Below are 57,258 nucleotides of genomic sequence, written 5' to 3' on the forward strand. Positions count from 1 at the left end.
AAGTGGTGGGTGATGACGGGATCGAACCGCCGACCCCCTCCTTGTAAGGGAGGTGCTCTCCCAGCTGAGCTAATCACCCCCGCTGTGTGGAGTCGCATTATAGGGAGAGTTGAAAATGAGTCAACGCCTTTTCTAAATAATTTGTTTGTTCGTCGTAAAATTAAACAAAACGATTGCGAACCCATCTATGGCGCATGATTTATAAACAAAAAGAGCAAAGCGTGACGTTGAAACACCAACAACATTGAGGAATCAGCCCACAGTGTTAGAATATTGCCCTATAAAATCCAACGAACACTGCCGCCTGTCGGCATCTTTATCAAACGTAAGGCCAATTCATGAAAATCAAAACTCGCTTCGCGCCAAGCCCAACAGGCTATCTGCACGTTGGCGGTGCGCGTACTGCTCTCTATTCCTGGCTTTTTGCACGTAACCACGGCGGTGAGTTTGTGCTGCGTATTGAAGACACCGATCTTGAACGCTCCACGCCGGAAGCTATTGAAGCCATCATGGATGGCATGAACTGGCTGAGCCTGGAGTGGGACGAAGGTCCGTACTTCCAGACCAAACGTTTTGATCGCTACAACGCCGTGATTGATGAAATGCTGGAAGCGGGCACGGCCTATAAATGCTATTGCTCTAAAGAGCGTCTGGAAGCCCTGCGTGAAGAGCAGATGGCAAAAGGCGATAAGCCGCGTTACGACGGCCGCTGCCGCCATGGTCACGAACATCACGCAGATGACGAGCCTTGCGTAGTGCGTTTTGCCAACCCGGAGGAAGGTTCTGTTGTTTTTGATGACCAGATCCGCGGTCCTATCGAATTCAGCAACCTGGAGCTGGACGATCTGATTATCCGCCGTACCGATGGTTCCCCGACCTACAACTTCTGTGTAGTTGTTGATGACTGGGATATGGAAATCACCCACGTGATTCGTGGTGAAGACCATATCAACAATACCCCGCGCCAGATTAACATTCTGAAAGCGCTGAACGCGCCGGTGCCGATTTATGCGCACGTCTCTATGATCAATGGTGATGATGGCAAAAAACTCTCCAAGCGTCACGGTGCAGTCAGCGTTATGCAGTATCGCGACGATGGCTATCTGCCGGAAGCGCTGCTGAATTACCTGGTGCGCCTCGGCTGGTCCAGCGGTGACCAGGAGATTTTCTCTCGTGAAGAGATGATCAAGCTGTTTAGTCTGGGGGCGGTGAGCAAATCTGCCAGCGCGTTTAACACCGAAAAACTGCAGTGGCTGAACCATCACTATATCAACTCACTGGCTCCGGAATATGTCGCGACGCATTTACAGTGGCACATTGAGCAAGAAAATATTGACACCCGTAACGGCCCGCAGCTGTCTGAGCTAGTGAAACTGCTGGGCGAGCGTTGTAAGACTTTGAAAGAGATGGCGGCGAGCTGTCGTTACTTCTATGAAGACTTTGCTGAGTTTGATGCTGATGCTGCGAAAAAACATCTGCGCCCGGTTGCCCGTCAACCGCTTGAAGTGGTGCGCGATAAGTTAACGGTCATCAGCGACTGGACGGCAGAAAACGTTCACCACGCAATTCAGGCAACGGCTGATGAACTGGAAGTTGGCATGGGTAAAGTGGGGATGCCGCTGCGCGTCGCTGTGACCGGTGCAGGGCAGTCGCCAGCACTGGATGTCACCGTACATGCAATCGGTAAATTACGCAGTGTAGAACGCATCAATAAAGCGCTGGCCTTTATTGCCGAGCGTGAAAGCCAACAATCCTGATATTGATTGCAGGATGAGTAAAACGGCAGGTGATTAACTCTGCCGTTTTTTTTGCTTATTTCTCAGCGTCAGTGATGCCTAACCGGGATAAAAATCCACTAATCCCTTCGCGTGCGAGAAGATCCCTCAGATGTAACTGCTCCGCGGGAGTCATAAGATGGAGCGTTTCGACGATTTGACGCCAGATAGCGTCAGCGTCATTAACGAAGTAGTTGCCTGGCTGTTCCGCTAGCTGATATTCCATGGTCAGATGCCGCAGCGCGGGAATATTCACCAGGAAATCGACGACCGTCTTGTCGATAACGATAAGGCGAGCACGCCCACCTTTGACGCCGGGTATGGCTTCCGTCCGCCACTTTTGTTCTCGGGCCCAGCGATTAATCGTCTGTCTGGCGAGGTTTAGGCACTCAGCGAGCTCCGCTGGGGTCATTTTGTCTTTGAGTTTCATCATGATTTTACTGGTCACGGATGCCCAGACGATTGAGTAACCCGATGATCCCTTCGCGTAACAGCAGTGACATAAACTGCTTTTGTTCGCTCGTTGTCATCTCTTTACTCAGCGTGAGCAGTAGAGATTCCAGATCGTTGTCGGTTGCGGAATAGGGGACTGGATTTTCAGCCACACGCTGTGCGCTGCGAATAAACTCGCGAACTTGCTCGTTAACATGTACGAGACGCGCTTTGCCGCCCTGTACACCAGGACGCGGGGACGTCTGCCATCCTTCTTTACGTACCCATTTGTTGATCGTTTGCCGACTGAAGCCAGTCAGATGTGCTATTTCTTCAGGTGTCATTCGTTCCTTGAGCATACTATTTCCTGAGTAAATATGGGGGAATTAGTTGTCCATGTTATAGCATCCTTTTAAGTGAAAGGGTGACATGTTTAGCTTCTCGCTGCGATAAGGCTCGCAATGTCAGCCGTTTGCCTGCTTTTTCAGCGATCAAATGGGGGGATTCATTTTGCCGTTGACACCTGACGAAGGAATTCATATTATGCCGCCCGTCAACACGACAGCTTTACGTTGGGGCTATAGCTCAGCTGGGAGAGCGCCTGCATGGCATGCAGGAGGTCAGCGGTTCGATCCCGCTTAGCTCCACCAAATCCTGTTCCCATCAGGTTTTGGAACGTAAAACATTGTGGGGCTATAGCTCAGCTGGGAGAGCGCTTGCATGGCATGCAAGAGGTCAGCGGTTCGATCCCGCTTAGCTCCACCAAATTCAGAACCCTCGCTACGGCGGGGGTTTTTGTTTTTCATCGCGCTAACGTAAAGTAGCTTCTGAATAAGTCAGTAAGTATCCAGCAATCTTAGCGAAGAGTAATTTCAGAATTTTTCACGATTTAAAATCTTGCCTGTCATTATTAAGCGACATAACATTTACGCCTTAAATGTATTTAGCGCGGTGGGAGTTTTAATTAACAATAATGATTGATCATCTTAACATTAAGATCAAAAAAACTCTGCTGGCTGTATTGATCTGTTTTATCGCGATTCCTCTATCCAGATTTATTTCCCCGCAAACGCTCATTGATGGAAATCAAATTTATCTGGCGTGGTTGCCGATGAGTGTAATGTATTCGGTGCTTTTTATTTTTGGCCGATATGCCGTTGCGCCATTGATTATTACGTTTGCGGTGACTAATACCTGGATTATCGACCTGACGCTACCGCAGGCGGCAATCCTGCTGTTTTGTCAGCTTTTCTCGGTCTTTGTTGCGTGTGCTATTGTCCGCCTTCAGCTTGGAAAACGCTGGCGTGCCGGGTTGACGGCAAAGCATATGGGGGTGAGGGTGTTTTGGGGCGGTTTTTTTGCTCCCATTCTGCTGAAGATCACCATGTATATGGCAGGACATTTTTTTTCATTTCCGTTGGCCATCTCCAGTTATTTCGGCAATATGTCGGTTATCTACACGATTATTGATATCCAAAGCCTAATTAGTGCAGCATTAATTTTTACAACATTCTTTTATTATCCGTTGCGGATGATTATCAGTCCGCAGTATGCGCGTGCATTTTGGCGCAATCTTTCTCAATCGTGGCGTACGCGCGAGCAGCGGGTATTTACGCTATATTGGTTTGCGGCGTTGGCGACTATATTACTTATACTCTGTTCACCTTATGATTCTGATTTCATTGCAGGTTATTTAGTCCCCCTTATATTCATCCTGCACTTCATTGGGATTAGTCGCCTGGATCATATGCTAATTCGCATCTCATGGTCTGTTTCGGCATTTTTACTCGTGGCGCACAACCAGAATTTTTTACATGGCGTGCAGACTGAATATTCACTCTCGTTTGTCCTCTCTGTGCTGATCTCTTTCACCATCTGTTTGTTTTATATGGTAGATATTTATGCTCGTAGCGAGAGGATAAAGCTAAGATGGCGAGACCAGGCTGAGGAAGACCCGCTAACCGGTTTACCGAATTTGCGTGCACTGGAGAGCTATCTGCACCGTAATCCAACGGTCGTTATCAGCAGCTTACGGATTCAAAATCTGGATTTCCTCAGTCGTCATTACGGCATGATGATGAGAGTCGATAGCAAACGACAAATTGTCCGCAAAATGCAGCCGTTACTCAGTCAGGGTGAGAGGATTTTTCAGCTGCCCGGCAGCGAGCTGTTACTCGTACTGAATGGTCCGGAGCCTGCGGCACGCCTCAGTCATATTATCTCAACACTTAATCACAAAAAATACAGCTGGCATAATCAGACGTTGGATCTAGAATTTGGCGCGTCCTGGGGTCGCTATAACGGTATAGAATCGGAACTCCATCCAATGTTGGGTCAGCTAAGTTGGCTGTCGGAGCAAGCGGGAGAGGCTCGACGAGTATTAGCGTTAGATATAGCTCAAGAGCAAATATCCGATCAAACTACTGACCAGGTACGGTTGTTAGCCCTGGTTAAACAGGCGCTTAACAACCGCGAGATTGTGTTGTATACCCAGCCTATTCAGGATGCTTCAGGAAACGGTTATTACGAAATACTTAGCCGTATGCGTTGTGGTAATAGCATCATTACTCCCGATCGGTTTATTCCTCTGATTGCGCAGTTCAACCTGAGTCAGCGTTTTGATATGCAGGTTCTGGAAACGCTATTCAGCACGGCGCATCAATATCCAGGGATGCATTTCTCCGTCAATTTAATGCCTTACACGTTGATGCAAAACGATAGCGCAGCCCAAATTATCTCACTGTTTAAGCGCTATAACTTGTCACCGGAGTTCATAACTATCGAAGTGACTGAAGAGCAGGCATTTTCTGATGTTGAAATCAGTCTGCATAATATCCACCTGCTACGAAATTTTGGCTGTAGTATCGCCATTGATGACTTCGGTACCGGCTACGCTAACTATGAACGCCTGAAAAGTTTACAGGCTGATATCGTCAAAATAGACGGTTGCTTTGTGCGTGATATTGAGACCGATCCGCTAGATACCATCATGATCGAATCGATTATTGAAATGGCGAAGGTAAAGAATATGAAGGTGGTTGCAGAGTATGTTGAAACTCAGGAACAGAGGGAAAAGCTTCTACAGCTAGGGGTCGACTATTTACAGGGCTATTTGATTGGCAAGCCGCAGCCACTGAGCGAACTGCTGGCATGAAAAAGCCGGGACTCGCCCGGCTTTTTCAATACAAGTTACAGATTACAATACCAGTGCAGCGATAGATGCAGAAAGCACACTCACCAGAGTAGAACCGTAAAGCAGCTTCAGGCCGAAGCGAGAAACCACGTTACCTTGCTCTTCATTCAGCCCTTTAATCGCGCCGGCGATGATACCGATTGAGGAGAAGTTGGCAAAGGACACCAGGAAGATGGAGATGATGCCTTCCGCACGTGGAGAGAGGGTTGAGGCCACTTTCTGCAGATCCATCATGGCGACGAATTCGTTAGAAACCAGTTTGGTGGCCATAATGCTTCCCACCTGCAACGCTTCGCCCGCCGGTACACCCATTATCCATGCGACCGGATAGAAGATGTAGCCGAGGATCCCCTGGAAGGAAATGCTATAGCCGAACCAGCCGGTGACGGTGGCAAACAGGGCATTCAGTGCAGAAATCAGTGCGATAAAACCGATCAACATCGCGGCAACGATAATCGCGACTTTAAAGCCTGCAAGGATGTATTCCCCCAGCATTTCGAAGAAGCTTTGTCCTTCATGCAGGTTAGACATTTGCAGATTTTCTTCACTTTCATCAACGCGATATGGGTTAATTAATGACAGCACAATAAAGGTGCTGAACATGTTAAGTACCAGTGCCGCAACAACATATTTCGGCTGCAGCATGGTCATGTATGCGCCTACGATAGACATGGATACGGTAGACATCGCCGTCGCCGCCATGGTGTACATGCGGTTGCGGGACATTTTGCCGAGGATATCTTTATAGGCGATGAAGTTTTCGGACTGGCCCAGAATCAGCGAGCTGACTGCGTTAAAGGATTCCAGTTTGCCCATGCCGTTAATTTTGGACAGCACGGTACCGATGGCGCGAATGACGATAGGCAGAATACGGATATGCTGCAAAATACCGATCAGCGCTGAGATGAAGACGATTGGGCACAACACTTTCAGGAAGAAGAAAGCCAGGCCTTTGTCGTTCATGCTGCCGAAGACGAAGTCTGTCCCTTCATTGGCGAAACCGAGGAGTTTTTCGAACATCTCGGAGAATCCTTTCACAAAACCCAGACCAATGTCAGAGTTCAGGAAGAACCAGGCCAGCAGAACTTCAATGACAAGCAGTTGAATGACATAACGAATACGAATCTGCTTACGGTTGTGGCTAGCCAACAGGGCCAGAATAGCAACCACTACGATCGCGAGAATAAAGTGCAAGACGCGGTCCATATTTGCTCCAAATATGAGGCAGGTTAAATTTCTTTGCACATTCTATGTAACGGGAGCAAAGAAAACGAGAGATAGCACACACTATTGCAAGCATATGTGACTAATGGCAAAAATAGTGATCAACCATGCATTTTTGTTATGTTACGTAAAGGTTTTAAAAGTTGCATCGTTGTACTATTCTGAAGGTCGTATAAATACAATTTACCAGCTGCAGTTTTCAGTTGCCGACCCGCTATCGTTCCCTTCTATCACAGCAATTATTATCACCTTTTTAAATGAGCTTGATAATCATTCGCATTTTGATAGCATGAAACATAGCAAAGGCTATATTTCCAGAGGCAGAAAATGACAAGCAGTCGCGTTGAGAATAGCAGCGGTCGCGCAGCGCGCAAGATTAAGCTCGCCTTGATGGGGCCTGCGTTCATTGCAGCCATTGGCTATATCGACCCGGGTAATTTCGCCACCAACATTCAGGCCGGGGCCAGCTTTGGCTATCAATTGCTGTGGGTTGTGGTCTGGGCGAACCTGATGGCGATGCTGATTCAGGTGATGTCGGCGAAGCTGGGCATTGCTACTGGCAAAAATTTGGCGGAACAGATTCGCGACCATTATCCGCGTCCGGTGGTGTGGTTTTATTGGGTACAGGCTGAGATCATCGCTATGGCGACCGATCTTGCTGAATTTATCGGCGCGGCCATCGGCTTTAAGTTGATTCTTGGCGTCTCCTTACTGCAAGGGGCGGTACTGACCGGTGTGGCAACCTTCTTGATTTTGATGCTTCAGAGTCGTGGACAAAAACCGCTGGAGAAAGTGATTGGTGGCTTGCTGCTGTTTGTCGCCGTGGCGTACGTTGTTGAGTTGATATTCTCCCAGCCGGCGTTGGCACCGCTGGCAAAAGGGATGCTCATTCCATCGTTACCCACCAGCGAAGCGGTATTTCTTGCCGCCGGTGTGCTGGGGGCGACTATTATGCCCCACGTCATCTACTTACATTCTTCACTAACTCAGCATCTACACGGTGGGACACGCAAAGAGCGCTATAACGCGACGCGCTGGGATGTGGCGATTGCCATGACTATTGCAGGTTTTGTGAACCTGGCGATGATGGCGACCGCCGCCGCAGCTTTTCATTTTAATGGTCATACGGGGATTGCTGACCTGGATCAGGCTTACCTGACGTTGGAACCGTTGTTGAGCCACGCGGCGGCGACTATTTTTGGCCTTAGTCTGGTGGCTGCGGGATTGTCATCTACGGTAGTGGGTACGCTGGCGGGGCAGGTGGTAATGCAGGGTTTTATCCGCTTTCATATTCCACTTTGGGTTCGCCGGACGATTACCATGTTGCCGTCATTCATTGTTATTTTGATGGGGCTGGATCCCACTCGCATTTTGGTCATGAGCCAGGTCTTGCTGAGCTTTGGTATTGCACTGGCGCTGGTGCCGCTGCTGATCTTCACCAGTAATTCACAGCTGATGGGAGATTTAGTTAATGCCCGCTGGGTAAAATTGCTGGGATGGGCGATAGTCGCGATTGTGGTAGTTCTGAACGGTTGGCTGATCGTCGGGACGATATTTAGCTAATCCTTAAATAAAATGGGGAGCCACCTGGCTCCCCATGCTGTTAGTGATGCCCGTGACCATGGCCGCGTCCGCCAGGACCACGTCCCCAGCCGCCGCGTCGGTCATCGCGATCGTTCCAGCCTTCACGATAACCGCGCTCGTAGGCTTTGCGCTTGTCCCAGCCACGATGCCAGCCGTTGTCATGGCGACGCCAGCGGTTGTCGCGCCATTCATAGTTTTTGCGCCAGTAATCACGGTCGCGCCAGCCGCCACCGTCCCAGTAGTTACCGTAATTGTCGCGATCGCCAATTTGTAATTTTATTGATGGCAACAGGATGATTTCACCAGCATTCGCGACCAATGGCGCTGTAGCCAGTAGTACTGCAGCCAGAATCAGTGACCTGAACATACTCTTCTCCTTCACGATCGGGGCCGTTGTCGGCCTGTTAACCTGATATTACGGGGCGGTAAAGCCCCGTCGCATCGGAGGAACTCCTAAATCGCAAGGGAGAGCACTTTTTGCTAAAGTAAAAATGAGTTTACACCGCAAGGATCGCGTCAATGGCTGCATTTTCTTCGGTGCTGAAATGGCGATTTCCCAGCATGCCAACCGCGTCATCCAATTGCGAGGTTTTGCTTGCGCCAATCAGCACCGAGGTCACTTTCTCCTCGCGCAGTACCCAGGCCAGCGCCATCTGCGAGAGCTGCTGCCCACGAGATTCGGCCAGCGCATTCAGTTGACGAACTTTCTCCAGTTTGTCATCAGTGAGCTGATCCGGTTGTAGAAAACGGCTGCCGCTGGCGGCGCGCGAGTCCGCTGGGATCCCATGTAGATAACGGTTGGTCAACTGACCGCCCGCCAGTGGTGAAAACGCTATACTTCCCACCCCGGCAGTTTGCAGGAAATCCAGAAGCCCATCTTCAACCCAGCGTTCAAACATCGAATATTTGGGTTGATGAATCAGGCACGGCGTGCCGAGATCGTTGAGGATGTTGACGGCTTCCCGGGCTTGTTCGAGCGGATAGTTAGATAACCCGATGTACAGGGCTTTACCCTGGCGAACGATATGATCCAGCGCGCGCATCGTTTCCTGAAGCGGTGTCTCGGGATCCGGGCGATGATGGTAGAAAATATCGACATATTCCAGCCCCATTCGCTTCAGGCTTTGATCGAGGCTGGCAACCAGATACTTGCGTGAGCCCCAATCGCCATAAGGCCCGTCCCACATGGTGTAGCCGGCTTTACTGGAGATGATCAGTTCGTCACGATAAGGCAAGAAATCTTCCCTCAGGATCCGGCCGAAATTGCTCTCCGCCGAACCCGGAGGCGGCCCGTAGTTGTTTGCTAAATCGAAATGAGTAATGCCGAGATCGAATGCATGGCGCAGAAGCTGACGGCTGTTTTCCACCAAAGTTTCATCGCCAAAATTGTGCCAAAGTCCAAGAGATATAGCCGGTAGCTTCAATCCGCTATGGCCGCAACGGCGGTATTCCATCGTCTGATATCGCGTCGCATTTGCCTGGTAAACCATACTTCCTCCGCAGATAAAACAGGGTGTGTATACGTTTACACTAAAGAATGTTTTCCGCTGAGTACACTCCCCAAACACGTAAATTTTGCTTTCCACCACACTTGTGGTGCGGAATCTGGACAGCGCATCAGCGTATTCAATACTCAAATTACCTGTACGCGAGGAGGAGTATGGATATGCAACCGACTTACACCATTGGCGATTACCTACTGGATCGTCTCGTAGATTGCGGCATTGACCGCTTGTTTGGCGTCCCTGGAGATTACAATTTACAGTTTCTCGACAGCGTTATTGCGCATCAGGACTTAGGGTGGGTAGGTTGTGCTAACGAGTTAAACGCGGCCTATGCCGCCGATGGCTATGCGCGTATCAAAGGCGCCGGCGCGCTACTGACTACTTTTGGCGTCGGTGAACTGAGCGCAATTAACGGTATTGCCGGGAGTTATGCAGAGCATATTCCAGTCCTGCATATCGTGGGAGCCCCCTGTACCGGCGCGCAGCAGCGTGGTGAATTGCTGCACCATACGCTCGGTGATGGTGACTTTAGCCATTTCTCGCGTATGAGTGAGCACATTACCTGCTCTCAAGCTGTGCTGGCGATGGGAAATGCCTGCCATGAGATCGATCGCGTATTGAGCGAGATGCTAACTCACCATCGTCCTGGCTATCTGATGCTACCCGCCGATGTTGCAAAAGCAAAGGCTACGCCGCCAGCCAGCCGTTTGCTTATAGAAAGCTTGCCCGCTGATGAGAACCAACTGATTGGCTTTCGTGATCATGCGGAGTTGATGCTAAGAAGCAGCCGTCGCGTATCGCTGCTGGCTGACTTCCTCGCCCAGCGTTATGGGTTGCAAAACACGCTCAGAGAGTGGGTGGCGAAAACGCCGATTTCTTATGCCACGATGCTGATGGGGAAAGGACTTTTTGATGAACAGCAGCCGGGTTTTGTCGGAACCTACAGCGGGATCGCCAGCGCTGATAAAACTCGTGAAGCGATTGAAAATGCCGATACGATAATCTGCGTGGGGACGCGATTTACCGATACCATCACCGCCGGTTTCACTCAGCATCTTCCTCAGGAAAAAACAATTGAAATCCAGCCGTTTGCCGTCCGAGTCGGCGACCATTGGTTTAGCCGGGTTCCGATGGATAAGGCGCTTGATATCCTTATTAATCTTGCCGCAAACCTGGCTGCAGAGTGGCTGCCCCCACAGGTTTCGGCTTTCGGTGTGGATAATGCAGCGGGTGATAGTCTGACGCAGAAAAACTTCTGGAGCGTGGTACAGAAACAACTACGTACTGGAGATATTATTCTTGCCGATCAGGGGACTGCAGCTTTTGGTGCCGCCGCACTCAAGCTTCCCGCCAACGCAACGCTGATTGTCCAGCCGCTATGGGGATCGATTGGCTTTACCCTCCCGGCGGCCTACGGGGCGCAAATAGCGGCGGCGGACAGAAGAGTGGTGCTGATTATTGGCGATGGCGCCGCGCAGCTTACTATCCAGGAGATGGGATCGATGCTGCGTGATAAGCAACGTCCGCTGATTTTACTGCTTAACAATGAGGGATATACGGTTGAGCGCGCGATTCACGGCCCCGAGCAACGGTATAACGATATTGCGCTTTGGGACTGGAATCGCCTGCCGGAAGCCTTCGCCCCTGATGTTCCTTCTCGCTGTTGGCGAGTCGCGCGTATGCCGGAACTGGAGGAGGCGATGGCCAGCAGCGTTACCTCAGACAGGCTGACGCTGGTGGAGGTGATGCTGCCAAAAATGGATATCCCTGATTTTCTGCGCGCTGTCACTCAAGCTCTGGAGGAGCGAAATAGCCGCGTTTAATCGCCGCGCTTCCTGGCGATCATTAGCGGTTTTCCGGCTAATATTAGCCAGGCCGGTAGCATAACGATACACAGCAGTGGCAACAGGGTAGAGTCCGGGACCACAACCGCGGCCATAAACAGGCTCAGCCAGCCATCCCGTGTTACGACCAGCGTTAGCCCGAGAATGGCGCAGGAGATGGTTATGGCTGCCGGGACGGCGGGAACGTGCGCATGCAGCATCAGCCCAAGCGCTACGCCGACGAATACCGCCGGGAAAATTCTCCCGCCTCGAAAGCCGCTGGCGGCGGCCAGCACCAGTGCCGCCAGCTTCACCAGAGCAATAAGCATGTAATCATTAGCGGTCAGGGTGAGGCTAAGCGCCAGTTGCTGCATCTCATCCAGACCCTTAAACAGCGTAACATGCCCGCCGATGATGCCCAGCACACCTAATAAAAAGCCGCCAATCCCCAAGGTTAATACCGGGCTTTTCAGGCTTTGCATCAGCGTATGCAGGCGCGGCAGGCACCAAACGGCGACCATACCGACGGCAATCGCGATAAGTGACACGATGGCACCGCTAATAATATCCACAAAGCGCAATTCAGGAAGATACGGAAGCGGTAGCGAAAATTGGGGATGAAAAAACAGGCTGGTGGTCAGTGAACCGGCAGCTGCCGCAAGCAGCGGTGCGAATAGCCGATCCCACAATGGGACATCGTTGCTGCTATTGAGCGTTTGCGAAAAGATGAGCGCAGCCGCAACCGGAGTACCGAATAGCGCGCCAATGGTGCCTGAGGCGGCAAGAATCGTCCAGTCCAGGGCGCTAACTCGCGGGAATAACCGGGTACCAAGTGCGGCTGCCAGGGCAATATTTATTACCATAATGGGATACTCAGGCCCAAGACTAACGCCGCCAGCCAGACCTAAGATCAGTGCGGTGAGCAGGCCCGGCAGCGCGCTGATGCTGACAGGTGCGCCAATTAATGACTCTGTCGCAGGATCTGGCCCGGCGTGACCCGGGCTAAAGCGTACCACCAGGCCGACGGCGATACCTGTGCAGGTAAGAAGAGCGATAGTCCAGACCGGGTCGCTGGCATTAATGCCAAAACTCGCCGGCAGGCGAGTCCAAAGGATATTTTGCAAAATAGCTGCAACTTTCATCGCCACAATCAATACGAGGCTGGATGCGATACCAATGATGATCGCGGGTATCGATAATAACAGCATCGTTCTGGCGCGTGGGTGCAGCATGAATAGTATCCTTTTAAGTATCCTGGAGCGCTCATTGCCTGGGAGCTTTATGGGCGTCGATGCAAATGATGCTGAAACGATAAAGTAAAGATGCAGCCTGACAATTGTAAGATATTCGATTTACAATTTTTCATGAATTACAGTGCAACTGTGACGCAGATCGCTAAACCAGGGGTGCTTATACGTTGGTCGTTGTTGTTAAGGCGTCATGAATTTACAGTGTGCCAAAAGAATCATTTTGACTTTAGCGGAGCTGTAACGGAATGACAAAATTTGCTTTAGTAGGGGACGTTGGCGGAACGAATGCTCGTCTGGCGTTATGTGATATTGCAAGCGGGGAAATCTCCCGTGCCAAGACCTATTCCGGGCTCGATTATCCAAGTCTTGAGGCCGTTGTTCAGGTCTATCTGGAGGAGCATGACGTCAAGGTGGAAGACGGCTGTATTGCCATTGCTTGCCCAATTACCGGCGACTGGGTGGCGATGACTAACCATACCTGGGCGTTTTCTATTGCCGAGATGAAAAAGAACCTGGGCTTCTCTCATCTGGAAATCATTAATGATTTCACAGCCGTGTCGATGGCGATTCCGATGCTGAAAGCTGAGCATCTGATTCAGTTCGGCGGTGCGCAACCGGTGGAAGGCAAACCCATTGCCGTCTATGGTGCAGGTACCGGTCTGGGCGTTGCTCACCTGGTGCATGTTGATAAGCGTTGGGTGAGCCTACCGGGTGAGGGCGGCCATGTTGACTTCGCACCGAACAGCGAAGAAGAGGGCATTATTCTGGAAGAACTGCGTACCGAGCTGGGGCATGTCTCCGCCGAGCGCGTGCTGTCAGGGCCGGGGCTGGTGAATCTTTACCGGGCGATTGTGAAGTCCGATGGGCGTTTGCCGGAAAACCTACAGCCTAAAGACGTAACTGAACGTGCGTTGGCCGATACCTGCATCGATTGTCGCCGCGCACTGTCGCTATTTTGCGTCATCATGGGCCGCTTTGGCGGTAACCTGGCGCTAACTTTGGGGACTTTTGGCGGCGTGTATATTGCCGGTGGCATTGTTCCGCGCTTCCTCGACTTCTTTAAAGCCTCCGGTTTTCGCGGTGGGTTTGAAGATAAAGGCCGTTTTAAAGCCTTTGTGCAGGATATCCCGGTATATCTGATTGTCCATGACAACCCTGGGCTGCTGGGTTCCGGTGCGCACCTGCGTCAGACTCTCGGTCAGGTTCTCTAAACCCGCCTCTTACCCGGATAAATCGTTTATCCGGGTCATCTCTACAGATGCATTAGCTGGCGAAACTCTTTGACCTTGCTGCGGCTCACCGGGACCTGAAACTCCAGGTCGCGAAGCCGCAGAATATAGGTATTGTTGAACCAGGGTTCAATTTCGCGAATTTTATTCAGATTCACGCAATATGAACGATGGCAGCGGAAGAAGTGTGCTGGCGGCAGCTTGTTACAGAACTCCGTGATATTCATCGGCATCACGAACGACTCCCTACGGGTATAAACGAACGTCATCTTTTCATGCGCTTCGGCGTAGTAGATATCATGGATGCTGGTCACGATGATGCGTTCATCTTTAATTAGATTGATCGTGTCGTTTTCCCGCGTGGGGTTGGATACCGCCCCCGTACCGGTGCTGACTTGCTGCTGTTGCCAGGCGCTGGTCAGCTTTTGCAGCATGTTAATAATGCGCGATTCCTGGTACGGTTTCAGGATGTAATCAAATGCCTCTAGCTCAAAAGCTTCTACTGCATGTTCTTTCCATGCAGTGATAAAGACAATAAAGGGTTTGTGCACAAACTGACTGATATTCTGCGCCAGCAGAACACCATCCAGAGAGGGGATGTTAATGTCGAGAAAAATGGCATCGACTTTGTTGTGCTGTAAAAACTTCAGCACGTCTAACCCGTCGTCAAAGGTGCCGACAATTTCCATCTGGCTATGGGTGTTAATCAGCCAGGTGAGCTCTTGTTGTGCCAGGAATTCATCTTCAACAATGATGACTTTCATCTTATCTCCACTCATGACAGCAAAGACTCCGTCGCCGCCTGGGGCGCATGCTGGGTTGGCACGTAGAAGGCAATTTCGGTTCCCGGGGTCAGGCGTCGGATATGCAGACCTTCGCCGTACAACAACTTGACCCGATGATGAACATTCAGTAAACCAATTTTATTCCCCGGCATTTCGTCGGCTTCCACTCTTGCTACGACCGCCGGGTCAATGCCGTTGCCGGTATCGCGAACGCTAATTCGTACACGATTTCCGCACTCATTAATTCCGATGGTGACCACGCCTTTACCTTTACAGGGCTGGATCCCATGAACGATAGCATTTTCCACTAGCGGCTGAATAAGCAGGCTGGGGATCATGAAGCTGATTTCATCATCAATATCATAAATCACCGTCAGCTTGTCGCCGAAGCGGGCCTGTTCAATCGCGATATAGTCCTTGATTTGATACAGCTCTCTTTTGATGTCTATCTGTTCATCATCTTTTAATTCAATGTTGTAGCGTAAATAGCGCGATAAATTAAAAATCAGCTGGCGCGCGGTGTCAGGATTCATGCGTATTGAAGACGAAATCGCATTCAGGGCATTAAATAAAAAATGGGGATTAATTTTGCTCTGTAGCGCGCGCAGTTCGGCTTTATTGGCCATTTCACGAAGCTGTTCGGCACGAGAGACTTCCAACTGTGTAGAGATAATTTGCGACAGGCCAATTGCCATTTCCTGCAGCGAAGAAGTGATGCGATGTGCGTGGCAATAATAGATTTTTAGCGTACCGGTGACGACGCCTTTCTCCCATAACGGAATGACCAACATGGAGTGTATTTCCGGCGTTCGGTGAGCTTCATCATTGTTTTTAATAATGATTTTTCCGTAACGGATCGCCTGTTGCGTCGTTGGGCTAATAAAGTCGTCGTTATCACGGTAGTTGATTTCTCCCACGCCGACATAAGCCATCACGTGCTGGGTATTGGTAATCGCGACGGCATCGGCATTGATATCGCGGCGGATGATATCGCACACTTGTCGCAGAGATTCACTGTTAACATGGCGAAACAGCGGTAGCGTTTTGTTGGCGATATCGAGCGCCAGTTTTGCCTGACGAGCGGCGCTGGCTTCTTTCTCACCCTCAACGCTTTGCACCAACAGGACGATAAAACCGATACAGATGCTGCCGAGGATCATCGGGATCCCAATTTTGGAGACAATGTCCATTCCTAGCGAGAGAGAAGGGGCCCACACCACGACGAGGATCATGGTCAGCGTTTCGCACAGCATCCCGGCAAGAATCCCGGCTTTCCAGCGTTGCGTTTTAGGGATTTTTCGACTGATAAAACCGGAGAGCAGGCCGGCGACAATGCTGGTGATGAAACAGGGGATGGCTGTGACACCATCGATATCGATGAGATAGCGATGCACGCCGGCAATCACGCCCACGATCGCTCCGACCCAAGGGCCAAATAAGATACCGCCGGACATGACTGCGATGATACGCACGTTGACCAGCGATCCCTCTACCGGCACGCCGGACCAGGTACTGAACAAGGCAAACAGGGAAAAAATCGCGGTAACGGCCAGCAGTTCTTTTGGTGTATGCGCGGATTTATGCAGAAGTTCGCGAAACAGGCGCAGACGGATAAGGAAAAAAAGGCAAATCAACATTAATGCCGCGCGGTCAAAAACTGCCAGCAGCATCGTGAATATTTCGTGCATGTGTACGCCGTGTTAATCGCGAGAAAGGAATATGATAGAAAACCTTGCAGCAGAAGGCTAGCCAAAGGCAAGAATAGGGAAAAGTCACACAAATAAAAGGGGATTGATGGCGAATCCTGGAGATTCAATCATCTCCACTCATTGTAGATAAATGAAGTAAATTAAAAGATATCAGTCTGTTAATTTTTATTAGTGAACTCACGTAGTCAGACATGATTTGTGCCGTGTTTAGTGGCGTTGATGCCCGTTTTATTCACCAGCAATTATTTTTTATCTTCCCTCTCGACAACATGAATTTTTTCGGGTTATTTTCTAAGCGTGCCGCAACTGCGGCAGCGTCGCTCGGACGGTCCGGGCGCTAACGTTAATCTGAGGAATCTATGGCTGAATTCAGTCCTGAACGCCGTTTCACGCGTATCGATCGTCTCCCCCCGTATGTTTTTAATATTACTGCTGAACTGAAGATGGCTGCGCGCCGCCGTGGTGAAGACATTATTGATTTCAGCATGGGTAACCCCGATGGTGCGACCCCGCCGCATATCGTTGAGAAATTATGCACCGTTGCCCAGCGCCCCGATACGCATGGTTATTCCACTTCTCGTGGGATTCCTCGTCTTCGCCGTGCTATTTCACGTTGGTATCAGGAGCGTTATAACGTTGATATCGATCCTGAATCGGAAGCGATTGTCACTATTGGGTCGAAAGAGGGGCTGGCACATTTGATGCTGGCGACACTTGATCATGGCGATACCGTACTGGTACCGAATCCCAGCTACCCAATTCACATTTATGGCGCGGTGATTGCCGGAGCCCAGGTACGTTCGGTACCGCTGGTTGATGGCGTTGATTTCTTCAATGAACTTGAGCGCGCTATTCGCGAGAGCTATCCGAAACCGAAAATGATGATCTTGGGTTTCCCATCCAACCCGACCGCGCAGTGCGTCGAGCTGGAATTCTTCGAGAAAGTTGTCGCGTTGGCGAAGCGTTATGACGTACTGGTAGTCCACGATCTGGCCTACGCCGATATTGTTTACGACGGCTGGAAAGCGCCATCTATCATGCAGGTTCCCGGTGCGCGCGATGTTGCCGTCGAATTCTTTACGCTATCTAAAAGCTACAATATGGCGGGCTGGCGCATTGGTTTTATGGTAGGTAATAAAACGCTGGTCAATGCGTTGGCGCGTATTAAAAGCTATCACGATTACGGGACGTTCACCCCTCTGCAGGTGGCGGCTATTGCTGCGCTGGAGGGCGATCAGCAATGTGTGCGTGATATTGCCGAGCAGTATAAGCGCCGTCGCGATGTGCTGGTGAAAGGGTTGCATGAGGCGGGTTGGATGGTGGAGTGTCCGAAGGCGTCGATGTATGTGTGGGCTAAAATCCCGGAGCAGTACGCAGCGATGGGCTCGCTAGAGTTCGCCAAAAAAATGCTACAGGATGCCAAAGTCTGCGTTTCGCCGGGTATTGGCTTTGGTGATTATGGTGATACGCATGTACGGTTTGCTTTAATTGAAAACCGCGATCGCATTCGCCAGGCCATACGCGGCATTAAATCTATGTTCCGCGCCGACGGACTTCTTCCAGCCTCGACCAGGTTGACAAGCGAAAGCAACGAATGAAAAACGGGAGCCAGCGGGCTCCCGTTTTTTTAACATCGTTATGGCTAGATCATCAGGGCGAAAGTACCGGCCCAAACGATGACCATAAAAGAAATGCCCATTAAAAAGTATTTCACGACTCATCACTCCGTGCGCTCTGCGAGACGCCTAAATGAATTTAATTTTCATGACCTGCTTTAACTACCGCTAACAAAAATTGAACAATTTGTTGCTGGCGGTAGCTACAAATTCTCTGCGCTAACTGCTCCAGATGGCGCTAATGTACGCCTAAAAAAAGAGGGAGACAAGGCCCATTTTTTTATTAATTTTTAGTTACTTACGAGTGTCGTGATTCGGCGACACATTAATTTCATTTGGTATTAAATTCTATTCTGGCGACGGCAGCTAAGAACCGTTTTCGAACAAGCATAGCTGTTTGATTTTGAGATTTTTTTAGTTCCAATTAACCCTGGAGAGTCGCATCCCGTTTTAGATAAACGGTGTTTTTCAAAGGATTGCTTAAGGCGATAAAGTGCCTGTTGCCCTATGGCAAAAAGCGAAAGAGCGGTGAGCTGATGAAACTTCTGGTGACCTGCTTAGTCGTCATGTTGAATGTTGCAAAGCTCATAAGAAGGCGTGTGCTCGCCACCATGTTGGACGTTTACAACATGGTGGCGACAGTGCTATATACAGCAGCCAGATTCTATAAAGGAAAACTCAAATTATCGAATGCTAATGTCCATTAAAAGATGATTTCATAATCACACTGATGAGCGTCGTCCAGGTTGATGTAAAATCAGTTATAACTAATTTTAATAATGCTTTTAGAATTAAATTATGAAGCGAAGTTTGGGTGCATGATTTATTTTAGGATTATCTTAGATAGTGCGCCATTGAGCGGGCGCTCGATGCTAGTTTTTATTTTCATATATAGACAAAATGATTTTGTTATCATTTAAAAATAGTATCTGAAGTTGAGTTTTCAGTATCAATGTAGTTTGAAATCATCCCCTCGGCAATGAGTTTCTCCATTACCATACTAAATTTTTTACTTTTGACGTTTCCAGTGGCATTCAGAATATTACTATTGAAAGCAGGGTTGGAGCGAATGATGTAATTGATGAATTCAAGTAGGAGTTTGTTCTGTGGGATAAATGAATCGTCATGAACTATCTTATCTTTAAAAATATTTAATGGTTTTTCTGAGCATTCCAGGGGGCGGCTGCTGATTGTATGCTCGTGAATTTTTTCAATAGCCTGATTGGTGATATACAGCTTATTCAACGAGATTGTCGGTTTCTCATCCTCATCAGGAGTAAAGTGGCAAAAGACGACATTTCTTGCTGGAGATATAATGCTTATTCTTTGTTCTGAAAGGGTGTCTTCTGGGTTCTCCAGTATCTCCATTAGATTTCTGGAGTGGCTGTACCACAGGCCTGAAACAGAAACTTTGAGTTTGAACTGTGTTACAGGAGAGCCGTATTGGGTCTCCAGATTAGGCTCACTTTCGTTGAGCGTCAGGATAGTATTTATTTTTGAATGCTGCGACCAGGATCTTTCGCTTCTGCTGACTTCATCAATATTTGAGGCATTATAAAAATAGGGCTTACTACTGCCCATGTCATGTCTAATTGCACTCTTTAATGTCCCATGTGTTTTACCTAACTTAAGACAAAGATTGATGGCTCCAATATCATGCCAGTGAAGCAAATCTTCTAGTTCACAGTTTAATAATTTTTGTGCGCGCGAAATTGAACAGTATTCCAGCGGCGGAAGATTGTTTAACTTCCATATGTTTCGTTCTTTTTTGTTCATGATGGTATTGTCTTGTGAAAATGATGTTGAATTAACTTAAAATGTGTTTTGATGAACCTTTCTCATTTTTTATGCTGTTAACTTCACATTAACGAATTGATTAAAGGTTAGCGTTAATCTTGTTTCCCATTGAGACTGGATTAAATGTTATTTAAGATGCACATTCTATCAGCTATTTTATAACGGTTAAATATGTCTATGATAAAAAACTTCGCTGATATGATAAGTTTAATTTATTATTTATATCGTGAATTTTTGTGGTTTTAATTATCTATTTTTTGTATTTAATCCAGTTGTCATAGGTAGCAAGGATTTCAGTATGGTGCATTATCAGGCGTGAAGAAGATGGCGAAATCGGGACCGGGTAAAAATCGAACTTTGCTTGATAAGCACGATCAACCGTTCAATGGTAAATCGGGCGATACGAGTGAATATAATGAAATGAAGGTGGTGTTGGAAAGTGTCCCCTGCAGGAATCGAACCTGCAACTAGCCCTTAGGAGGGGCTCGTTATATCCATTTAACTAAGGGGACGAGGCGTCGGGATTATAGCGTTTTTTTCCTTGCAGGTTAAGCAGGTATGGTCTGACTGCTCAAACTGTCGCCACTTAATGCCCTTTTTTTGCTTTAGCTCGGGATTTTTTCTCGTGGGCCATGTCGTTACGGATCTGCGCATGGCTAAGTAAGGCAAAAATAAAGGTCCCGCCGCAAATGTTGCCGGCAAGAGTCGGTAAAGCAAAGGGCCAGATGAATTCTTGCCACGGTAGCGTCCCATTGAATACCAGATAGAAAATTTCGACGCTGCCGACCACGATATGAGTCGTATCAGCAAGTGCAATGAGCCAGGTCATCAGGATAATGACCACAATCTTTGCAGAGCCTGCCGCAGGAAACATCCACACCATGGTGGCGACCAGCCAGCCGGAAATTATCGCATTAGCGAACATCTCCGTGGGGGTGTTGCTCATCACTTTTAAACTGATGCTCTGGAAGGCCTCAAGTGTGGGGTCATCAAACACCGGCATGATATCAAATGCCCATGCCGCAATCGCGGTGCCAATTAAATTACCTATCAGCACTACGCCCCAAAGGCGCAACAAAAGACCAATATTACTCAGCGTGGGCTTATGCATTATGGGTAATACAGCGGTAACGGTGTTTTCGGTAAACAGTTGTTGGCGCGCGAGGATGACAATAACAAAACCAAAAGTGTAGCCGAGATTTTCCAGTAAAAAACCGCCGGGAATTTCACCAATATGCACATGAAAGATGCCTTTTGCTACCAGCGAAGCTCCCATCGAAAGGCCTGCTGCGATGGCTGACCACAACAGCGCCATGGCATCACGCTCAAGTTCTTTCTCTCCTTCCTGGCGAATCTCTTCATGGGTCGCCATTGCTTGAGAAGGCAATCTCTCTTCATCAATCTCAATTTTCTCACCTTGTTGTTTTTCATCACTTTCTACTTCGATCTCTTCACTTTCATGGTGAGTTTGCGGATTCATGAATTTTCCCCTGCTATTGAACTTAATTATAAGCGTAGAGATGTTTCAGCTATCCATGTCTGGATAACCTCCTAAATTCTTCACAATGACAAGATTAGCAATACGGACATTGCAAAATATGTATAGAATTGTGGAGCAACAATTATGCCAAAGAAGGCTATGCTGAAAGCAGGCACATGCTTACGGGCGATATCTTAATGGAGGCAGCTGTCCCCGGATAACCCCCAGCGATAGCTAAAATTAACAGGGAGACACCTATGAATTTTCGCCTGTCGGCGCTTGCGCTTGGCGCCACATTGCTGGTCGGATGTGCCAGTTCTAGTTCTGGCGATCAACCGCAGGGGCGTTCAGATCCGCTTGAAGGTTTTAACCGCACGATGTTCAACTTCAACTTCAATGTCGTTGATCCTTATGTTCTTCGTCCTGTTGCAGTAGCGTGGCGTGATTATGTTCCGCAGCCTGCGCGCAATGGGTTGAGTAACTTTACCAGCAACCTTGAAGAACCAGCGGTAATGGTGAACTCCTTCCTGAAGGGCGATCCCTATAAAGGAATGGTGCACTTTACCCGCTTCTTCCTGAACACCCTCCTTGGGATGGGCGGTTTGATTGATGTGGCTGGAATGGCGAACCCGAAACTACAGCGCGTAGAGCCAAGCCGCTTCGGTAGCACTCTCGGCCACTATGGCGTTGGCTACGGTCCATACATGCAGTTGCCTTTCTACGGCAGCTTCACCCTTCGTGATGAGGGGGGCGATATGGCTGATGACTTCTATCCGGTCCTTTCCTGGCTGACCTGGCCAATGTCTATCGGTAAATGGATGGTTGAGGGAATTGAAACTCGTGCACAGCTGCTGGATTCCGACGGCTTGCTTCGTCAGTCTTCCGATCCGTATATCTTAATGCGTGAAGCCTATTTTCAGCGTCACGACTTTATCGCTAACGGCGGTAAACTTTCTCCGAATGAAAACCCGAACGCGCAGGCGATCGAGGGCGATCTTAAAGATATCGATTCGCAGTAATCTCCTGATGGAAAGTAAAAGGGTGAACATGACGTTCACCCTTTTTTGCGGCTGCAGATTATCAGAAGCGGTAGTTGAAGTTTGCGCCGTACAGCCAGGCTTTGCCTTCAGAACGGAAGGTATAAGGCCCTTCTTTGATTTCTACGTGTTGACCATGCATGTAGGATAAGCCTACATCAACCGATGCATCTTTGTTAAAGGCATACGTCGTACCTGCGCTCAGCCACAGACGGTCCTGATCCGGAATAGAGATTGAACGGGTTGTTGCGGGGACTGGACTGTCATCGAAGGCAATACCGGTACGGAAGGTCCAGTTATCGTCATAGTAGTAGGTGGTCCCCAGCGCAAGACGATAGGAATCCTTAAAGCTCTCATCTTTATAGAACAGCGTTTGTCCATCAGAGCCGGTAGCTTTCAACTCCTGGAACTGACTCCAACTGGTGTAAGCGATGCTATAGTGAACGGCCCATTTTGGTGCGACGCGGTTATAGCCTGACAGTTCCCACATTTCTGGCAGGTTCAGCGTCAGAGAGCCTGGAATTGTCGAGCCACCTGTTGGGTAAGGGAAGCCGGTAATAGCTGTATTCATATTACTGCGGTAGTCGCCGTCGAAATCGATTTTGACTTCAGAACGGTAGGTCAGACCATAGCGGTTGTTTTTATCGACTTCATACAGAATGCCCGCATTCCAGCCAAATCCCCACTCATCACCCTTCAAGCGGGCAATTTGTTGGTCCGCAGGAATTGCCGCGAGCTGCTGTGCTTTTGCAATGGCGGCTGGACGAGCTGCCGCAGGTAGATTAGGTACCTGTTGCATAATTTGACCCGCGGCCAATATGCCAGCATCGCCTGCGTAACGCTCAATTTTTGCTTTGGCATAGACGGCATCAAAGCCAAGACCAAAACTCCAATTATCGTTAAGGCGATAAGCACCGCTCAGGTTCAGGTTGACGGTGGTCAAATCTGTTTTACCGCCCATAGTTCCGGCGGCGTAATCCGTACTGTATTCCGTCGCTAGTCCGTAATTGGAGGTTATTGATGCTCCCCAGCCGAATTGATCGTTAATCGGGGCGACGTAATGTAAATTCGGCACCCATGCGGTTGGGGCAATATTGTCTGCATTCAGGCTTTTGCCAGAGGGAGACTTACCAGAAATATTCACGTCGGGATCAACGAACACCGCGCCGGCAGACATCGTCGGGCGATCAAACATCATAATTAACGCCGGGTTACGGCTGGCGTTTCCCGCATCATCAGCAATAGCCCCTTCACCTGAATAAGCGCGACCAAGGCCCGATGAAGAGAATTCGTTTAACTGAAAGCCTGCTGACCAGGCTTGGGTTGAAACTATTGCTACAGCCACTGCAAGGGCAGATTGGGTAAAGCGGGTTTTCTGGCTCATGCCCATAACCTCATAGAGTTATTTTTATTTAAACAATGTTACATGCCGTAACAGAAGCGCGAAGTGTAGGGTCTGCTTTACGACAGAGAAATCAGACCAGTGCGCTGAGTATAGGTCTGACCAGATGATATGTTGCAAGTTTGTTTATAAGTTTTTTCAATTGTGATACGAAAAACGCGATCCAGCTGGCAAATTTGCTGTTGTACCTCATGTTCGAAATGGGGGATTTTTGTTTTGGATCATTTTTAAGTGTGATTTCGCTCACTTATCTCATTTGTCACCATTAACGGCTGGAGGCGGTTATTCACCGGGCGTAAAATAAACAGATTATTTATCTGGCACCTTGAGTGCATATACAGAGGAAATCTACGATGAGTAAATGCAGTGCTGATGAAACCCCGGTTTGCTGCTGTATGGATGTTGGCACCATAATGGACAACTCCGATTGCACCGCCTCTTACAGCCGCGTGTTCGCTAACCGTGCCGAAGCAGAGCAAACGCTCACCGCATTGAGCGAAAGAGCGCGTAACGTTGAATCTGAGCCGTGCAAAATCACCCCGACCTTTACTGATGTCGATGGTGGCGTACAGCTGGATATCGATTTCGTATTCTGCTGTGAAGCTGAAACCCTGATTTTCCAGCTCGGCTTGCGTTAGTCTTTCCCCAAATGCCCCTCTGCGCAGGGGCGTTATCTTTTCTATCCAATGTGTTTTGGCTCCCACTTTTTCTGTTCCCCGATTGGCTTAATGTAAAATATTGGTTAAAACTGTTATCAGGTCAGACCACTTTGTTTTATCGGTTAACAGGGGAGTGTTATGAGTCAGGCATTACCGCTAGTCACCCGCCAGGGCGATCGCATTGCTATAGTCAGCGGTTTACGTACTCCGTTTGCCAGACAGGCGACGGCGTTTCATGGCATTCCTGCCGTTGATCTCGGTAAGCTGGTGGTTGGCGAAATGCTGGCCCGCAGCGATATCCCTGTGGAAATAATCGAGCAGCTGGTATTTGGCCAGGTTGTGCAGATGCCGGAAGCGCCAAATATCGCACGGGAAATTGTTCTGGGAACCGGTATGAGCGTACATACCGATGCCTACAGCGTCAGTCGCGCTTGTGCGACCAGTTTTCAGGCGGTGGCCAACGTCGCAGAAAGTCTGATGGCAGGAACTATCCGGGCGGGCATCGCGGGTGGGGCTGACTCTTCGTCCGTGTTGCCCATCGGTGTTAGCAAAAAACTGGCCCGCGTCCTGGTTGATGTCAATAAAGCACGCACCCTGAGTCAGCGCCTCAAGCTCTTTTCCCGTCTACGCTTTCGCGATCTTCTTCCTGTGCCGCCAGCGGTCGCCGAATATTCCACCGGTCTACGGATGGGGGACACCGCTGAACAGATGGCAAAAACCTGGGGTATTCCCCGTGAACAGCAGGATCAGCTAGCGCTTCGCTCGCACCAGCTTGCCGCGAAGGCCTGGGAAGAGGGCAAACTATCAGCAGAAGTGATGACGGCATATACCCCGCCTTTCCGTGAACCGCTGGTTCAGGATAATAATATTCGTAAAAATTCAACGCTTGCTGATTACCAAAAGTTACGCCCGGCCTTTGATCGCAAACACGGGACCGTGACCGCTGCTAACAGTACGCCGTTAACCGATGGCGCGGCGGCGGTGATTATGATGACAGAATCCCGGGCTAAAGAGCTGGGGCTTGTCCCGCTGGGCTATCTGCGCAGCTATGCTTTCAGCGCCATTGCTGTCCAGCAGGATATGCTGTTGGGACCGGCATGGTCGACGCCGTTGGCGCTGGAAAGGGCAGGACTTACGCTGGCTGATTTAACCCTGATTGATATGCACGAAGCCTTTGCCGCGCAGACGTTGGCTAATTTGCAATGTCTGGCGAGCGACCGCTTTGCTCGTGAAGTGCTTGGACGTTCACAGGCAACAGGAGAGGTTGATGAGAGCAAGTTCAATGTGCTCGGCGGATCCATAGCCTATGGTCATCCTTTTGCCGCCACGGGCGCGAGAATGATCACCCAAACGTTACACGAACTGCGGCGTCGTGGAGGCGGATTTGGTTTGGTCACTGCCTGCGCTGCGGGTGGTTTAGGTGCAGCTATGATTCTGGAGGCCGAATAATGGACATCCTGTCGGCGTTTACGCTTGAGATTCGCCCGGACAATATTGCCGTGATTACGATTGATGCTCCTGGCGAAAAAATGAATACCTTGAAAGCCGAGTTTGCCAGCGAAGTACGGGCAATCATCCGTCAGCTTCGCGACAACAAAGACCTGCGCGGTGCGGTGTTCATTTCGGCAAAGCCAGATAATTTCATTGCCGGGGCCGATATCAACATGATTGCCCGCTGCGTTTCTGCCCTGGAGGCTGAAACGTTGGCCCGTCAAGGGCAGCAGATTATGGCGGAGATCCACGGGTTGTCGATTCCGGTTATTGCTGCTATCCACGGCGCATGTCTGGGTGGTGGCCTTGAGCTGGCGCTGGCTTGTCACGGGCGGGTGTGCAGCGATGATGATAAAACCCGACTTGGTTTGCCTGAAGTTCAATTGGGCCTGCTGCCAGGTTCCGGTGGTACCCAGCGTTTACCAAGATTAATCGGCGTCAGCAGCGCGCTGGATATGATCCTGACCGGCAAGCAGCTTCGCCCGCGTCAGGCCCTGAAAGTGGGACTGGTTGATGAAGTGGTGCCGCAGGCCATTTTGTTGCAAACCGCAGTAGAGTTGGCGTTGAAAGGACGCCCAGTAAGCCGCACTGTTCCTGTACGCGATCGCATCCTCGCCGGACCATTAGGTCGTAGTCTGCTATTTCGCCTGGTGGCGGAAAAGACACATCAAAAAACGCAGGGTAATTATCCAGCGACCAAACGTATTCTACAGGTGATTGAAACCGGGCTGGCGCAGGGTTGCAGTAGTGGTTATGCCGAAGAAGCGCGAGCCTTTGGTGAGCTGGCGATGACGCCGCAATCGCAAGCGTTGCGAGCCATTTTCTTCGCCAGTACCGATCTTAAGAAAGATCGCGGTGCGGATGCTGAACCCGGCGCGTTGCGCAGTGTAGGTATTCTTGGCGGCGGGCTGATGGGAGGGGGAATTGCTTACGTCACCGCCTGTAAAGGAGGATTGCCGGTACGCATTAAGGACATCCAACCGCGCGGGATCAATCACGCCATGAAGTACAGCTGGGATCTGCTCGACAAACAGGTTCGCCGCCGCTATCTGCGGGCTAGCGAGCGCGATCGTCAGCTGGCGTTGATCTCGGGTTCTACGGATTACCAGGGATTCGCACATCGTGATGTGGTTATCGAAGCGGTGTTTGAAGACCTTGCCCTCAAGCAAAAAATGGTCAGCGAGGTTGAGCAGCACTGTAGCGTTGAGACGATCTTTGCCTCTAATACCTCATCATTACCGATCGGTGAGATCGCGGCACAAGCCAGCAGGCCGCAGCAGGTTATCGGCCTACACTTCTTCAGTCCGGTAGAGAAAATGCCGTTGGTAGAGGTGATTCCGCATGCCGGTACCAATCAGCAAACTATCGCGACGGTGGTAAAACTGGCGAAGCAACAGGGGAAAACACCCATCGTGGTGGCTGACAAAGCGGGCTTTTATGTTAACCGTATTCTGGCCCCTTACATTAATGAAGCGATGCGCCTGTTGATGGAAGGTGAACCGATAGAACATATTGATAACTCATTGGTAAAATTTGGTTTTCCTGTCGGACCTATTCAACTGCTTGATGAGGTCGGTATCGATACCGGGACCAAAATTATCCCGGTTCTGGAGGCGGCATGGGGAGAACGTTTTAGCCCGCCTGCAAACATCATTAGCGCGATTCTGAATGACGATCGCAAAGGTAGAAAAAATAATCGGGGTTTCTATCTTTATGAGGCGAAAGGGCGTAAAAGCAAAAAACGGCCTGACACTGCGATTTACTCTTTACTGGGCGTTTCTTCTGCGCGGGAGCAATTGTCCGTGCAGCAGGTGGCGGAACGGTGTGTGATGATGATGCTTAATGAGGCAGCGCGCTGCTTCGATGAGCAAATTATCCGCAGTGCGCGCGATGGTGACATCGGTGCCGTGTTTGGTATTGGTTTCCCGCCGTTTCTTGGTGGCCCGTTCCGCTATATAGATAAGCTGGGTGCGGGAGAAGTCGTGGCAATTTTGCAGCGCCTGGCCGCACAGTATGGCCCGCGTTTTACACCATGTGACACTTTATTACACATGGCGGAGCAGGGGGCGACCTTTTGGCCCACTGATGAACGGACGACCTAAGTTGTGGTCAAAGAAGGTAAATCCGGCAATGAATGATGCTGGCCATTGGCTGTTTTGTAAGCAATAGTTGACTATACTTACGCCATTGAGGTAAAAAACAGCGTTTCATTCGTTGAATGGATCAGGCACAATGCCCGGCCACCGGGTCACCTGCGTATTGTTTACGTTGGTAAGGCTACGGTGCTTCTGGTTAACAAAAGCGGTGCAATATGCAAGTTTTTATTATGCGTCACGGCGACGCTGCCCTCGATGCAGCCAGTGACTCGGTTCGTCCACTAACCGTCTGCGGTTGTGATGAGTCTCGTCAGATGGCAACCTGGCTGAAAGGTCAAAAAGTGGATATTGAGCGGGTTCTTGTGAGTCCCTACCTGCGTGCTGAACAGACGCTGGAGATTGTTGGGGAGTGCATGAATCTGCCGAAAGATGTCGACGTGATGCCGGAACTCACGCCGTGCGGCGATGTTGGTATGGTCAACGCTTATCTTCAGGCGCTGGCAAATGAAGGTGTGGCGACGGCATTGGTCGTGTCGCATCTGCCTTTAGTGGGGTACCTCGTCTCAGAGCTGTGCCCGGGGGAAACTCCCCCGATGTTCACCACATCTGCTATTGCCTGCGTCACGCTTGATGCTGAAGGCAAAGGTGAATTCACCTGGCAAATGAGCCCCTGCAATTTGAAGATGGCAAAAGCGATTTAATCTCCTCCGGGGCTGACGAACTACGGAAGCTCCGGCGGTTGCCACTCTTCAACTTCAATCAGTACCAGCAGTGCGGCGTCACCGCCGTACTCTTTTGGTGCCTGATGAAATGCCATGATCTGCGGATGTTGCGCCAGCCATAGCGGCGTTTGCTGCTTAAGAATGTGTTTCCCATGCCCGTGCATCACGCAGGCGCAGAACACATGCTCGCGACGGCAGGCGGCAATTAACGCGCCCAGTTCTTGTTTGGCCTGCTGTTGGGTTAAGCCGTGCAGGTCAAGGAACAGCTCTGGAGAATAATCACCTCGCCGCAATTTTTTTAGCTCAAAATGGCTGACGTCCGAACGGACATACTTAACCGAGCCTTCGGTATTTAGCAGCGGCTGAAATTCATCCGAAAAGAAGTGGCTATTGTCTGCCTGTTCCTGAAGCAACCGTTTTGGCGGCACCTCAGAGATTTTTTTGCGCAGCGGGCGGTGAACGATAGTGTCCTGTTTAATCTGACGCGTGCCGGTCATCAGTTGCCGGAACAATGCCTGATCCTCCTCACTTAGCGATGTTTTCTTTTTCATTACCTGGTCTCATTTTTTCTTTGTCGCTAGTTTACCCGACTCGTCATACATCCAGGCAAGGAAAACGTATATTTCCCCCTTAGCCTGACGTAAGAATGCTGATTTATCCCCGTCTTCGTGGCAAACTAGCCGCCGAATTTATAGCAGAGCGTGTCCTGGAGGATAGCGTGGATAAAATTTTTGTTGATGAGGCTGTTAATGAGCTTCATACCATTCAGGACATGTTGCGTTGGGCGGTAAGCCGCTTTAGCGCTGCAAATATCTGGTACGGACACGGTACTGATAACCCGTGGGATGAAGCGGTGCAACTGGTGATGCCGTCGCTGTATTTGCCGCTGGATATTCCGGAAGATATGCGTACCGCGCGCCTGACTTCCAGTGAAAAGCATCGCATCGTTGAGCGCGTGATTCGTCGTATTAATGAGCGTATTCCGGTGGCTTATTTGACTAATAAAGCCTGGTTCTGTGGCCATGAGTTTTACGTTGATGAGCGCGTGCTGGTGCCGCGTTCACCGATTGGCGAGCTTATCAATAATCAGTTTGCTGGCCTGATTGACCATCAACCGCAGCACATTCTTGACATGTGCACCGGTAGCGGTTGCATTGCAATCGCCTGTGCTTATGCCTTCCCGGAAGCGGAAGTTGACGCGGTAGATATCTCCCCGGATGCGCTGGCTGTTACCGAGCAAAACATCGAAGATCACGGTTTAATTCACAACGTAACGCCGATTCGCTCCGATCTGTTCCGCGACCTGTTGAAGGTGCAATACGATCTGATCGTGACTAACCCACCTTATGTGGATGAAGAGGATATGTCCGACCTGCCGGGCGAATATCGCCATGAGCCGGTTCTGGGACTGGCTTCAGGCAGCGATGGTCTGAAGCTGACTCGCCGCATTCTGGCCTGCGCGCCAGATTATCTTAACGATGATGGTATCCTGATTTGTGAAGTCGGCAACAGCATGGTACATCTGATGGAACAGTATCCTGACGTACCATTTACCTGGCTGGAGTTTGACAACGGCGGTGATGGCGTCTTTATGCTGACCAAATCGCAACTGATTGACGCCCGTGCGCATTTCAGCATCTATAAAGACTAAAACAATAAACACGCAAACATAACGACAATAACGGAGCCGTGATGGCAGGAAACACAATTGGACAACTCTTTCGCGTTACTACCTTCGGCGAGTCGCACGGCCTGGCGCTGGGCTGTATCGTTGATGGCGTGCCGCCAGGTATTCCACTGACCGAAGCTGACCTACAGCACGACCTCGATCGTCGTCGGCCAGGAACGTCGCGTTATACCACCCAGCGTCGTGAACCGGATCAGGTGAAAATTCTTTCCGGCGTCTTTGAAGGCGTGACCACTGGTACCAGCATTGGTTTGCTGATCGAGAACACCGATCAACGTTCCCAGGACTACGGCGCGATTAAAGACGTTTTCCGCCCGGGTCATGCTGACTATACCTACGAGCAGAAATACGGCCTGCGCGACTATCGCGGCGGTGGTCGTTCTTCCGCCCGTGAAACCGCGATGCGCGTGGCTGCCGGGGCGATTGCCAAAAAATTCCTCGCCGCCAAATTCGGTATTGTCATTCGCGGCTGTTTGACCCAGATGGGCGATATTCCGCTAGCGATAAAAGACTGGGATCAGGTTGAGCAAAATCCGTTCTTCTGTCCGGACCCGGATAAAATCGAGGCGCTTGATGAACTAATGCGTGGCCTGAAAAAAGAGGGTGACTCCATCGGAGCAAAAGTGACCGTGGTAGCGGATGGCGTGCCTCCGGGACTGGGTGAGCCGGTATTTGACCGTCTGGATGCGGATATTGCGCACGCGCTGATGAGTATCAACGCGGTAAAAGGTGTGGAAATTGGCGATGGTTTTGAAGTGGTGAAACTTCGCGGTAGCGAAAACCGCGATGAAATTACTAAAGCGGGTTTTCAGAGCAACCATGCGGGCGGCGTGCTGGGCGGTATCAGCAGCGGTCAGCAAATTGTGGCGAATATCGCCCTGAAGCCAACCTCCAGCATTACCGTTCCGGGGCACACGATTAATCGCTTTGGCGAAGAAGTCGAGATGATCACCAAAGGGCGTCACGATCCTTGCGTCGGTATTCGTGCGGTTCCGATCGCCGAGGCGATGCTGGCGATCGTTTTAATGGATCACTTTATGCGTCAGCGCGCGCAGAACGGCGACGTGACGACATCAATCCCACGCTGGTAATAGATGAAAAAAACCGTTATCGCACTGCTGACACTCCTTGCCAGCAGTACCAGCCTGGCGGCAACGCCGTGGCAGAAAATCACGCAGCCTATCAGCGGAAGTTCACAGTCTATTGGCGCGTTTTCTAATGGCTGTATCGTTGGCGCACAGGCGCTGCCGTTAAATTCTACCGGCTATCAGGTGATGCGCACCGATCAGCGCCGCTATTTCGGCCATCCGGATCTCGTTCAGTTTATTCAGCGCCTGAGCAATCAGGCGCACAACAAAGGAATGGGGACGGTGCTGATTGGTGACATGGGTATGCCGGCTGGTGGTCGATTCAACGGCGGCCACGCCAGCCATCAGTCCGGGCTGGATGTGGATATCTTTCTCCAGCTCCCGCAGGCGCGCTGGAGTTCAGCGCAGCTCATGAAGCCGCAGGCTCTGGATCTGGTTGCGCGTGATGGCAAACGCGTAGTGCCGTCACTGTGGAGTCCGCAAATCAGTCAGTTGATTAAGATGGCGGCGGAAGATAGCGAAGTCACGCGCATTTTCGTTAACCCGGCGATCAAGCAGCAGTTGTGCCTGGATGCGGGTAACGATCGCGACTGGTTGCGTAAAGTTCGACCATGGTTCCAACATCGTGCGCATATGCATGTGCGTCTGCGCTGTCCTGCGGGAAGTCTTGAGTGTGAAGATCAGGCTCCACCTCCGGCAGGCGATGGTTGCGGCGCGGAATTACAAAGCTGGTTTGAACCACCGAAACCAGGATCAACCTCTCCTGCGAAGAAGACGCCGCCTCCATTGCCGCCTTCCTGCCAGGCTCTACTGGATGAGCATGTTCTTTAATGGATAGTTTTATCGATCTGTTTATGGTGTCACCGGCGGTACTGGTTGTGCTGTTTTTCGTGGCCATTCTGGCGGGGTTTATTGATTCCCTGGCGGGGGGCGGCGGGTTGTTAACCGTACCGGCATTGATGGCTGCGGGTCTACCTCCCGCACAGGCTCTGGCGACCAACAAGCTACAGGCTTGCGGTGGCTCGCTTTCCGCATCTCTCTATTTTATCCGCCGCAAGGTGGTGAATCTCGCCGATCAGAAGCTGAATATTCTGATGACGTTTGTTGGTTCAACTGGCGGCGCGCTGCTGGTGCAGCACGTCCAGTCCGATATTCTCAAGCAGATTCTGCCAATACTGATTATCGGCATTGGTCTCTATTTTCTGTTGATGCCAAAGCTCGGCGAAGAAGACCGTCAGCGTCGTCTTTACGGTCTGCCGTTTGCTCTGGTGGCTGGCGGCTGCGTGGGTTTTTATGATGGCTTTTTTGGCCCGGGTGCAGGTTCTTTTTATGCGCTGGCTTTTGTGACTCTGGCCGGGTTCAATCTCGCTAAATCGACCGCCCATGCCAAAGTGCTTAATGCTACCTCCAACGTTGGCGGCCTGCTGCTGTTTATCATTGGCGGTAAAGTTATCTGGGCCACCGGCTTCGTAATGATGGTAGGACAATTTATTGGTGCCCGCGCCGGTTCGCGGCTGGTGCTGAGCAAAGGACAATCACTAATTCGACCGATGATTGTTGTCGTGTCGGCGGTGATGAGTGCAAAACTTCTTTATGACAGCCATGGACAGGAGATCCTCCACTGGTTGGGGATGAACTAATGAACAGTACGCATAATTACGAACAGCTGATTGAAATCTTCGACGGTTGCTTTGCCGATGATTTTAATACCCGTCTGATTAAAGGCGATGACGAACCGATCTATCTTCCGGCTGATGGCGATGCACCGTATAACCGCATCGTTTTTGCCCACGGCTTTTACGCCAGCGGATTACATGAGATCTCGCACTGGTGTATCGCTGGTAAAGCGCGTCGCGAGCTGGTTGACTTCGGTTACTGGTACTGCCCTGATGGCCGTGATGCGATGACCCAGTCTAAATTTGAAGACGTTGAGGTGAAACCGCAGGCGTTCGACTGGCTATTTTGCGTGGCGGCTGGCTATCCGTTTAACGTCAGTTGCGACAACCTGGAAGGCGATTTTGAACCTGACCGTATCGTTTTTCAACGGCGAGTACATGCTCAGGTGATGGTCTATCTGGAGCAGGGGATCCCCGAGCGTCCGGCGCGCTTTATCAAAGCATTACAAGAATATTATCAAACGCCGCCTTTGACGGCTGAGCAATTCCCGTGGCCGGAAGACCTGCACTAAGGCCACACTTTACATAATATGAGGAAAGAAGATGATCGCGGAGTTTGAATCACGCATTCTGGCGTTAATAGACGATATGGTAGACCACGCCAGTGATGATGAACTATTTGCCGGCGGTTATCTGCGCGGCCATCTGACGCTGGCGGTGGCTGAGCTGGAAGGTGAGGACGAGCATACTGCGCAAGCGGTGAATGATAAGGTGACCCAAAGCCTAACGAAAGCGATCAACGCTGGCGAACTGTCGCCACCCGATCAGATTCTGGTGCAGGGCATGTGGGATAATTTGTATCAGCAGGCGCTGCGGAAATAACGTTTTTGCCTGATTAGTGGCCCGATTTCACCCTATCGGGCCAGTTTCTTTGACTATTTCACCGCTTTCCCTTTCAGTAACTTTCTTACCCACAAACGATTCGGATTCAGCGCTGCCAGAGTTTCTCTGTCCATCGGTAACGGCTCGTTGCTCATTTGCGCCGCCAGAATTTCGGCCATCAGCGGAGCGGAGCATAATCCGCGCGAACCGAGTGCGGCAAGCAAATACAGATTGCGATAAATTGGGGCCTCTATGGCCCGTTCCTGGCGTTCGGCCAGCGAGGCGTATTCGCTTAATGTGCGATCATAGTCGGGCACATTGCCTGCCATCGGCAAATGATCGCGTGTTGCACAGCGCACGCCGCTGCGCGCTTCATTGGCACTGACATCCACCTCCTGCACCCACTTAATCTGCGGCAAGCAGTCAATCAGGCGTTGGCGATTTTGTTGCTGATCTACAGCGCTAAACGTGGTATCCGTTTGCCCACGATGATAGCTGGCACCAATGCAGTGCTGTTGGTTGTTTGGGTTTTGCGGGGTCAAATAACCGTCATAACACAGCACCTGGCGTAGCTGTGATAGTCCTGGCGTGGTGGGAATATGGCTGACCTGACCCGCAACTGGATACATGGGAAGGTGTGTGGTCTGACTGAAGTCAGTTACCTGATAACCATTAGCCAGTACCGCGACTTCATGGTGCTGCCGCTGATTTAATTGCCAGCCGTCATTATCAGTGCTGATAGTTTCAACAGGATAATCGTAGTGAACATGTAACCCGCGAGTAGCCGCGAGGGCGAATAGTTCGGCAGTTAGCTGCTGTGGACAGAGCCAACCGCCGGCAGGGTAGGTTATTCCCCCGCAGTCGGTGTCGACGCCGCAGGTTTGTGCAACGGTTTGGGCGTTAACGGCAACGGCGATTTCCGGCGGCAGATTGAGTTCAAGCATCTGGGCGATTTTCTGTGCGCTTTTTTCATCCCAGGCTAGCTGCGTAACGCCGCACCAATCGTGGTCAAACTGCACTGGAAGAGTGTCGTAGAGGCGACGTGCAAAGGTAAATGCCGCCGGGAAAAAGCGGGCGAGGGCCGGATCGTGTTGACTCAATAGAGGGTAAAGAGCCCCCTGACGATTGCCGGACGCGCCTTCTGCGGGGGCGCTGTCGGCACAATATAACGTCACCTGCCAGCCACGACGCAGCAGCGCCAGAGAGAGCAGGGCGCTGGCGATGCCGCCGCCGATAATCGCCACATCGCGCTGCTCCGTTCCGCTACGGGCAAACCACGGAGTGCGCGAGGCGAAGTCGAGCGTTTGCTTCATTTCGCCGACAAGCATTTCGCGTTTGCGGCCAAAACCTTTGCGTTTCTGCATGCTGAAACCAGCTTCTTGCAGCCCGCGGCGAACAAAACCGGCCGAGGTGAAGGTAGCCAGAGTTCCGCCGGGCCTCGCCAGTCGGGCCATCGCTGAAAAGAGTTCCGGCGTCCACATATCCGGGTTTTTTGCAGGCGCAAAGCCATCGAGAAACCAGGCATCCACCTGCTGATTAAGCGAATCATCAAGCTCGTTGGTGAGTTCATTGATATCGCCAAACCACAAATCCAGCGTTACACGTCCGTCATCCAGTAGCAGACGATGGCAGCCCGCTAACGGTTGCGGCCACTGCGCCTGTAGCTGTTCAGCCCATGGCGTAAGCTCGGGCCAGTGCTGGTGTGCCAGAGAAAGATCGTCGGCCTTCAGCGGAAATTTTTCGAAACTGATGAAATGTAATCTTTGCAGGGTAGCTTCTGGATTATCGCGGTGAAAAACGTCAAACGCCTGCCATAGCGTGAGAAAGTTTAGCCCGGTGCCGAACCCACTTTCAGCAACGATAAATAATGGGTGCGAATGAATGGGGAAACGTTCGTTAAGCTGGTTACCGCTGAGGAAAACGTAGCGAGTCTCTTCCAGGCCATTATCATTGGAAAAGTAGACATCGTCGAAATCTCGGGAAACAGGTGTACCCTCAGCATTGAATTCCAGGTTGGCGGGTTGTATGGCGTTTTGTTTCACGTAAGTTACTCGAATCACAAGGCGTAGAACGATCTTAACGATGTGTGCCTGAGGGCGCAAATTTATACACAATTTGGCTGATCGGACTTGTTCGGCGTACAAGTGTACGCTATTGTGCGACTCGAAACTTAATATAGTGTGACTTACAGAGGTATTGAATGAAACGTGCAGTGATTACTGGCCTGGGCATCGTTTCCAGTATTGGTAATAACCAGCAGGAAGTCCTGGCATCTCTGCGTGAAGGACGCTCCGGGATCACTTTCTCTGAAGAGTTTAAAGATTCGGGAATGCGCAGCCACGTATGGGGTAATGTCAAACTGGACACAACTGGTTTGATCGACCGTAAAGTGGTTCGTTTCATGAACGATGCCTCTATCTATTCCTATCTCTCCATGCAGCAGGCGATTGAAGATGCTGGCCTGAAAGAAGAAGTCTATCAGCAAAACCCGCGCGTGGGTCTGATTGCCGGTTCCGGCGGTTCTTCTAAATCTCAGGTTTTCGGCGCTGACGCAATGCGCAGCCCGCGTGGTCTGAAAGCCGTAGGTCCTTATGTGGTGACTAAAGCGATGGCATCTGCAGTATCCGCTTGCCTTGCCACACCGTTTAAAATCTATGGCGTGAACTACTCCATCAGCTCTGCTTGTGCGACTTCCGCACACTGTATCGGTAATGCTGTTGAGCAAATTCAACTGGGTAAACAGGATATCGTGTTTGCTGGCGGCGGCGAAGAGCTGTGCTGGGAAATGGCCTGTGAGTTCGACGCGATGGGTGCTCTGTCCACCAAATACAACGAAACGCCGGAAAAAGCGTCCCGTACCTATGATGCGCATCGCGATGGCTTCATCATCGCAGGCGGCGGCGGTATGGTTGTCGTTGAAGAGCTGGAACACGCTCTGGCGCGCGGTGCGCACATTTATGCTGAAATCGTTGGCTACGGCGCAACGTCCGATGGTGCTGACATGGTTGCTCCATCAGGTGAAGGCGCGGTGCGCTGCATGAAGATGGCGATGCACGGCGTTGATACCCCAATCGATTACCTGAACTCCCACGGTACTTCTACACCGGTTGGTGATGTGAAGGAACTGGGTGCTATTCGCGAAGTGTTCGGTGATAACAGCCCGGCAATCTCTGCCACAAAAGCGATGACCGGCCACTCTCTGGGCGCGGCTGGCGTGCAGGAAGCTATCTACTCTCTGCTGATGCTGGAACACGGCTTTATCGCCCCAAGCATCAACATTGAAGAGATGGACGAGCAGGCTGCAGGTCTGAACATCGTGACCGAGCCTACTGAACGCGCGCTGACTACCGTGATGTCTAACAGCTTCGGTTTTGGCGGGACTAACGCCACGCTGGTGATGCGCAAATACAGCGCGTAACGAGCAAACCTTGAGAAGGGAGCCAACGGGCTCCCTTTTTTGTCTTCTTGACAGACCCCTGCGCAAGCAGGCAAACTCCTGCCACAACATTATTCTCCCCAATAATGCGTAAGCGTTTAACGTCATCCAACGCGCCTTAACCCTGATAATCAGGTGGAGATGGCGTGGTTATCACCTCGCCTTACTCTGCGAACTGGAGTAAAGCATGTCCGCAGCGACTGAAACAAAAAACACCTCTTCAGCGAATGGATCGCTGTTTCGTATTACTTTCGCCGTTTTTCTTACCTACATGACCGTGGGCCTGCCGCTGCCGGTGATCCCGCTGTTCGTTCATCAGGAACTGGGTTTTGGTAACACCATGGTTGGCGTCGCCGTCGGTATCCAGTTCCTTGCTACCGTGTTAACACGCGGCTATGCCGGTCGCCTGGCGGATCAGTATGGTGCAAAGCGCTCTGTACTTCAGGGCATGCTGGCCTGCGCGCTGGCAGGCGGTGCCTGGCTATGCGCTGCGCTGCTGCCGGTATCCGTTCTGGCGAAGTTTGGCCTGCTGGTACTTGGGCGTTTGATCCTCGGCTTTGGTGAAAGCCAACTGCTTACCGGTAATCTGAGCTGGGGAATGGGGCTGGTTGGCCCTGCACGTTCAGGAAAAGTGATGTCATGGAACGGCATGGCGATATACGGCTCGCTGGCAGCCGGGGCTCCGCTGGGGCTGCTGATCTATAGTCATTATGGCGTAGCGGTGCTGGCCTGCGTCACCATGGCGCTGCCGTTAGTCGCCTGGGCGATTAACGGCACGGTACGTAAAATACCTGCTCACGGTGGTGAGCGCCCGTCGCTATGGAGCGTTGTAGGGATGATCTGGCGCCCCGGTATCGGCCTTGGATTACAGGGCGTCGGCTTCGCGGTGATTGGCACGTTCGTCTCCTTGTATTTCGCCAGCCACGGCTGGGCAATGGCTGGTTTTACACTGACCGCATTCGGCGGCGCTTTCGTATTGATGCGTATTTTGTTCGGCTGGATGCCGGATCGTTTTGGCGGGGTAAAAGTCGCCATCGTTTCGCTGCTGGTTGAGGCTATTGGTCTGGCTCTGCTTTGGCAGGCACCAAATGCCTGGGTGGCGTTGGCGGGTGCCGCGTTGACTGGCTGCGGTTGCTCACTTATCTTCCCGGCCTTGGGTGTGGAGGTGGTGAAACGCGTACCGCCGCAGGTGAGAGGAACGGCGCTGGGCGGCTATGCCGCATTTCAGGATATCTCTTACGGCGTCACTGGTCCGCTTACTGGACTATTGGCAACGTCTCTGGGCTACTCTTCTGTTTTCCTCGCTGCAGCGATATGCGCAGTGCTGGGGATCGTGGTGACTCTGATTTCATTGCGCAAATAGAGTTATGGTTCGGCCCTCACTGGTCGAGGGCCGATTCTGTTCTTTCCTAAATCATCAACCACAGCAAGCCAAACACCACGATTAACGTCAGCGTGATGACCCACGGTTTTTTGCACGCTAGCCTGAGTGAAGAGGGGGTAGCCTGAACCGGCGGGATGACTAGCGTCTCCTGGGCTCTGGCGACCCGCAGTACAAAAATTTTATTGAGCAGCGTTAGCAACTGCGCAGTGCTCAGAGGCGTTTGCGCATTAGCGTGCCAGTTGGTTTGCGCAAAATTGATCACTCTCTGCCACTCCTGAGCCTCAAGTGGTTGTTTCAACGCAGCTTTTAGCGATGTGAGCGTCGGTGCTGCCTGCGAGCTAAGCGTTTGCCGCGCATGGAGCCAATATGAGAGTGGGGTAAAATGGGTGGCCGGGATCAGTTCACCAGTTTTTACGCCGCTAAGTTCCAGCATGGATTGCCAGATAAGTTTGCTGGATTCGCCGGTGGCAGCGGCAAGTTTTGTCACCTGTTGATTCAGCGTATTGTGCTCTGCTGGCAGCAGTGGACGCCGTGTTGGCGGGCGCTGCTGTGGCTGAGGGATCGACAACTGACCGCTTTGCAGTAATTGCAGGACATTTTCCAGCTGCGGGAGGGTCAATGCTTGCAGTGCTGTCTGTCCATCATGCTGGCGGATGTAATCGCTGACCGCCTGGCGATTATTTCCCTGATTCAAAAGCTCGGTTAGCTGCGCCAGAATTTGTCGACGATGATGATTTTGTTGCGCGAGGATTAAGCGCTGGTTCAGGCTGTGCTCGGCGGCCTCAAAATGGCTCGCCAGCAGCGGCGCGTCGTTTTTCAGGCTCAGATCGTGTTTAACGCAGGCCCACACCTCGGCATTTTGCTGCGATGTTAACGCCACCAGACGCGTAATCAACCGCTCAAGTACGGTACGCTGCTGCGTGGTGAGCGGAGGTTCGCCTGTCCCCGGAGGGCGATCGGACATACCTGAAACGGGTTGTGTCATGACTAATCCTTCTACATAAGGCCGGGGGATGATGTTCCTGGCGGCGAGATTATGGCACACTTCCCCGGTTTACTCTCGCTCTCAGACAGGTACTGAACCGTGAAAATCCTCGTTGATGAAAATATGCCCTATGCGCGTGAGCTTTTTAGTCGCCTGGGGGAAGTGAAGGCCGTTGCTGGTCGTCCTGTTCCGGCTGAAGCGCTGAATGACGCCGATGCTCTGATGGTTCGCTCGGTCACCAAAGTTAACGAAACGCTGCTCTCTGGCAGGGCTATCAAATTTGTCGGCACCGCGACTGCGGGTACCGATCATGTCGATCAGGTGTGGCTCCAGCAGGCGGGGATCGGTTTTTCCGCAGCACCAGGCTGCAATGCCATCGCTGTAGTAGAATATGTGTTTTCGGCGCTGTTAATGCTGGCTGAACGTGATGGTTTTGCGCTGACCGATCGCACGGTTGGGATCGTGGGTGTAGGCAACGTCGGTGGGCGTCTGCAAAAACGCCTTGAGGCGCTGGGGATCAAAACCCTGCTCTGCGATCCGCCTCGCGCCGATCGCGGTGATGAAGGCGATTTCCGCACTCTTGATGAGCTGGTGCAGGAAGCTGATGTTCTGACTTTCCATACGCCGCTCTATAAAGAAGGGTCGTATAAAACGTTGCACCTGGCGGATGAGACGCTGATTAGCCGCCTTAAGCCGGGGGCGATTTTAATTAATGCCTGCCGTGGGCCGGTGGTTGATAACGCCGCGCTGCTCAGGCGTTTGCAGGATAATCAGGCGCTAAGCGTGGTGCTTGATGTCTGGGAGCCTGAGCCCGATCTCAATACCGAATTGCTTAAGCGGGTTGATATTGGCACCGCGCATATTGCGGGCTATACCCTTGAAGGCAAAGCGCGTGGTACGACGCAGGTTTTTGAGGCTTACAGCGCATTTATCGGTCATCCGCAGCAGGTGGCTCTGGACACTCTGTTGCCCGCGCCTGAGTTTGGTCGCATCACTTTGCATGGGCCGCTTGATCAGGCAACGCTAAAACGACTGGCGCATTTGGTGTATGATGTGCGCCGCGATGATGCGCCGCTGCGAAAAGTCGCAGGGGTTGCTGGTGAGTTCGACAAGCTGCGCAAAAATTATCAGGAACGCCGTGAATGGTCTTCGTTGTATGTTCAGTGCAGCGACGAACCGGCGGCGACGCTGTTGCGTCAGTTAGGCTTTAATGCCATGCATCATCCCATCCGTTAATATCTTCTTAATGCTCCTGCTGGATAATCCGGCAGGGCCGCTTTTTTCTGGAGTACACCACCATGTCTGAAGGCTGGAATATTGCCGTACTGGGCGCAACGGGCGCCGTAGGCGAAGCCCTGTTCGAAACCCTTGCCGATCGTCAGTTCCCGGTGGGGGATATTTATGCGCTGGCGCGTAATGAAAGCGCCGGTGAGCATCTGCGTTTTTCGGGTAAGTCGGTTATCGTTCAGGATGCTGCTGAATTCGACTGGACTCAGGCCCAGCTGGCCTTTTTTGCCGCCGGTGTAGAAGCGAGCGCCGCGTATATCGAAGACGCCACTAACGCGGGTTGTCTGGTGATTGATTTAAGTGGTCTGTTTGCGCTTGAACCGGACGTGCCGCTGGTGGTGCCGGATGTGAACCCGTTCGTACTGGCGGATTACCGTAATCGCAACGTTATTGCGGTACCGAATAGCCTGACCAGCCAGCTGCTTGCAGCGTTAAAACCGCTGATCGATCAGGGTGGCCTGTCGCGTATTAGTGTGACCAATCTGCTGTCTGCTTCCGCTCACGGTAAAAAAGCGGTCGATGCGCTGGCGGGGCAGAGCGCTAAATTGCTTAACGGCATTCCGGTTGATGAGGACGATTTCTTTGGCCGCCAGCTGGCGTTCAACATGTTGCCGCTATTGCCCGATCGTGAAGGTAGCGTGCGCGAAGAGCGTCGTATCGTCGATGAAGTCCGCAAGATTTTGCAAGATGACGGCCTGATGATCTCCGCAAGTGTGGTGCAGTCCCCGGTATTCTACGGTCATGCGCAAATGGTAGGCTTTGAAGCGCAGCGCCCGCTGTCGGCGGAAGAAGCGCGTGATGCCTTTGCCCGTGGTGAAGATATCGAGCTGTCCGAAGAGGGGGAGTTCCCGACTCAGGTCGGCGACGCTTCCGGCACCGTGCGCCTTTCCATCGGCTGCGTGCATAATGATTATGGTATGCCGGAGCAGGTGCAGTTCTGGTCAGTGGCCGATAACGTCCGTTTTGGCGGCGCGCTGATGGCGGTGAAAATCGCTGAGAAACTGGTCCAGGAGTATTTGTACTAATGTCTGAGATGGAGCAGCCGCCGGTCTATAGAATTGCGCTGGGCATTGAGTATGACGGTAGCAAATACTACGGTTGGCAGCGGCAGAATGAAGTTCGCAGCGTGCAGGAAAAACTGGAAAAGGCGCTTTCGCAGGTTGCTAATGAACCGGTGAGCGTATTATGTGCCGGTCGTACCGATGCCGGAGTTCATGGTACCGGTCAGGTGGTGCATTTTGAAACCCGTGCATTACGTAAAGACGTGGCATGGACGCTGGGAGTTAATGCGAATTTACCTGGCGATATCGCGGTACGTTGGGTTAAGCAAGTTCCACCGGACTTTCATGCCCGGTTCAGCGCCACGGCGCGCCGCTATCGCTACGTCATCTATAATCATCGCCTGCGACCGGCGGTATTAGGTCGGGGCGTGACTCACTATTACCATCCCCTGGATGCTGAGCGGATGCAGCGCGCGGCCCAGTGTCTGCTGGGGGAAAATGATTTCACCTCGTTTCGTGCGGTACAGTGCCAGTCGCGCACCCCGTGGCGTAACGTGATGCATATTAACGTCACCCGTTATGGTGCATATGTGGTGGTGGATATCAAAGCGAATGCCTTTGTACATCATATGGTAAGGAATATTGTAGGCAGTCTGATGGAAGTAGGTGCCGGTAACCAGCCAGAGAGCTGGATTGCAGAACTTCTGGCGGCAAAAGACAGGACTCTGGCCGCTGCAACGGCAAAAGCGGAAGGATTGTATCTGGTGTCGGTGGATTATCCGGCCCGCTACGACCTGCCGGTAATGCCGATGGGCCCGCTGTTTCTGGCGGACTAACCTGGTTATTAAGGGCTAACGCAAACTATGGATCTGATTCGTTTTTTAATTGATTTTATTTTACACATTGATGTGCACCTGGCTGAGCTGGTCGCGCAATACGGCATCTGGGTATACGCGATTCTGTTTTTGATTCTGTTCTGTGAAACCGGCCTGGTGGTCACGCCGTTCCTGCCAGGTGACTCTCTGCTGTTTGTTGCGGGTGCTTTGTCGGCGTTGCCGACTAACGATCTCAACGTGCACTTGATGGTGGCGCTGATGGTGGTTGCTGCGATTATCGGCGATGCCCTGAACTACACCATCGGGCGGCTGTTTGGTGAAAAGTTATTCAGTAATCCCAATTCAAAAATTTTCCGCCGCAGCTACCTGGATAAAACCCATGGCTTCTACGCTCGCCACGGCGGCAAGACCATAATCCTTGCTCGTTTTGTCCCGATCGTCAGAACCTTTGCGCCGTTTGTGGCGGGAATGGGACATATGTCCTATCGTCATTTTGCGATGTATAACGTGGTTGGCGCGCTGCTGTGGGTGCTGCTGTTCACCTACGCGGGTTATCTGTTTGGCGATTTGCCGATCGTGCAGGAAAATCTTAAGCTGCTAATCGTGGCGATTATCGTGCTTTCCGTACTGCCAGGGGTGATTGAAATCATTCGCCACAAGCGTGCTGCGGCGAAACAGGCGAAATAACGTTGCGGTTATCTTCGGGCGGTATGCCACCGTCCGAAGAGTGAAGTGTGAGCGGTTCGACCACTTTTTTATCCCATGTTACGGGATGTTATGATTTAATGTGCAACATTCATGGTCTGTAAGGGGCAAAAATGGCATTATGCGCCCCTTGCGACAAAACTGGCATCGACCAGGTTCAGGTAGAAAGGTTATCAATGAGCTGGATTGAACGAATTAAAAGCAATATAACCCCCACCCGTAAGGCGAGTATCCCTGAAGGTGTATGGACCAAGTGCGACAGCTGCGGTCAGGTACTGTACCGCGCAGAGCTGGAGCGCAACCTGGAGGTTTGCCCTAAGTGCGATCACCACATGCGTATGTCGGCGCGTAACCGCCTGCATAGCCTGCTGGACGAAGGTTCCCTCGTGGAGCTGGGAAGCGAGCTCGAGCCAAAAGATGTGCTGAAGTTCCGCGATTCGAAAAAGTATAAAGACCGTCTGGCATCAGCCCAGAAAGAGACTGGCGAAAAAGACGCGCTGGTGGTCATGAAAGGCACCCTGCATGAAATGCCGGTTGTTGCCGCCGCTTTCGAATTCTCCTTTATGGGCGGTTCAATGGGCTCTGTCGTCGGCGCGCGCTTTGTTCGTGCGGTTGAACAGGCTCTGGAAGACAACTGCCCGCTGATTTGTTTCTCCGCTTCCGGCGGCGCGCGTATGCAGGAAGCGCTGATGTCGCTGATGCAGATGGCGAAAACCTCCGCTGCGCTGGCGAAAATGCAGGAGCGCGGCTTGCCGTATATCTCCGTGCTGACCGACCCAACCATGGGCGGTGTCTCGGCGAGCTTTGCTATGTTGGGCGATTTGAACATCGCTGAGCCAAAAGCGCTGATCGGTTTTGCCGGTCCCCGCGTTATTGAGCAGACCGTTCGTGAGAAGCTGCCGCCGGGATTCCAGCGCAGTGAGTTCCTGATTGAAAAAGGGGCGATCGATATGATCGTTCGTCGCCCGGAAATGCGTCTGAAGCTGGCCAGTATTCTGGCGAAGCTGATGAACCTTCCGGCGCCAAATCCGGAACCCGTTCACGAAGGTGAGGTGGTGCCACCGGAGCCGGATCAGGAACCAGAGGCCTGATAATACAGAGGGCAGGCCTGACGGTGCTGCCCTTTTTTATACGCGTAGTTATCTTAACTCTTGCCGGACATCATGGAAAAACAACCTATTCCTCAGGCCGCGTCGCCCCTGGCTACGTGGCTTTCTTATCTGGAACATCTGCACAGCAAAACAATCGATCTGGGACTGGCGCGCGTCAGCGAGGTGGCTGCGCGGATGGCGGTATTAAAACCTGCACCGTTTGTGTTCACGGTGGCGGGAACCAACGGCAAAGGAACGACCTGCCGTACCCTGGAATCGGTACTGATGGCCGCGGGCTTCAAAGTGGGTGTTTATAGTTCGCCGCATCTGGTGCGCTATACCGAGCGGGTGCGCGTACAAGGCGAAGAGCTGTCGGAACTTGCGCATACCACTTCCTTTGCTGAAATCGAAGCGGCGCGCGGCGAGATTTCTCTGAGCTATTTTGAATTTGGTACGCTTTCCGCGCTGTGGCTATTTCAGCAGGCGCAACTGGATGTCGTTATCCTTGAAGTGGGTCTCGGTGGTCGCCTGGATGCGACTAATATTGTTGATGCCGACGTGGCGGTAGTCACCAGTATTGCGCTTGACCATACGGACTGGCTGGGACCGGATCGCGAAAGTATTGGCCGCGAGAAGGCAGGTATTTTTCGCAGTGGTAAACCGGCTATCGTTGGTGAACCCGATATGCCCCAAACTATCGCCGAGGTTGCGAGCGAAAAGGGCGCGCAACTCCTGTGCCGCGACGTTGACTGGGGCTATGAGGCCGGTGAGCAGAGCTGGTCTTTCAGTGATGAAAACGGCGCACTCACCGACCTGCCGCTGCCACAGGTACCTATGCCGAATGCCGCAACTGCGCTCGCTGCCCTGCGTGCCAGCAAGCTCAAGGTTGACGAGCAGGCGATTCGCGACGGTATTCAAAAGGCGATGCTGCCGGGGCGTTTTCAGATAATTAGCGACACCCCGAGAGTCATCCTTGATGTTGCTCATAACCCGCATGCGGCGACGTATCTCGCCGGGCGTCTCAAAACCTTACCGAAAACGGGGCGCGTGCTGGCGGTTATTGGTATGCTGCATGATAAGGACATCGCCGGTACGCTGGAAAACCTGAAGGCGGAAGTTGACGATTGGTACTGTGCGCCGCTTGAAGGGCCGCGCGGCGCGACGGCAGAGCAACTGCTGGAACATTTACGCGCAGGCAAAGTCTATACCAGCGTTGTGCAGGCCTGGTACGCTGCGATGGCAGATGCCAGACCACAGGATACGGTGCTGGTGTGTGGTTCATTCCACACGGTGGCGCATGTAATGGAAGAGATAGACGCGGGGAGAATCGGTGGCGAGTAAGTTTCAGAACCGTTTAGTCGGGACGATCGTACTGGTGGCACTGGGGGTTATTATCCTGCCAGGGCTGCTTGATGGTCAGAAAAAACATTATCAGGATGAGTTTGCCGCAATCCCACTGGTACCAAAACCAGGCGACCGCGATGAGCCAGATATGCTGCCAGCAGCGACTCAGACGCTGCCTTCGCAGCCTCCGGAAGGGGCCGCCGAAGAGGTGAGAGCTGGGGATGCAGCGGCACCGTCGCTCGATCCTTCGCGGATCCCGGTGAACAATAACAGTTTTGATGTGGTGCAGGAGCCGGTTGTCGCGCCAAAACCACAGCCGCAGCCTAAACCTCAACCGAAGCCGGTAGAGAAGCCGCAACCTCAGCCTCCGCAGCAGGTCGCGGTGCAGACACTTGCGCCTAAACCGCAACAGCAGGCTGAAATTCCGGCCCCGACCGGGAAAGCCTATGTTGTGCAGTTAGGCGCGCTGAAGAATGCCGATAAGGTCAACGAGATCGTCGGTAAGCTGCGCGCTGCTGGCTTCAAAGTTTATACGTCGCCTTCGACGCCGGTGCAGGGTAAAATCACCCGTATTCTGGTCGGCCCGGATGCTTCGAAAGATAAGCTGAAGGGGCAGCTTGGCGAGCTGAACAAGCTGTCCGGACTTAGCGGTGTAGTCATGGGCTTTAGCCCGAACTAACCTTCCCTTTTTTAATAAAGAAAGGTAGGGCCAGAGCACGGAAACCCCTGTCTGACGCGCCCTGAAGAGGCGAAAGGCAGTATGGCGTTGAATGTTTTTTCAGCGCCATTTTTATTTCTGTAGGGCATGGAAATCCCTACGCAAACGTTTTCTTTTTCTGTTAGAATGCGCCCCGAACCGGACGACAGGGCGTAAAATCGTGGGACGTATATGGTCTGGATTGATTACGCCATAATTGCGGTGATTGGTTTTTCCTCTTTGGTCAGCCTGATCCGCGGCTTTGTTCGTGAAGCTTTATCGCTGGTAACCTGGGGATGCGCTTTCTTTGTTGCCAGTCATTACTACACTTACCTGGCTGTCTGGTTCACGGGCTTTGAAGACGAACTGGTCCGAAATGGGATTGCTATCGCGATACTGTTTATCGCGACGCTTATCGTCGGCGCTATCGTTAACTTTGTGATAGGTCAGCTGGTGGAGAAAACCGGCCTGTCGGGTACCGACAGGGTGTTGGGGATCTGTTTTGGCGCCCTGCGCGGTGTGCTAATCGTCTCTGCGATTCTGTTTTTTCTCGATAGTTTTACCAGTATGGCGAAAAGCGATGACTGGCAAAAGTCTGAGCTTATCCCACAGTTCAGTTTCGTTATCAGATGGTTCTTTGACTATCTGCAGAGCTCGTCAAGTTTCTTGCCCAAAGCATAAGCGTTGGGATGTAGCTTAACGAGGAAAAGACGTATGTGCGGTATTGTCGGTATCGCCGGTGTTATGCCGGTAAACCAGTCGATTTATGACGCGTTAACGGTGCTTCAGCATCGTGGGCAGGATGCCGCAGGCATCATCACCATCGATGCGAACAACTGTTTTCGTTTGCGTAAAGCGAACGGGCTGGTGAGCGATGTGTTTGAAGCTCGCCATATGCAGCGTATGCAAGGCAATATGGGGATCGGTCACGTTCGTTACCCGACGGCTGGCAGCTCCAGCGCCTCCGAGGCTCAGCCTTTCTACGTCAACTCTCCATATGGCATTACGTTGGCGCACAACGGCAATCTGACTAATGCTCACGAGCTGCGTCAAAAGCTGTTTGAAGAAAAACGCCGCCACATCAACACCACCTCCGACTCCGAAATCCTGCTCAACATTTTTGCCAGCGAGCTGGATAATTTCCGCCATTATCCGCTGGAAGCAGACAACATTTTTGCGGCGATTGCCGCCACTAACCGCCAGATTCGCGGCGCTTATGCCTGCGTGGCGATGATTATCGGCCACGGCATGGTCGCCTTCCGCGACCCGAACGGCATCCGTCCGCTGGTGCTGGGCAAGCGTGATATTGGCGATGGCCGCACTGAGTATATGGTGGCCTCGGAAAGCGTTGCTCTGGATACCCTGGGCTTTGAGTTCTTACGTGACGTTGCGCCTGGCGAAGCGGTGTATATCACCGAAAAAGGCCAGTTGTTCACTCGCCAGTGCGCCGAGAACCCGGTTAGCAATCCGTGCCTGTTCGAATACGTTTACTTCGCGCGTCCGGATTCATTCATCGACAAAATTTCCGTCTACAGCGCCCGTGTGAATATGGGGACTAAGCTGGGGGCGAAAATTGCTCGCGAGTGGGAAGATCTTGATATTGATGTAGTGATTCCGATTCCAGAAACCTCCTGCGATATCGCGCTGGAAATTGCCCGTATCCTCGACAAGCCGTATCGCCAGGGCTTCGTGAAAAACCGCTACGTTGGTCGTACCTTTATCATGCCAGGCCAGCAGCTGCGTCGTAAGTCGGTGCGTCGTAAACTCAACGCCAACCGTGCCGAGTTCCGCGATAAGAATGTGCTGCTGGTCGATGACTCCATCGTTCGCGGCACTACTTCGGAACAGATTATCGAGATGGCGCGCGAAGCTGGGGCGAAGAAAGTGTATCTGGCGTCAGCGGCGCCGGAAATTCGCTTCCCGAACGTGTATGGCATTGATATGCCAACCGCGACTGAGCTGATTGCTCACGGGCGTGAAGTTGACGAGATTCGTCAGATCATCGGTGCAGATGGTTTGATTTTCCAGGATCTGGACGATCTGATTGACGCAGTCCGTGCGGAGAACCCGGATATTCAGCAGTTCGAATGCTCGGTTTTCAACGGTATCTACGTTACCAAAGACGTCGATCAGCAGTATCTGGATTATCTCGATTCCCTGCGTAACGACGATGCGAAAGCGGTTCAGCTGCAAAACGAAGTGGAAAATTTAGAGATGCATAACGAAGGGTAATCCCTTCGCCTGGAAAAGCCCGCGGTCGCGAGATCGCGGGCTTTTTGCTTTTAAGCCTCGTCGACCCAAATCCGCATTTCGCCTTCGCCGCGGTTGGCCCAGCTAAACCACGGAATAAACGTCAAAGTTTGCTTTTCAACGTTCGCCTGTGGGCTGTCGAAACTGTACAGCGGTGTGTCCTCTGGCGCTGTCTGCATGCGCAAACCCTCCGCCATAATCAAGACTTTTCCTTTCAAAACGCCAGTTCCTGCCATCTCATGAAACTGACTGCCGCGCGGGAGCGACAGATTGTGTAGCTCCGTGCCGTTATCTGCCTCTTCCAGGCAGTACACGAGCGGCCCACGTTGAATCGCCACTTTGCCCGCGTTATGACGCACCAGCGGATTTGCGTAGACGCGACGGATAGTCATCGGCAGATGCAGCGTAATGACGTCGCCCTGTTGCCACTGGCGAGTGATATGCAGATAGCCTTTGAGCCGTTCTCCTTGCGCGGTTTCACCATTGACCAGTACCTGCGGAGCTTCGCACCATTCCGGCAGACGTAGCGCCAAAGTGTGGGCGACGGGCTGTGAATGGGTGAAGGTGATGTTGACCTCTTCATCCCACGGGTAGTTACCGCTGATTTTCAGCGCCAGTGGCCGGTCGTTAATGGTGAACTGGGCTTCGCTCCCGGCGTAGAAATTGATAAATAGCGCGTCCTGGCGCGGGGTAAAAAGATAGTGACCAATAGCGACCAGCGTGCGTGCGATGTTTGGCGGGCAGCAGGCGCAGCCGAACCAGCGCTGGCGAACCGGCTTGATATGGTCGTAAATATGGTTATGCGGGATGCTCTTGGGGTGAGTTTCCAGCGGATTAACGTAAAAGAAATGCTTACCGTCCAGCGCCATCCCGCCGAGTACCGTATTGTAGAACGCGCGCTCCATGACATCGGCATAATGCGCGTCGCCTTCCATTTCCAGCATCCGGCGGGCGAACATCATCAGGCCGATAGAGGCGCAGCTTTCGCCGTAAGCGGTATCGTTAGGCAGATCGTAGTCGCTGGTAAAGGCTTCACCGATCCCCTGCGAGCCAATGCCGCCGGTAATATACATCCGCCGCTGGACCGTATTGTTCCAGATTCGCAGACAGGTCTGGCGTTTCTCTTCGTTCTGAGTCATACGGGCGATATGCGCCAGGCCTGTCATCAGGTAGACGGAACGGACGGCGTGGCCAACCGCTTCGCTCTGTTCGGAGAGTGGTTTGTGCGCATGAGTGTAAGTTTTGTCTTTTATCATTCCTGGCCAGGCGTCGCCCCAGCCGATCCAGTGTCGGGTGCCGCCGCGTTTTTCGAACTCAATGTCGTAATAGTAAGGCTGCTTACCGCGTTCTTCGATAAAGAAACAGGCCAGCGCCTGATATCGGGGTTCCCGGGTGACTTCGTAAAGGCGCATCAGCGCCAGCTCGATTTCCGGATGCCCCGGATAGCCGCGAAGCTGGCCGGGTTTTGGACCGAAAACAGTATCAATGTAATCGGCAAATCTGCAGGAGATTTCCAACAGGCGGCGCTTCCCCGTAGCATTGTAAAAAGCGACAGCCGCTTCAAACAGGTGTCCCGCGCAGTAAAGTTCGTGGCATTCCGCGAGGTTAGTCCAGCGCTGCCCCGGTTCTTTAACGGTGTACCAGGTATTCAGATAGCCGTCTGCACACTGGGCTTTCGCCAGAAGCTCGATCACTTCATCAGCGGTTTGTTCAAGGGTTGCGTCAGGCTTCTGGCTCAATGACCAGGCGACAGCTTCCAGCCATTTGGTGACATCGCTATCCTGAAAAACCATACCGTAAAACTGACCATCCTCTAATCCTGCGGCGATGCGGTAGTTAGCCAACGCGTGGCTTGGTTCCGCATCGGGAATGTTGTCATTGAGCGCTTCCCACTGATAAGGAATGACGACATCGCGAATCAGACGTTGATACTCTCCCAGGAAAGGGTCGGTAACGGTAATTCGGTTCAGGTCGGCTTCAATTACATCGGACTGCTTCATGTTTACCTCAGGAAATTTGGGAATGTCTTTGGTGAAGATCGGTGGAAATGCGGTTCATCATTGGGCCGTTCAGACGGCACTTAAGCAGGCATAAGGCCAGCACCAGATGGAAGATTGCCGGTACAACGCTTTGCAGCAGGGTGATGCCCTGAATAGAAGCGGCGGTCTGGTTTTCCAGTCCCGGCTGGTAGGCCACCATAATCAGCAGAATGCTGATTATTCCGCCGGATGAGGCCCATGAGAGTTTGATAAAAAAGAGGTTGAAGGCGAAGTTCATCCCGGAAGAGCGCACGCCGTTTTTCCATTCGCCGTAATCATCGGCAAACGCCATGATCGAGAAGTGCAACGGTAGGGTGAAGCCGAGCACGATGTTGTTAATCAGGATACAGACCAGCCATAGCGTCTGGTGCTGCGGTCCGGTCGGCAGGAACCACATCGCCAGGCCGAAAACAACCAGCACCAGGTTGGTATAGAAGTACAGCTTGACCATATCGACACGGCGGGAAAGCGGATTGACGATCACTGCACCGATAATCGCGGCCAGCGTGACGATGGCAAAAAACAGCGACATAAAGCCAGTGCTGCCCTGTAGCGCATAGGAGATGAAGTACATATAGCCGCCGCCGCGAATACACAGAATATTCACCAACAGGAAAGACATCACCAGCATCATGAGTAATTGGTCGTTCTTGCGCAGCCCTTGCAGATGCTGGCGCAAAGTGAATTTCCCGGCCAGCGATAGAGGAACTCGCTCTTTGACCCAGAAAAAGCACAGTAAAAACATGACTGCACCAATCCCACACAGCACGGTTACGCCATACTGGTAGCCTTTAGCCAGATTGCCCTGACCAAAGAATTCGACCATCCACGGTAGTCCGACAGAGACCAGGAAGCCGGCGATGCCACTTAAGACAAAGCGCCATGACTGGCAGGACATCACCTGATCGTGACGGTTGGTCATGGCGTTAATCAGCGCGCAGTAGGGGACGTTGTTGGCGGTATAGCCCACAGAGAGCAGGAAGTAGGTACCGAAGGCCCAGGCGACTTTCATGTTCGGGCTCATGTCCGGCACGGTGAATGTCAGGATCCCGATAACCGCAAGCGGAACGGCAGTCCATAGCTGCCACGGACGAAAACGACCCCAGCGACTGCGGGTTCTGTCGGCGATAACGCCCATAACCGGGTCGGATACCGCATCGACAATTCTCAAGGTAAAAAACATCGCGCCGACGATGGCCGGGCTCAGGCCAAACACGTCGGTGTAGAAAAAAAGCAGGAAGCCGCTGATCAAATCCGAGATGCAGTGTCCACCGGCATCTCCCAGTCCATAGCCTATTTTTTCGCGGGTTGAGAGCGTTTCTCCCGCATCAACTATCTGCACATCGGTATCCAGATTATCGGCAGTAGCCATAACCAATCCTTATTTGCCTTAGCAATGGTGATGATTCAACAAGTCATTACGACGTATCTCTGGTTATTTTTAGTAAATATAAAACGACGGAGAGCATAGATCTGATCATAGTTATGCGTACATTCTTGACGTTTCGCCTTGTGATTTTGATCTTTATTTTTACTAGAAATAAATTTTTAATGTAGATCTTTATCACGTTTTAAAGAGTGCAAAGCATGTGGTTTGTCTGTGAGACATCCTGGATACCGCCCGATAAGAGGGGGAAACCTTATTTGTAGTGCTGTGGTACGCATAAGCAGGCAGAGCGATGTCCGCTTGATGACTTGTGAGGTGGGATGACAAACTTGATTTTTTGTTTAGTAAAAAATAAAAATATTCAGGTTGTTAATCGACATCCGCTGCGTGATATCCTTAGTGACTGCTTCATACATTCGCCCGACGAGATACAAGGGGCGTTGATGGAGATAGCAAAGTACGTACACGACGAGGCTAAGCTGGAGAGCAGGCGCTAAAAGGACAATCAGCATAAACCCCGCATGACAGGTGAAAACGAACGGAATGGCAAAAAAAACCAGAATTAAAGATATTGCGACCGCCTGTGGTGTGTCTATTGCCGCGGTCTCCAGGGCATTGAAAGGGCAGCCGGGGCTAAGTGAAGAGACACGCCAGCGGATTTTGTCGATAGCGGAAGCAGAAGGCTATGATTTTAGCCGCTTGCGCAGCGGGCGTATCAAGCGCCTGCTTTTTCTGCTGCACCGAGAACACAATATCGCCAGCGCGCTGCCGTTCTATTCGACCGTGATGCTCGGCGTCGCGGATGCCTGTCGAGAAAATGAAATTGCCATGAGTTTCCAGCCCATTGGCCCCGGAGACTCGGTCAGCGAGCTGATTAATCTGCACCAGCCTGATGCACTGATTTGTGCGGGTTATCTGGAAGCTGAGGTGTTAGCTGAACTGCGTAAAACCGCGTTACCTGTTGCCCTTGTCGATTTGTGGGCGGCAGATTTTCCTTGTGTGAATCCGGATAACTATCATGGTGGTTTTGTCGCCACCCGCCATCTGCTTGAGCAGGGAAGAAAACGTATTGCTTTTCTTGGTCATTCGCAGCGCCACTACAGTATTCGCCAGCGTGTTGAAGGCTATCAGCAAGCGCTGTTTGACGCAGGGATTTCGCTGCCTGCTGATTATAAGGTCGAGGTACCGCCAGTTAAGGAGATTGAGCAGGCGTTGGTGGAGGGGATGGAGAGCCTGCTGGCGTTGCCGCAGCCGCCGGATGCTATCTTTGCTTATAACGATATGGCTGCGCTGGTGGCCATGCGGGTCTGCGCGCGCAAAGGCATCAACGTACCGCAAGAGGTGGCGATTGTCGGTTTTGACGATATCGATGCCGCGGCCTGGGCATATCCGCCATTAACCACGGTAGCCATTGATAAGCGCGAGCTTGGCCGCGATGCGTTCCGTCTTTTGCTGAGCGATGAAGGTGAGAGAAACTTGTTGTTGCCGGTGCGGTTGGTGGTTCGCGAAAGTTCGTTGCGGTTGCGTCCGGAGCTATAATCCGGCAAAGTCTGCGCCATTGAGCGGAAGGGGCAAATATCGTGAAACGACTGATTATTGGTATTTCTGGCGCCAGCGGCGCAATTTACGGCGTGCGACTGCTCCAGATTTTACGTGATGTTCCTGATGTAGAAACGCACCTGATTTTGAGTCAGGCCGCGCGCCAGACGCTGGCGCTGGAGACTGACTTCTCTTTGCGCGAAGTGCAGGCGTTAGCTGACGTGGTTCACGATGCCCGTGATATTGCCGCCAGCATCTCTTCCGGCTCTTTTAAAACCGCCGGGATGGTGATTCTGCCGTGCTCAATGAAAACCCTTTCCGGCATTGTTCATAGCTATACCGATGGTCTGTTGACCAGAGCCGCGGATGTGGTGCTTAAAGAGCGGCGCCCGTTGGTGCTGTGCGTGCGGGAAACGCCATTCCATCTGGGCCATTTGCGTTTACTGGTTCAGGCGGCGGAAATGGGCGCGGTGATTATGCCGCCGGTGCCGGCGTTCTATCATCGTCCGCATACCCTCGATGATGTGATTAACCAGACGGTCAATCGCGTTATTGATCAGTTCGATATTACCCTTCCTGAAGACCTCTTTACCCGCTGGCAGGGCGCGTAGCTCGCACTAACATAGTGCGCTTTATTCACAATTGCGCTCCTGCAGTGCAATTTTGTCGCCTCGATCAAATCCTCAACATTTAATTTGTTTTTTTGCGCTCCGGCACTGCGGTTTATCCGTTATTGCTGGTATCTTCGCTTTTAAGACAAACCTGCAACCTTTATTTAACAAATTTAACGCCATTTCCAGCACGCACTGAGAAAATGGCATAAAACGTGCACTATAAAACGTGTAAGAGCTGTTGGCAGTATTCATAACAAGACAACGCATCGCATAACAACATCACGACACTTAAGGGTAACCTATGAAGAAGACGGTCCTGGCTCTCTCTTTAATGATGGGAATTTGCAGCGCTTCCAGCGCATTCGCCGCGCTGCCGCAAAGTATACGTATTGGCACCGATGCCACCTACGCGCCTTTCTCATCGAAGGATGCGAAAGGGGATTTCGTCGGCTTTGACATCGATTTGGGCAATGAGCTTTGTTCACGTATCAACGTGAAATGTACCTGGGTAGGCAGCGATTTCGACGCTCTGATCCCTTCGCTGAAGGCGAAGAAGATCGACGCCATTATCTCTTCTTTGTCTATTACCGAAAAACGTCAGCAGGAGATAGCCTTCTCTGACAAGCTCTACGCGGCGGATTCCCGTTTGATCGCCGCTAAGGGTTCACCGATTCAACCAACGCTGGAATCTCTCAAAGGCAAGCATGTCGGCGTATTACAGGGCTCTACTCAGGAAGGCTACGGTAATGAGCGCTGGCGCAGCCATGGCGTAGATGTTGTTGCTTATCAGAACCAGGATTTGATTTACTCCGACCTCGCAGCAGGCCGTCTGGACGCCGCATTACAGGATGAAGTGGCCGCCAGCGAAGGCTTCCTCAAACAACCTGCCGGTAAAGATTTTGCTTTTGCAGGCCCTTCCGTTAAAGACAAAAAATTCTTCGGTGATGGTACCGGTATCGGCCTGCGTAAGGACGATAGCGAGCTGAAAGCCGCGTTTGATAAAGCGCTGGCTGAGGTTCGTAAAGATGGTACCTACGATAAGATGGCGAAAAAATACTTCGACTTTAACGTATACGGCGACTAAGACCACTGTTGGCCCGGGACTCCGGGCCACGCACATCTATTGCTGCCCCTTATTGGTGCAATCACACTTTTGGTGGATCAATCTGGTGCAGTATAGCGCTCGCATTGCGATAGAAAGTGCATAGTTAAGCGTTTCTGATGCGAAAAAATTTGCTTTCCGGCGCAGAATGTTTTGCCTTACCGGGGCGAATAATGGCACGATAACTGCCGTAAGTATTTCTAATAAACCCGTTAGAATGACAGTCTGTTGAGGATAGTTATGAAAAAACTGGCGTTGTCTCTCTCTTTAGCGCTGGCCCTTTCCAGCGTTTCCACGGTATTCGCAGCAATTCCGCAAAAAGTCCGTATCGGTACCGACCCTACTTATGCCCCGTTCGAATCGAAGAATGCACAGGGTGAATTGATTGGTTTTGACATCGATCTGGCAAAAGAGCTGTGTAAGCGCATCAATACGCAATGTACCTTCATTGAGAACCCGCTGGACGCGTTGATCCCATCTTTAAAAGCGAAGAAGATTGATGCCATTATGTCCTCGCTTTCGATCACCGAAAAACGTCAGCAGGAAATCGCTTTCACCGACAAACTCTATGCCGCCGATTCTCGCCTGGTGGTGAAAAAAGGCAGCGATGTTACGCCTGACCTCGCGAAGCTGAAAGGCAAACGCGTCGGTGTTCTGCAAGGAACTACGCAAGAAACCTACGGCAATGAACACTGGGCGCCGAAAGGAATTGAAATTGTCTCCTATCAGGGCCAGGACAATATCTATTCTGACCTGACTGCTGGACGTATTGATGCCGCGTTCCAGGATGAAGTTGCCGCTAGCGAAGGTTTCCTCAAACAGCCTATTGGCAAAGATTATCAGTTTGGCGGTCCGTCGATTAAAGACGAGAAGCTGTTTGGCGTCGGCACCGGCATGGGGCTGCGTAAAGATGATAACGAACTGCGTGAAGCGCTGAATAAAGCCTTTGCCGAGATGCGAAAAGACGGCACCTACGACAAGCTGGCGAAGAAATATTTTGATTTTAACGTGTACGGCGATTAACCATTTCGCGTACCCCATCGCGCGTAATTTGGCGCGCGATGGTTGATGACAGACAGGGCAGACAGCATGCTGTACGGGTTTTCACAGGTTATTTTTCAGGGCGCGCTGGTCACCCTCGAGCTGGCATTAAGCTCCGTTGTTCTGGCGGTGCTTATCGGTCTGGCCGGAGCCGGAGCCAAGCTTTCCAGCAATCGTCCGCTGGCGCTGATTTTCGAAGGCTATACCACTTTAATCCGCGGTGTGCCCGATCTGGTGCTTATGCTGCTGATTTTTTACGGGCTGCAGATTGCGCTTAACAGCGTGACCGACGCGCTGGGTCTTGCGCAGTTTGATATCGACCCAATGGTGGCGGGGATTATCACGCTGGGCTTTATCTATGGCGCCTATTTCACCGAAACTTTTCGCGGCGCTTTTCTGGCCGTACCGAAAGGGCATATCGAAGCGGCCACCGCTTTC

At 51.7% G+C, this 57,258-nt stretch carries 50 protein-coding genes and 4 tRNA genes (1 of these 54 only partly in view); 35 read left to right on the plus strand and 19 right to left on the minus strand.

What is annotated here, in order from left to right; all coding sequences use genetic code 11:
• Window positions 1-3: 3 nt before the first annotated feature.
• Window positions 4-79, minus strand: a tRNA-Val gene (locus QVF11_RS06745).
• A gap of 259 nt (window positions 80-338) precedes the next feature.
• On the opposite strand from QVF11_RS06745, the gene gltX reads away from it, so the two are divergent.
• Window positions 339-1,757 carry a glutamate--tRNA ligase gene (gene gltX, locus QVF11_RS06750; protein ID WP_287855849.1) on the plus strand — a complete coding sequence of 473 codons (1,419 nt, stop codon included), beginning with the start codon at window positions 339-341 and terminating at the stop codon, window positions 1,755-1,757.
• A gap of 55 nt (window positions 1,758-1,812) precedes the next feature.
• Here gltX and QVF11_RS06755 read toward each other — a convergent pair whose 3' ends face one another.
• Together QVF11_RS06755 and QVF11_RS06760 are read right to left on the minus strand one after the other, a co-directional pair.
• A complete protein-coding gene (locus QVF11_RS06755; RefSeq protein ID WP_112213207.1) occupies window positions 1,813-2,208 on the minus strand; it encodes a YfeC-like transcriptional regulator in 396 nt (131 codons plus the stop codon).
• Window positions 2,209-2,212: 4 nt separating this feature from the next.
• Entirely contained in the window at window positions 2,213-2,566 is a 354-nt protein-coding gene (locus QVF11_RS06760) for a YfeC-like transcriptional regulator (protein WP_112212924.1), read from the minus strand.
• 215 nt (window positions 2,567-2,781) lie between these two features.
• On the opposite strand from QVF11_RS06760, the gene QVF11_RS06765 reads away from it, so the two are divergent.
• From QVF11_RS06765 to QVF11_RS06775, 3 genes are all read left to right on the plus strand, one after another.
• Window positions 2,782-2,857, plus strand: a tRNA-Ala gene (locus QVF11_RS06765).
• 39 nt (window positions 2,858-2,896) lie between these two features.
• Window positions 2,897-2,972 (plus strand) — tRNA-Ala (locus QVF11_RS06770).
• A 208-nt stretch (window positions 2,973-3,180) separates the two neighbouring features.
• Window positions 3,181-5,361, plus strand: coding sequence for an EAL domain-containing protein (locus QVF11_RS06775; RefSeq protein ID WP_287855852.1), 2,181 nt, complete (start codon window positions 3,181-3,183; stop codon window positions 5,359-5,361).
• A 42-nt stretch (window positions 5,362-5,403) separates the two neighbouring features.
• Here QVF11_RS06775 and QVF11_RS06780 read toward each other — a convergent pair whose 3' ends face one another.
• A complete protein-coding gene (locus QVF11_RS06780) occupies window positions 5,404-6,606 on the minus strand; it encodes a NupC/NupG family nucleoside CNT transporter (RefSeq protein ID WP_110272215.1) in 1,203 nt (400 codons plus the stop codon).
• A gap of 345 nt (window positions 6,607-6,951) precedes the next feature.
• On the opposite strand from QVF11_RS06780, the gene QVF11_RS06785 reads away from it, so the two are divergent.
• A complete protein-coding gene (locus QVF11_RS06785; protein WP_110272217.1) occupies window positions 6,952-8,187 on the plus strand; it encodes an Nramp family divalent metal transporter in 1,236 nt (411 codons plus the stop codon).
• A 40-nt stretch (window positions 8,188-8,227) separates the two neighbouring features.
• Here QVF11_RS06785 and QVF11_RS06790 read toward each other — a convergent pair whose 3' ends face one another.
• Together QVF11_RS06790 and mgrA are read right to left on the minus strand one after the other, a co-directional pair.
• The gene (locus QVF11_RS06790) at window positions 8,228-8,575 is read right to left on the minus strand and encodes a DUF2502 domain-containing protein (protein WP_287855855.1); all 348 of its coding nucleotides are present in this window, start codon (window positions 8,573-8,575) and stop codon (window positions 8,228-8,230) included.
• Window positions 8,576-8,705: 130 nt separating this feature from the next.
• Window positions 8,706-9,698: an L-glyceraldehyde 3-phosphate reductase gene (gene mgrA, locus QVF11_RS06795; protein WP_112212928.1), complete on the minus strand. Its 993-nt coding sequence runs from the start codon at window positions 9,696-9,698 to the stop codon at window positions 8,706-8,708.
• Window positions 9,699-9,874: 176 nt separating this feature from the next.
• On the opposite strand from mgrA, the gene QVF11_RS06800 reads away from it, so the two are divergent.
• A complete protein-coding gene (locus tag QVF11_RS06800; RefSeq protein ID WP_287855956.1) occupies window positions 9,875-11,536 on the plus strand; it encodes an alpha-keto acid decarboxylase family protein in 1,662 nt (553 codons plus the stop codon).
• On the opposite strand, the gene QVF11_RS06805 is transcribed toward QVF11_RS06800, so the two are convergent.
• The gene (locus QVF11_RS06805) at window positions 11,533-12,768 is read right to left on the minus strand and encodes an ion channel protein (RefSeq protein WP_287855858.1); all 1,236 of its coding nucleotides are present in this window, start codon (window positions 12,766-12,768) and stop codon (window positions 11,533-11,535) included. The two genes, QVF11_RS06800 and QVF11_RS06805, sit on opposite strands and share 4 nt — an antisense overlap.
• Window positions 12,769-13,031: 263 nt before the next feature.
• On the opposite strand from QVF11_RS06805, the gene glk reads away from it, so the two are divergent.
• Window positions 13,032-13,997, plus strand: coding sequence for a glucokinase (glk, locus tag QVF11_RS06810; protein WP_112212930.1), 966 nt, complete (start codon window positions 13,032-13,034; stop codon window positions 13,995-13,997).
• A gap of 41 nt (window positions 13,998-14,038) precedes the next feature.
• On the opposite strand, the gene QVF11_RS06815 is transcribed toward glk, so the two are convergent.
• Both QVF11_RS06815 and QVF11_RS06820 read right to left on the minus strand, forming a co-directional pair.
• Window positions 14,039-14,779, minus strand: coding sequence for a LytR/AlgR family response regulator transcription factor (locus QVF11_RS06815; protein ID WP_110272222.1), 741 nt, complete (start codon window positions 14,777-14,779; stop codon window positions 14,039-14,041).
• A gap of 11 nt (window positions 14,780-14,790) precedes the next feature.
• On the minus strand, window positions 14,791-16,470 hold the full coding sequence (locus QVF11_RS06820) for a sensor histidine kinase (RefSeq protein WP_185928512.1): 1,680 nt from the start codon (window positions 16,468-16,470) through the stop codon (window positions 14,791-14,793).
• Window positions 16,471-16,868: 398 nt separating this feature from the next.
• Between QVF11_RS06820 and alaC the strand changes: the two genes are divergently transcribed.
• On the plus strand, window positions 16,869-18,107 hold the full coding sequence (gene alaC / locus QVF11_RS06825) for an alanine transaminase (protein ID WP_287855861.1): 1,239 nt from the start codon (window positions 16,869-16,871) through the stop codon (window positions 18,105-18,107).
• 44 nt (window positions 18,108-18,151) lie between these two features.
• On the opposite strand, the gene ypdK is transcribed toward alaC, so the two are convergent.
• From ypdK to QVF11_RS06845, 4 genes are all read right to left on the minus strand, one after another.
• Complete coding sequence (gene ypdK / locus QVF11_RS06830; RefSeq protein ID WP_077777854.1) at window positions 18,152-18,223, minus strand: membrane protein YpdK; 72 nt, start codon at window positions 18,221-18,223, stop codon at window positions 18,152-18,154.
• A gap of 814 nt (window positions 18,224-19,037) precedes the next feature.
• The gene (locus tag QVF11_RS06835; RefSeq protein WP_287855862.1) at window positions 19,038-19,901 is read right to left on the minus strand and encodes a hypothetical protein; all 864 of its coding nucleotides are present in this window, start codon (window positions 19,899-19,901) and stop codon (window positions 19,038-19,040) included.
• Between the two features lie 461 nt (window positions 19,902-20,362).
• A tRNA-Arg gene (locus QVF11_RS06840) sits at window positions 20,363-20,434 on the minus strand.
• A gap of 74 nt (window positions 20,435-20,508) precedes the next feature.
• Window positions 20,509-21,402, minus strand: a complete 894-nt coding sequence (locus tag QVF11_RS06845; RefSeq protein ID WP_287855864.1) for a formate/nitrite transporter family protein — start codon at window positions 21,400-21,402, stop codon at window positions 20,509-20,511.
• Window positions 21,403-21,659: 257 nt separating this feature from the next.
• Between QVF11_RS06845 and mlaA the strand changes: the two genes are divergently transcribed.
• Window positions 21,660-22,421 (plus strand): phospholipid-binding lipoprotein MlaA, encoded by a 762-nt coding sequence (mlaA, locus tag QVF11_RS06850; RefSeq protein ID WP_112212936.1) that lies wholly within the window; start codon window positions 21,660-21,662, stop codon window positions 22,419-22,421.
• 61 nt (window positions 22,422-22,482) lie between these two features.
• Here mlaA and fadL read toward each other — a convergent pair whose 3' ends face one another.
• Complete coding sequence (gene fadL, locus QVF11_RS06855; RefSeq protein WP_287855866.1) at window positions 22,483-23,823, minus strand: long-chain fatty acid transporter FadL; 1,341 nt, start codon at window positions 23,821-23,823, stop codon at window positions 22,483-22,485.
• 371 nt (window positions 23,824-24,194) lie between these two features.
• Between fadL and QVF11_RS06860 the strand changes: the two genes are divergently transcribed.
• The 4 genes from QVF11_RS06860 (at window position 24,195) to sixA (ending at window position 28,788) form a co-directional block, all read left to right on the plus strand.
• Complete coding sequence (locus tag QVF11_RS06860) at window positions 24,195-24,479, plus strand: YfcZ/YiiS family protein (RefSeq protein WP_142513039.1); 285 nt, start codon at window positions 24,195-24,197, stop codon at window positions 24,477-24,479.
• Window positions 24,480-24,638: 159 nt separating this feature from the next.
• The gene (fadI, locus tag QVF11_RS06865; protein ID WP_287855869.1) at window positions 24,639-25,949 is read left to right on the plus strand and encodes an acetyl-CoA C-acyltransferase FadI; all 1,311 of its coding nucleotides are present in this window, start codon (window positions 24,639-24,641) and stop codon (window positions 25,947-25,949) included.
• Window positions 25,949-28,093, plus strand: a complete 2,145-nt coding sequence (gene fadJ / locus QVF11_RS06870; RefSeq protein ID WP_287855871.1) for a fatty acid oxidation complex subunit alpha FadJ — start codon at window positions 25,949-25,951, stop codon at window positions 28,091-28,093. The genes fadI and fadJ overlap by 1 nt, the downstream gene beginning before the upstream one ends.
• Window positions 28,094-28,302: 209 nt before the next feature.
• Complete coding sequence (gene sixA, locus QVF11_RS06875) at window positions 28,303-28,788, plus strand: phosphohistidine phosphatase SixA (protein WP_287855873.1); 486 nt, start codon at window positions 28,303-28,305, stop codon at window positions 28,786-28,788.
• Between the two features lie 20 nt (window positions 28,789-28,808).
• Here the strand turns inward: sixA and smrB are convergent, their stop codons facing one another.
• Window positions 28,809-29,360: an endonuclease SmrB gene (smrB, locus tag QVF11_RS06880; protein ID WP_112212942.1), complete on the minus strand. Its 552-nt coding sequence runs from the start codon at window positions 29,358-29,360 to the stop codon at window positions 28,809-28,811.
• A gap of 167 nt (window positions 29,361-29,527) precedes the next feature.
• On the opposite strand from smrB, the gene prmB reads away from it, so the two are divergent.
• From prmB to QVF11_RS06910, 6 genes are read left to right on the plus strand one after another with little or no spacing between them, the layout of a single operon-like run.
• Window positions 29,528-30,460 (plus strand): 50S ribosomal protein L3 N(5)-glutamine methyltransferase, encoded by a 933-nt coding sequence (gene prmB, locus QVF11_RS06885; protein ID WP_110272429.1) that lies wholly within the window; start codon window positions 29,528-29,530, stop codon window positions 30,458-30,460.
• Window positions 30,461-30,501: 41 nt separating this feature from the next.
• Window positions 30,502-31,587, plus strand: coding sequence for a chorismate synthase (aroC, locus tag QVF11_RS06890; RefSeq protein WP_112212943.1), 1,086 nt, complete (start codon window positions 30,502-30,504; stop codon window positions 31,585-31,587).
• Between the two features lie 3 nt (window positions 31,588-31,590).
• Window positions 31,591-32,415: a penicillin-insensitive murein endopeptidase gene (gene mepA, locus QVF11_RS06895; RefSeq protein ID WP_142513036.1), complete on the plus strand. Its 825-nt coding sequence runs from the start codon at window positions 31,591-31,593 to the stop codon at window positions 32,413-32,415.
• Complete coding sequence (locus QVF11_RS06900; protein ID WP_112212945.1) at window positions 32,415-33,224, plus strand: sulfite exporter TauE/SafE family protein; 810 nt, start codon at window positions 32,415-32,417, stop codon at window positions 33,222-33,224. Before mepA ends, QVF11_RS06900 begins: the two co-directional genes overlap by 1 nt.
• Window positions 33,224-33,772 carry an elongation factor P hydroxylase gene (locus QVF11_RS06905; protein WP_112212946.1) on the plus strand — a complete coding sequence of 183 codons (549 nt, stop codon included), beginning with the start codon at window positions 33,224-33,226 and terminating at the stop codon, window positions 33,770-33,772. The genes QVF11_RS06900 and QVF11_RS06905 overlap by 1 nt, the downstream gene beginning before the upstream one ends.
• A 31-nt stretch (window positions 33,773-33,803) precedes the next feature.
• Entirely contained in the window at window positions 33,804-34,082 is a 279-nt protein-coding gene (locus QVF11_RS06910) for a YfcL family protein (protein ID WP_112212947.1), read from the plus strand.
• A gap of 53 nt (window positions 34,083-34,135) precedes the next feature.
• Here the strand turns inward: QVF11_RS06910 and mnmC are convergent, their stop codons facing one another.
• The gene (mnmC, locus tag QVF11_RS06915) at window positions 34,136-36,124 is read right to left on the minus strand and encodes a bifunctional tRNA (5-methylaminomethyl-2-thiouridine)(34)-methyltransferase MnmC2/FAD-dependent 5-carboxymethylaminomethyl-2-thiouridine(34) oxidoreductase MnmC1 (protein WP_287855879.1); all 1,989 of its coding nucleotides are present in this window, start codon (window positions 36,122-36,124) and stop codon (window positions 34,136-34,138) included.
• Between the two features lie 158 nt (window positions 36,125-36,282).
• On the opposite strand from mnmC, the gene fabB reads away from it, so the two are divergent.
• Together fabB and QVF11_RS06925 are read left to right on the plus strand one after the other, a co-directional pair.
• Complete coding sequence (gene fabB, locus QVF11_RS06920) at window positions 36,283-37,500, plus strand: beta-ketoacyl-ACP synthase I (protein ID WP_112212948.1); 1,218 nt, start codon at window positions 36,283-36,285, stop codon at window positions 37,498-37,500.
• Between the two features lie 205 nt (window positions 37,501-37,705).
• Window positions 37,706-38,881 carry an MFS transporter gene (locus QVF11_RS06925; protein WP_287855881.1) on the plus strand — a complete coding sequence of 392 codons (1,176 nt, stop codon included), beginning with the start codon at window positions 37,706-37,708 and terminating at the stop codon, window positions 38,879-38,881.
• Between the two features lie 46 nt (window positions 38,882-38,927).
• On the opposite strand, the gene flk is transcribed toward QVF11_RS06925, so the two are convergent.
• Window positions 38,928-39,887: a flagella biosynthesis regulator Flk gene (gene flk / locus QVF11_RS06930; protein ID WP_287855883.1), complete on the minus strand. Its 960-nt coding sequence runs from the start codon at window positions 39,885-39,887 to the stop codon at window positions 38,928-38,930.
• Between the two features lie 99 nt (window positions 39,888-39,986).
• Between flk and pdxB the strand changes: the two genes are divergently transcribed.
• From pdxB to purF, 9 genes are all read left to right on the plus strand, one after another.
• A complete protein-coding gene (pdxB, locus tag QVF11_RS06935) occupies window positions 39,987-41,123 on the plus strand; it encodes a 4-phosphoerythronate dehydrogenase PdxB (protein ID WP_287855885.1) in 1,137 nt (378 codons plus the stop codon).
• A gap of 62 nt (window positions 41,124-41,185) precedes the next feature.
• Window positions 41,186-42,199, plus strand: a complete 1,014-nt coding sequence (locus QVF11_RS06940; RefSeq protein ID WP_112212956.1) for an aspartate-semialdehyde dehydrogenase — start codon at window positions 41,186-41,188, stop codon at window positions 42,197-42,199.
• Complete coding sequence (gene truA / locus QVF11_RS06945) at window positions 42,199-43,011, plus strand: tRNA pseudouridine(38-40) synthase TruA (RefSeq protein WP_110272245.1); 813 nt, start codon at window positions 42,199-42,201, stop codon at window positions 43,009-43,011. The genes QVF11_RS06940 and truA overlap by 1 nt, the downstream gene beginning before the upstream one ends.
• A 27-nt stretch (window positions 43,012-43,038) precedes the next feature.
• Window positions 43,039-43,698 (plus strand): DedA family protein, encoded by a 660-nt coding sequence (locus tag QVF11_RS06950; RefSeq protein WP_110272246.1) that lies wholly within the window; start codon window positions 43,039-43,041, stop codon window positions 43,696-43,698.
• A 194-nt stretch (window positions 43,699-43,892) separates the two neighbouring features.
• The gene (gene accD / locus QVF11_RS06955; protein WP_110272247.1) at window positions 43,893-44,807 is read left to right on the plus strand and encodes an acetyl-CoA carboxylase, carboxyltransferase subunit beta; all 915 of its coding nucleotides are present in this window, start codon (window positions 43,893-43,895) and stop codon (window positions 44,805-44,807) included.
• A 72-nt stretch (window positions 44,808-44,879) separates the two neighbouring features.
• Entirely contained in the window at window positions 44,880-46,148 is a 1,269-nt protein-coding gene (gene folC / locus QVF11_RS06960) for a bifunctional tetrahydrofolate synthase/dihydrofolate synthase (RefSeq protein ID WP_287855889.1), read from the plus strand.
• The gene (gene dedD / locus QVF11_RS06965; RefSeq protein WP_287855891.1) at window positions 46,138-46,830 is read left to right on the plus strand and encodes a cell division protein DedD; all 693 of its coding nucleotides are present in this window, start codon (window positions 46,138-46,140) and stop codon (window positions 46,828-46,830) included. The genes folC and dedD overlap by 11 nt, the downstream gene beginning before the upstream one ends.
• A gap of 210 nt (window positions 46,831-47,040) precedes the next feature.
• The gene (gene cvpA, locus QVF11_RS06970) at window positions 47,041-47,529 is read left to right on the plus strand and encodes a colicin V production protein (protein WP_110272250.1); all 489 of its coding nucleotides are present in this window, start codon (window positions 47,041-47,043) and stop codon (window positions 47,527-47,529) included.
• A gap of 33 nt (window positions 47,530-47,562) precedes the next feature.
• Complete coding sequence (purF, locus tag QVF11_RS06975; RefSeq protein ID WP_112212960.1) at window positions 47,563-49,080, plus strand: amidophosphoribosyltransferase; 1,518 nt, start codon at window positions 47,563-47,565, stop codon at window positions 49,078-49,080.
• Between the two features lie 50 nt (window positions 49,081-49,130).
• On the opposite strand, the gene QVF11_RS06980 is transcribed toward purF, so the two are convergent.
• Both QVF11_RS06980 and QVF11_RS06985 read right to left on the minus strand, forming a co-directional pair.
• Window positions 49,131-51,098, minus strand: a complete 1,968-nt coding sequence (locus tag QVF11_RS06980) for a glycoside hydrolase family 127 protein (RefSeq protein ID WP_287855893.1) — start codon at window positions 51,096-51,098, stop codon at window positions 49,131-49,133.
• A 7-nt stretch (window positions 51,099-51,105) separates the two neighbouring features.
• Entirely contained in the window at window positions 51,106-52,509 is a 1,404-nt protein-coding gene (locus tag QVF11_RS06985; protein ID WP_142514642.1) for an MFS transporter, read from the minus strand.
• A 558-nt stretch (window positions 52,510-53,067) separates the two neighbouring features.
• Here QVF11_RS06985 and QVF11_RS06990 point away from each other — a divergent pair.
• The 5 genes from QVF11_RS06990 to QVF11_RS07010 form a co-directional block, all read left to right on the plus strand.
• Complete coding sequence (locus QVF11_RS06990) at window positions 53,068-54,063, plus strand: LacI family DNA-binding transcriptional regulator (RefSeq protein ID WP_112212963.1); 996 nt, start codon at window positions 53,068-53,070, stop codon at window positions 54,061-54,063.
• A gap of 41 nt (window positions 54,064-54,104) precedes the next feature.
• Entirely contained in the window at window positions 54,105-54,674 is a 570-nt protein-coding gene (locus QVF11_RS06995) for a UbiX family flavin prenyltransferase (RefSeq protein ID WP_112212964.1), read from the plus strand.
• Between the two features lie 304 nt (window positions 54,675-54,978).
• The gene (argT, locus tag QVF11_RS07000) at window positions 54,979-55,761 is read left to right on the plus strand and encodes a lysine/arginine/ornithine ABC transporter substrate-binding protein ArgT (protein WP_110272253.1); all 783 of its coding nucleotides are present in this window, start codon (window positions 54,979-54,981) and stop codon (window positions 55,759-55,761) included.
• Between the two features lie 258 nt (window positions 55,762-56,019).
• Window positions 56,020-56,802, plus strand: coding sequence for a histidine ABC transporter substrate-binding protein HisJ (gene hisJ, locus QVF11_RS07005; protein ID WP_110272254.1), 783 nt, complete (start codon window positions 56,020-56,022; stop codon window positions 56,800-56,802).
• Between the two features lie 66 nt (window positions 56,803-56,868).
• Window positions 56,869-57,258, plus strand: partial view of a histidine ABC transporter permease HisQ gene (locus tag QVF11_RS07010; protein ID WP_112212966.1) — the 5' portion only. It continues 297 nt past the right edge of the window; the window shows 390 of its 687 coding nt (coding positions 1-390); the start codon lies at window positions 56,869-56,871; its stop codon lies off the right edge, out of view.

The organism is Klebsiella sp. (assembly GCF_027492335.1).
Lineage (GTDB): Bacteria > Pseudomonadota > Gammaproteobacteria > Enterobacterales > Enterobacteriaceae > Klebsiella > Klebsiella huaxiensis.

What these genes read in the sequence shown, in the direction of transcription:
- gltX (WP_287855849.1), top strand. Translation starts at nt 339, where the DNA reads ATGAAAATCAAAACTCGCTTCGCGCCAAGCCCAACAGGCTATCTGCAC.
- QVF11_RS06755 (WP_112213207.1), bottom strand. Translation starts at nt 2,208, where the DNA reads ATGATGAAACTCAAAGACAAAATGACCCCAGCGGAGCTCGCTGAGTGC.
- QVF11_RS06760 (WP_112212924.1), bottom strand. Translation starts at nt 2,566, where the DNA reads ATGCTCAAGGAACGAATGACACCTGAAGAAATAGCACATCTGACTGGC.
- QVF11_RS06775 (WP_287855852.1), top strand. Translation starts at nt 3,181, where the DNA reads ATGATTGATCATCTTAACATTAAGATCAAAAAAACTCTGCTGGCTGTA.
- QVF11_RS06780 (WP_110272215.1), bottom strand. Translation starts at nt 6,606, where the DNA reads ATGGACCGCGTCTTGCACTTTATTCTCGCGATCGTAGTGGTTGCTATT.
- QVF11_RS06785 (WP_110272217.1), top strand. Translation starts at nt 6,952, where the DNA reads ATGACAAGCAGTCGCGTTGAGAATAGCAGCGGTCGCGCAGCGCGCAAG.
- QVF11_RS06790 (WP_287855855.1), bottom strand. Translation starts at nt 8,575, where the DNA reads ATGTTCAGGTCACTGATTCTGGCTGCAGTACTACTGGCTACAGCGCCA.
- mgrA (WP_112212928.1), bottom strand. Translation starts at nt 9,698, where the DNA reads ATGGTTTACCAGGCAAATGCGACGCGATATCAGACGATGGAATACCGC.
- QVF11_RS06800 (WP_287855956.1), top strand. Translation starts at nt 9,875, where the DNA reads ATGCAACCGACTTACACCATTGGCGATTACCTACTGGATCGTCTCGTA.
- QVF11_RS06805 (WP_287855858.1), bottom strand. Translation starts at nt 12,768, where the DNA reads ATGCTGCACCCACGCGCCAGAACGATGCTGTTATTATCGATACCCGCG.
- glk (WP_112212930.1), top strand. Translation starts at nt 13,032, where the DNA reads ATGACAAAATTTGCTTTAGTAGGGGACGTTGGCGGAACGAATGCTCGT.
- QVF11_RS06815 (WP_110272222.1), bottom strand. Translation starts at nt 14,779, where the DNA reads ATGAAAGTCATCATTGTTGAAGATGAATTCCTGGCACAACAAGAGCTC.
- QVF11_RS06820 (WP_185928512.1), bottom strand. Translation starts at nt 16,470, where the DNA reads ATGCTGCTGGCAGTTTTTGACCGCGCGGCATTAATGTTGATTTGCCTT.
- alaC (WP_287855861.1), top strand. Translation starts at nt 16,869, where the DNA reads ATGGCTGAATTCAGTCCTGAACGCCGTTTCACGCGTATCGATCGTCTC.
- QVF11_RS06835 (WP_287855862.1), bottom strand. Translation starts at nt 19,901, where the DNA reads ATGAACAAAAAAGAACGAAACATATGGAAGTTAAACAATCTTCCGCCG.
- QVF11_RS06845 (WP_287855864.1), bottom strand. Translation starts at nt 21,402, where the DNA reads ATGAATCCGCAAACTCACCATGAAAGTGAAGAGATCGAAGTAGAAAGT.
- mlaA (WP_112212936.1), top strand. Translation starts at nt 21,660, where the DNA reads ATGAATTTTCGCCTGTCGGCGCTTGCGCTTGGCGCCACATTGCTGGTC.
- fadL (WP_287855866.1), bottom strand. Translation starts at nt 23,823, where the DNA reads ATGAGCCAGAAAACCCGCTTTACCCAATCTGCCCTTGCAGTGGCTGTA.
- QVF11_RS06860 (WP_142513039.1), top strand. Translation starts at nt 24,195, where the DNA reads ATGAGTAAATGCAGTGCTGATGAAACCCCGGTTTGCTGCTGTATGGAT.
- fadI (WP_287855869.1), top strand. Translation starts at nt 24,639, where the DNA reads ATGAGTCAGGCATTACCGCTAGTCACCCGCCAGGGCGATCGCATTGCT.
- fadJ (WP_287855871.1), top strand. Translation starts at nt 25,949, where the DNA reads ATGGACATCCTGTCGGCGTTTACGCTTGAGATTCGCCCGGACAATATT.
- sixA (WP_287855873.1), top strand. Translation starts at nt 28,303, where the DNA reads ATGCAAGTTTTTATTATGCGTCACGGCGACGCTGCCCTCGATGCAGCC.
- smrB (WP_112212942.1), bottom strand. Translation starts at nt 29,360, where the DNA reads ATGAAAAAGAAAACATCGCTAAGTGAGGAGGATCAGGCATTGTTCCGG.
- aroC (WP_112212943.1), top strand. Translation starts at nt 30,502, where the DNA reads ATGGCAGGAAACACAATTGGACAACTCTTTCGCGTTACTACCTTCGGC.
- mepA (WP_142513036.1), top strand. Translation starts at nt 31,591, where the DNA reads ATGAAAAAAACCGTTATCGCACTGCTGACACTCCTTGCCAGCAGTACC.
- QVF11_RS06900 (WP_112212945.1), top strand. Translation starts at nt 32,415, where the DNA reads ATGGATAGTTTTATCGATCTGTTTATGGTGTCACCGGCGGTACTGGTT.
- QVF11_RS06905 (WP_112212946.1), top strand. Translation starts at nt 33,224, where the DNA reads ATGAACAGTACGCATAATTACGAACAGCTGATTGAAATCTTCGACGGT.
- QVF11_RS06910 (WP_112212947.1), top strand. Translation starts at nt 33,804, where the DNA reads ATGATCGCGGAGTTTGAATCACGCATTCTGGCGTTAATAGACGATATG.
- fabB (WP_112212948.1), top strand. Translation starts at nt 36,283, where the DNA reads ATGAAACGTGCAGTGATTACTGGCCTGGGCATCGTTTCCAGTATTGGT.
- QVF11_RS06925 (WP_287855881.1), top strand. Translation starts at nt 37,706, where the DNA reads ATGTCCGCAGCGACTGAAACAAAAAACACCTCTTCAGCGAATGGATCG.
- flk (WP_287855883.1), bottom strand. Translation starts at nt 39,887, where the DNA reads ATGACACAACCCGTTTCAGGTATGTCCGATCGCCCTCCGGGGACAGGC.
- QVF11_RS06940 (WP_112212956.1), top strand. Translation starts at nt 41,186, where the DNA reads ATGTCTGAAGGCTGGAATATTGCCGTACTGGGCGCAACGGGCGCCGTA.
- truA (WP_110272245.1), top strand. Translation starts at nt 42,199, where the DNA reads ATGTCTGAGATGGAGCAGCCGCCGGTCTATAGAATTGCGCTGGGCATT.
- QVF11_RS06950 (WP_110272246.1), top strand. Translation starts at nt 43,039, where the DNA reads ATGGATCTGATTCGTTTTTTAATTGATTTTATTTTACACATTGATGTG.
- accD (WP_110272247.1), top strand. Translation starts at nt 43,893, where the DNA reads ATGAGCTGGATTGAACGAATTAAAAGCAATATAACCCCCACCCGTAAG.
- folC (WP_287855889.1), top strand. Translation starts at nt 44,880, where the DNA reads ATGGAAAAACAACCTATTCCTCAGGCCGCGTCGCCCCTGGCTACGTGG.
- cvpA (WP_110272250.1), top strand. Translation starts at nt 47,041, where the DNA reads ATGGTCTGGATTGATTACGCCATAATTGCGGTGATTGGTTTTTCCTCT.
- purF (WP_112212960.1), top strand. Translation starts at nt 47,563, where the DNA reads ATGTGCGGTATTGTCGGTATCGCCGGTGTTATGCCGGTAAACCAGTCG.
- QVF11_RS06980 (WP_287855893.1), bottom strand. Translation starts at nt 51,098, where the DNA reads ATGAAGCAGTCCGATGTAATTGAAGCCGACCTGAACCGAATTACCGTT.
- QVF11_RS06985 (WP_142514642.1), bottom strand. Translation starts at nt 52,509, where the DNA reads ATGGCTACTGCCGATAATCTGGATACCGATGTGCAGATAGTTGATGCG.
- QVF11_RS06990 (WP_112212963.1), top strand. Translation starts at nt 53,068, where the DNA reads ATGGCAAAAAAAACCAGAATTAAAGATATTGCGACCGCCTGTGGTGTG.
- argT (WP_110272253.1), top strand. Translation starts at nt 54,979, where the DNA reads ATGAAGAAGACGGTCCTGGCTCTCTCTTTAATGATGGGAATTTGCAGC.
- hisJ (WP_110272254.1), top strand. Translation starts at nt 56,020, where the DNA reads ATGAAAAAACTGGCGTTGTCTCTCTCTTTAGCGCTGGCCCTTTCCAGC.